This is a genomic window from Muricoccus nepalensis (assembly GCF_006438825.1).
In the GTDB taxonomy this organism is placed as follows: Bacteria; Pseudomonadota; Alphaproteobacteria; order Acetobacterales; family Acetobacteraceae; genus Roseomonas; species Roseomonas nepalensis.
Genome location: NZ_RCZP01000001.1, coordinates 112,897 through 170,567 on the forward strand (window position 1 = coordinate 112,897; position 57,671 = coordinate 170,567).

A 57,671-nucleotide genomic window follows, 5' to 3' on the forward strand; every position below is an offset into this window, starting at 1 on the left:
GTTGCCGCCTGGCGCCACCGCTGGAAGGCGCTGGCGCTCTCCTGGCTCATCTTCGCCATCGGCTGGGTGGGGGTCTCCGCGATTCCCGACCAGTACCGCTCCACGGCCCGCGTCTACGCGGACGCGGACGCGGTGCTGAGCACCCTCCTGCGCGGCATCGCGATCGACAGCACGGCCGGGCGCGAGGTGGAGCTTCTCCAGCGCACCCTGCTGAGCCGCCCGAACCTCGAACAGATCGTCGCCCGCACGGACCTCGACAAGCGCGTCACGAGCGCGGCCTCGCGCGAGGCGCTGCTGCTGAAGCTCGCCGAGGGAATCCGCCTCACCCCGGAGACGCGGAACCTCTTCACGCTCATCTACAGCGACCCTGACCCGCGCATGGCCAAGGACGTCGTCCAGGCCGCGCTGAACATCTTCATCGAGCTGGCCGCCGGGACCGATCGCCAGGGAATCGAGAACGCCCAGGGCTTCCTGCTGCAGCAAATCGCCGCCTACGAGGTGCGCCTGCGCGAGGCCGAGCGGCGCCGCGCCGAGTTCCAGTCGCGCAACGTGGACATCCTGCCCGACCCGGCCAGCGGCGTCTCCCGCCTCGAGGCCGCCCGCGGGCGCGTGCTCCAGGTGGAGGGCGACCTTCAGGACGCGCGCACCCGTCGCGAGCTGACGCGCCAGCAGCTGAACACCCAGCCGGCGACCGTGGCCGAGACCGCCGGCGGGAACGCCCGCGCGGCCGACATCGAGCGTGAGCTGCGCGAGATGCGGCTCCGCCTCACCGACGCGCATCCCGACGTGAAGGCGGCCCAGGCGGCCCTCGCCGCGGCGCGGGCGAGCGGCGGCGTGCGGGGCGCGACCCGCTCCAACCCGGTCTACGAGCAGCTTCAGATCCGCATGGTCGACGCCGACGCCCAGGTGGCCTCCCTCGAGCGCCAGATGCGCGACGCGAACGCCGATCTCGAGCGGCTGGACGCCAAGGCGCGCGAGCAGCCCGAGGTTCTCGCCCAGTTCACCAACCTCGACCGCGACTATAACGTGCTCCGCCGCAACTACGAGGAGCTCCTCGCCCGCCGCGAATCGATCTCGCTGGCCGAGGCCGCGCGCACGGGGTCCGACCGCGTGAAGCTGGAGGTCGTCGACCCGCCGGTGGTGCCGAACCTGCCGGCCTCGCCGAACCGCCCGCTCCTGCTCGCCGGCGTGCTGGTGGCGAGCCTGGGCGCCGGGGTGGTGCTTGCCCTGCTGCTCTCGCAGCTCGACAGTGGCTTCTACACGGTCCACGACCTGCGGCGGCTCGACGTGCCGGTGCTCGGGCGCATCTCGGCCCAGCAGGCGCGCTTCGCGCCCCGGGCGCTCTCGACGGCGGCCTTCGGCGCGGCCTGCGCCGTGCTGTTCGTGGCCTTCGCCGCGGCGGTGGCCGGTCCCTCCATCCTGGCGCACGCGCCAGAGTTCATCGTGCGGGCCTTCGCGTGACCGCCCCCCGCCCCCAGCCCCCCCGCTCCCACCTGATCGACCGCGCGGTCGAGGCCATGGGCGGCCTCGACGCGCTGTCGACCCCCCGGGCGCCCCGCCCGCCCGGCGCCGAGACGCCGGCGCTCGAGGCGCCGCCCGCCGCCTCGCCGGGGCCCGAATCGAGGGCACCGGAGAGCCCTGCCGACGCGCGCGACGCGGGTCCGGACCGCTTTAGCTTCGAGGCCGGCAAGGCTGCTCCGGGCACGCCCGCGTCGCCCCTGCCCGGCGCATCGGGTGCCTCTGGCGCCGCGATCCTCGAGCCGCCGGCCGCGCGGCTCCCGGAGCCGGCCCAGCCGGCGCCGGTGCCACTCGACGCCCTGCTCGGCGCCGGGCTCGTCGCGACGCCCGGAAAGGGGCGGAGCCGGGCCTCGGAGGAGATCAGCGTGGTGCAGCATCAGGTGCTGCGCACGGTCTACGCCGCCTCCCCATCCGACGCCCGCTCCCGTGTCATCTTGGTCACCAGCGCACGTCCTGGTGAGGGGAAGACCTTCCTGGCCCTGAACATCGCGGCTAGCCTCGCGGCCGGCGGGTCTCATCCCGTCGTCCTCGTGGATGCGGATGGTAAAGTGGACTCGCTCACTCACCTGCTCGGCCTGACCGAGCGCCCCGGCCTTCGCCTGCTCGCCGCCGAGGGGGGCCGGAACCCCCGAACGATGGCGGTTCCAACGGCGATTCCCCGCCTGTCGGTGCTGCCCTACGGCGTCTCCGCGTCGAAGGGCCCTGGCATCCCGCCGGGCACCGCCCTCTCGGCCGCGGTCCGGCAGGCTTCGGCGGCCTTCCCCGGGCACCTGATCATCCTCGACTCGCCGCCCGCGCTCTCGACGAGCGATGCCGGCACGCTGTCCGGCGTCGCCGGCCAGGTGCTGGTGGTGGTCGAGGCGGAGAGCACCCAGCGGAGCGAGGTGGAGGCGGCGCTGGACCTCGTCGAGGCCTGCCCCGTGCTCCAGCTCGTCCTGAACAAGGCGCGCTTCTCGGAGAGCGACAACTTCGGGACCTATGCCGGCGCCTATGGCGGTGAAGGCCAGTGAGCCGCGTGGCCCGTCCGTGCGCGGCGCCGCCCCTCCGGGCGGCGGTCCTCGTCCTGGCCTGCGCCGTCGTGGCGCCGGTGGCCGTCTCCGCGCAGGAAGCCTCCGGCGCGGACGCGGGTAGCGGAGGCGGCGCCTCCTCTCGTGCCGGCGCCCGCGGCGCGGAGGGAACCGACGCGCGCGGCGCGACCCGGACCGACCCGGCGACGAGCTTCGAGCCCTTCGCCCCCCGCGATTCGGCCGACACCTTCTTCCGCGCCTCGCCGGTCGGGCGGCTCGGCTCCGGCCTGCCGCCGGGGCAGGCAGGGCTCTTCTCGGGCTCCCCGGCGCAGCCGGGCGGGCTGGGCGCGCCGCTCGGCCCGCAGGGGAACTACGGCGTTCCGGAAGGCCGCAGCTACGTCGTGCAACCGAGCATCATCGTGCAGGAGCTGTTCACCGACAACCTGTTCCAGACGCCGTGGGACAAGCAGTCGGACTTCGTGACGACGATCACGCCGAGCATCTACGCCGCGGCGGACACGGCGCGGCTGCGCGGCAGCCTGGCCTACCTGCCGACCTTCTCGCACTACGCGAACACCTCGGGCCAGGACCGGCTGGACCATCGCTTCGTGGGCCAGGCGCTGGCCACCCTGCTGCCGGGTTCGCTCTACCTGTCGATGAGCGGGTCGGGCGACACGCGGACGGCGACAGGCGGCTTCACGCCCGAGGGCACGACGGTGGTGAGCCGCAACAACCGGGTGCAGACGCTCAACTTCCAGGCGACACCCTACTACGTGCAGCGCTTCGGCGGCTGGGCGACGGCGCTCGCGGGCTACACCTACGGCTACGGCTCGACCTCGGGCTCGGACGCCTTCCTGCCGGGTTCGGGCCAACGCTATTTCACGTCCCAGAACTACAACTCGAACGAGATCTTCGGCGTGCTCCGGAGCGGCGAGAACTTCGGCCGCGTGGCGCTGGAGGCGCGGGCGAGCGGGACGAGCTACGACGGCACGGGCGTTCTCAACGGGGCGCGCCGCAACGAGGCCTCGCTGCAGGCGCTCTATGCGTTCACTCGGAACATCGCCGGCTTCGTCGAGGGCGGCTACGAGGACCAGCGCTACGCCGGGGTGCCGGAGGTCCGGATCCAGGGACCGATCTGGTCGGTCGGCACGCGGCTCCGCCCGTCCCAGGACAGCATCATCACGGCGCGCTACGGCCGCCGGGACGGCTTCAACTCGGCCAGCCTCGAGGCAGCCGTGTCGGTCGGGCCCCGCACCCGCGTCTTCGCCACCTACTCGGACCGGCTGACGACGAGTGCGCGGCGCGGGAATGACCTGCTGAACACCGCGGGGCTCGACGAGACGGGCTATCCCGGCGATGCCGGCGCCGGCTTCTACCCGGGCAGCAACAGCGGGCAGTTCAACAGCAATCCCTTCCTCGCGGTGCAGGGCGGGCTGATCCGGCTGAAGCGGGCGGCGGCCTCCGTCACCCGGACCTTCACGCGGGACACGGTCACCCTTTCGGTCTTCCGGGAGGAACAGGAACCTATTTCGGCCACTGTCGGCACCACCGTTTTCGCGCAGCGCGGTACCTCGGGAAGCCTTGCCTGGGCTCGTGAGTTGACCCCGGAGATGACCGCCATCGCCTATGTCCAGTACGGCACCTACAGCTCGCCGACCTTCCGCACGACGAACACGGGGAGTTCCGGCACGACCGGGACGGCCAGCGCCTCCCTTGTGCGTCGCTTCACCCCCCGCCTGTCGGGAAGCCTGCAATACGCGATCAGCCGCCGCGATCCCGGCGGCGACCAGGGCGCCAGCATTCAGAACCTCGTCCTCGTCTCGCTGCGTCAGGACTTCTAAGGACGCCACGGATGTACAACGAATACTATGGGTTCCGCGAAGCGCCCTTTCAGATGACGCCCAACGCCCGGCTCTTCTTTCCGAGCTCGGGGCATAGTCGCGCGGAACGCCACCTTCTCTTCGGCCTCTCGCAGGGCGAAGGGTTCGTCGTTGTCACGGGGGAGGTGGGCGCGGGCAAGACGACGCTCGTCGAGCGGCTCTGCGCCCGCCTGGATCCGAGCGGCTTCGCGGTCGCTCGGATCGCGACCACGCAGGTGGCCGCGGACGACCTGCTCGCGCTTGCCGCCGACGCCTTCGGCGCGCCGATGGAGGGCAGCAAGGCGACCGTGCTGCGCGCCGTCGGCAACGCGCTGCAGACCGGGCCGCAGCGCCACGTCCTCATCGTGGACGAGGCACAGGCCCTCCCCTTCGCGGCGCTGGAGGAGCTGCGGATGCTCTCCAACCTGACGGGGGACCAGGGGCAGCCGCTCCTGCAGATCATCCTGCTCGGGCAGCCGCAGCTTCGCCGCACGCTGTCGAGCCCGGACCTCGACCAGCTCCGCCAGCGGATCCTGGCCTCCTACCACCTCACCGGCCTGAGCGCGGAGGAGACGCACGCCTATGTCGAGCACCGCCTGCGGGCGGTGGGCTGGGACGGCCGACCGAACTGGGAGCCGGAGGCGCTGGACAGCGTCCACCGGCACAGCGCGGGCATTCCGCGCCGCATCAACCGCCTCTGCTCGCGGGTCCTGCTCGCCGGCGCGCTGGAGGAGACCTGGACCTTCACGAGCGGCCTCGTGGAATCGACCGCGCAGGAGCTGGAGGACGACCTCGGCGCTGGGCCGCGCGGCGCCATGGCGGGCCAGAACTTCGGCGACGGCGACCCGGCCGAGCTCGCCCGCCGCCTCGGCTCCGTGGAGGGCATGATCGCGCGGCACGACCGCGTGCTCGGGCGCCTGGCCGACCTGTTCAACATGCAGCGGAGCAAGGCGTGAGCGGCCTCGACGGCCGGCTGCCCGCGCGAGCGACGGGACGAGGCGCCCCGATCCGCAACGCGATGAGCGTGGACGTCGAGGACTGGTTCCAGGTCCAGGCCTTCGCCGGCACCATCCCGCGCGCGGACTGGGACGGCTTCGCGCCGCGGGTCGAGGCGAACACCGACCGGATCCTCGCGGCCTTCGACCGGGCGGGGGCGCGCGCCACCTTCTTCACCCTCGGCTGGGTGGCGGAGCGGCAGCCGGCGCTCGTGCGGCGCATCGTCGCGGCCGGGCACGAGCTGGCGAGCCACGGTCATGGCCACGAGCTCGTCAGCGAGATCGGCGAGACGCGCTTCCGCGAGGACATCCGCCGCGCCAAGCGCGTGCTGGAGGACGTGGCGGGCGTGCCCGTGCGCGGCTACCGCGCGCCCACCTTCTCGATCGGACCGGCGCTGACGCCCTGGGCGCACCGCGTCCTCGCGGAGGAGGGCTATTCCTACTCCTCCTCCGTCTTCCCCATCCGGCACGACCTCTACGGCGCGCCCGACTCCCCGCGCGTGACCCACCGGCCGGACCCGGCGGGGGTGACCGAGGTGCCGATGACGACGGTCCGGGCCCTCGGCCGGAACCTTCCCTTCTCCGGCGGCGGCTGGTTCCGCCTGATGCCCTACCCGCTGTTCCGCGCCGGTCTGCGCCGCGTGAACCGCGCCGAGGGGCAGCCGGGCGTCTTCTACTTCCACCCCTGGGAAGTCGATCCCGGCCAGCCCGAGGTGCCCGGCGCCGCGCGCCGCTCCCGCTTCCGCCACCGCGTCGGGCTGGAGGCGATGGAGGGGCGGCTCGAGCGGCTGCTGCGGGACTTCGCCTGGGGCCGCATGGACGAGGTGTTCGACCTCGCGCCCCTGCCCGAACGCGTGGAGGCCTGAGCGCATGGCCGTCCGCGTACGGCCCCTGGACCCCGCGAGCGAGGGTGCCTGGGACGCCTTCGTCCGTGCCCGTCCCGAGGCCGGCTTCTTCCATCTTTCGGCCTGGGCCCGCGTCATCGAGGGGGCCTTCCGTCACAAGACCCACTTCGCCCTGGCCGAGCAGGACGGCGCCATCGTGGGCGTGCTGCCGCTCGCCCGGATGAAGACCGCCCTCTTCGGCGACCTGCTCGCCTCCACCCCCTTCTGCGTCTATGGCGGGCCGGTGGCGGCGACGCCCGAGGCGGCCGAGGCGCTGGAGGCGCACGCGATCGAGCTTCACCGCTCGACCGGCGCCGCCTGCCTCGAGTTCCGCCACCTCCGCCTGCCCGTGCCGGACCCGGCCGAGCGCGGCTGGGGCATGCGGCCGCCGCTCTACTGGACCTTCCGCAAGCCGATCACGGGCGATACGGAGGCCGACATGAAGGCCATCCCGCGCAAGCAGCGGGCCATGGTGCGGAAGGGCATCTCGAACGGGCTGACCTCGGTCTCGAACGGCGACATCGACGCGCTGCACCGGGTCTACGCGGAGAGCGTCCGTAACCTCGGCAGCCCCGTCTTCCCGCGCCGCTACTTCAAGGCGCTGGCCGCCGCCTTCCCGGAGGAGCACGACGTGACCACCGTGCTGCACGAGGGGCGGCCGGTCGCCTCCGTGCTGAACTTCCACTTCCGCGAGGAGGTGCTGCCCTATTACGGCGGCGGCACCGGGGAGGCCCGGAGCCTCGCCGCCAATGACTTCATGTACTGGGAGGTGATCCGCCGCGCGGGCGCCGAGCGCGGCGCGCGGCTCTTCGACTTCGGGCGCAGCAAGTCCGAGACGGGCGCCTTCTCCTTCAAGAAGAACTGGGGCTTCGAGCCGACGCCGCTGCACTACGCCTACCGGCTGCGGCCGGGCGCGACCTTGCCCGAGAACAACCCGAAGAACCCGCGCTACGCGGCGATGATCAAGGTTTGGAAGCGTCTGCCCCTGCCGGTCGCGAACCTCCTGGGCCCGCCGCTCACGCGCGGGCTGGGCTGAGGCCATGACGGGCCGCCTTCTCTTCCTCGGCCACCGCATCCCCTACCCGCCGGAGAAGGGGGAGAAGATCCGCGCCTGGCACATCCTCGACCACCTCGCCGAGAGCTGGGACGTGGAGCTGGGCTGCCTCGTGGACGACCCGGCCGACCTCGACCACCTCGGCGCGCTGAAGGCGCGCTGCTCGGCGGTGGAGTGGCGGGCGGTGAACCGGCGAACGCAGGGGAGGCGCGCGGTGACCGCGCTCCGGCCCGGCCTGCCGCTCACCCTCGGCTGGTTCCACGAGCCCGGGCTGAGCGCCTGGGCCCGCGGCGGGCTGGAGGCGGGGCGCTACGGGGCGGTCTTCGTCTACTCCTCGGCCATGGCGCCCTACGCGATGGGGCCTGCCCCGCGCGGGCCCGCGCCGAGGCGCGTGCTCGACATGGTGGACGTCGATTCCGAGAAGTGGCGCGCCTACGCCAAGGGCGCCGGGCTGCCGATGGGCCCGGTCTGGGCGCGGGAGGCGCGGACCCTCCTCTCCTTCGAGCGCCGGGCCGCGGCCGCCTTCGACCTCACGCTCTTCGTCTCGCAGGCCGAGCGGGACCGCTTCGTCGAGCTCGCGCCCGAGGCCGCGCCGCGCGCCGACTGGCTCGAGAACGGCGTGGACCTCGGCCGCTTCGACCCCTCGATCCCCCAGGCGCGCCCCTTCGGCCCGGCGCCGGCGATCGTCTTCACGGGCACGATGGACTACCGGCCGAACGTGGAGGCCGTGGCCTGGTTCGCGCAGGAGGTCATGCCGATCCTGCGGCGGCGGGACCCGGCGCCCGAGTTCCACATCGTCGGCGCCAACCCGGCGCCCGCGGTGGCGGCCCTGGCCGCGCTGCCGGGCGTGAACGTCACCGGCCGCGTGCCGGACGTGCGGCCCTACCTTGCCCATGCCGACGTGGCCGTGGCCCCGCTGCGGATCGCGCGCGGCATCCAGAACAAGGTGTTGGAGGCCATGTCCATGGCGCGTCCGGTCGTCGCCTCGCCCCAGGCGCATGAGGGGGTCCGGGCGCGGGCCGGCCAGGACCTGCTCGTGGCCGACGGCGCCGAGGAGACGGCAGCGCGCGTGGCGGAGGTGCTCGACGGCGCCCATCCCGGCCTCGGCGCGGCGGCTCGGGCGGCGGTGCTCGGCACCTATCCCTGGTCGGTGACGCTGTCCCGGCTCGACGCCATGATGGGGAGCGGCCTGCGGGCCGCGGCCGAATGAACGCGGTCCCGCGCGGGCTCGCCGTTCCCGTCGCCCAGCGCGCGGGCTGGTCGGCCACGCTGGTCGCGCTCGGCCTGCTGCTCGGCCTCTTCGGCTTCCTCTTCCGGGAGGAGATCCTGGCGGCCGTCCGCACCTGGGAGAGCTCCACCGCCTACAACCACTGCTGGCTGGTGCTGCCGGTGGCCGCCTGGCTTGCCTGGGTGCGCCGCGACCGCCTGGCGGTGCTGCGCCCCGCCCCCTCCCCCCTGCTCGCGCTGCTTATCCTCCCGCCCACCGCGCTCTGGCTTGTCTCGGAGCGGATGGGGATCATGGAGGGGCGGCAGTTCGCGGCCATCGGCATCCTGTGGGGCATGGCGCTCGGCCTGCTGGGCTGGCGGCTCTGCCGGGCCATGGCGGCGCCGCTGCTCTACCTCGTCTTCCTGGTTCCCTTCGGCGCCTTCGCCACGCCGCTGCTGCAATCCGTAACCGCCCATTTCATCGAGCTCGGTCTGCGGCTGCTCGGCATTCCCCACTACATCGACAGCTTCATCATCGAGACGCCCGCCGGCACCTTCCTCGTGGCCGAGGCCTGCGCGGGGCTTCGCTTCCTCGTGGCGGCCCTCGCCTTCGGGGCGCTCTACGCCGTGACGCTGTTCCGCAGCCCGGGGCGCCGGCTCGCGGTCTTCGCGGCCGCCGTGATCGTGCCGATTCTGGCCAACGGCCTCCGCGCGCTGGGCATCGTCGTGATCGCGCAGCATCTCGGCTCCGCCGAGGCCGCCGCTGCCGACCACGTGGTCTACGGCTGGGGCTTCTTCTCGGTCGTCATCCTCCTGCTGACCCTGGCGGGCCTGCCCTTCCGCGAGGACGCGAACCCGGCCCCCGCGCCGGCGCTCCCCTCCCGGCGCGCGCCGGCCGGGGCCGCGGCGCTGGCGGTTGTGGCCGCGCTCGTGGCCCTCCTCGCCTCCGCCGGGCCCGGCCTGGCCGCGGTGCTGGACCGAGAGGGGGGCACGCCGCCGCTGTCGGGCACGCCGCGTCTCGCCCCCGTCCCGGGCTGCACCGAGGCCGCCGAGGGCGGGCTCGACTGCGGCACCGCCACTGTCAGCGCCCGGCTGCTCGTCTTCCCCGCGCGCAGCACCTGGGCCGGCGTCGCCGCCACGCGCCGGCGGCTGCTCGGCCACGACGACGAGGCCCTGACCTTCCGCATCCCGGCGGGCGCGGTGACCTGGGACGCGCGCGTGGCGGCGAAGACGACCGAGGCCGTCGCCGCCGCCGCCTGGCTGGACGGGCAGCCGGCCGGCGACGGGCTGCGCTCGCGCGCGGTCCAGGCGCTGAACAGCCTTCGCGGCAACGGCGGCCTGCCCGTGCTCCTCGCGATCACCCTGCAGCCGCGGGGCGAGGACGGGGCGGGACAGGCGGAGCGCCGCGCGCTGCTGACCAGCATCGCCGAGGCGCAGGTCGAGCTTGCCGCGAAGGCCGACGCGCTGTCGCACCGTCCGGGGAACTGACCCCCGTGCCGGCGATGCCCGCAGGCCACGTCCGCCAGCGCCCCCTCTTCCCGCGCGCCCAAGTCGCGGGGCTCCGCGATGCCGTGAAGCCCGGTCCGCGGTCGCGCGTTGCCCTCGCTGTCGGCTCACCCCGCCCTCCGGGACGGGAGGATCGACCGCGCGCCCGGGCATCCCTCCCGCCGTGCCCCTCCCCGGGACCGGCGGTGACGTTCATCCTGGACGGGCGGCCCCGTCCCCTTCCTCGCGACGAAAGGACCGGCGCATGGCGACCTACCTCCTGACCGGCGGCTGCGGCTTCATCGGGTCGCATCTCGCCGAGGCCCTTCTCGCCCGCGGCCACGCCGTGCGCGTGCTGGACGACCTGTCGACGGGCAAGATGGAGAACCTCCGGCCCGGCGCCACCCTCGTGCGCGGTGACGTCTCCGACGCCGCCGCGGTGCGGGCGGCGATGGAGGGCGTGGACGGGTGCTTCCACCTTGCTGCCATCGCTTCCGTGGAGCGGGGGGTGCGCGAGCTTCTCGCGACGCACCGCGTGAACCTCTCCGGCACCCTGGCCGTCTTCGACGCGGCCGCGCCGCGGCGGCTGCCGGTGGTCTACGCCTCCTCCGCCGCCGCCTACGGCGACGCGGGCCCGCTGCCGCTCGAGGAGACGACCTACCCGCGGCCGCTCTCGGCCTATGGCGCGGACAAGCTCGGCTGCGAGCAGCACGCGCGGGCCGCGGGGCAGGTCCACGGCCTGCCGAGCTGCGGCCTGCGCTTCTTCAACGTGTTCGGCCCCCGCCAGGACCCGAAGTCGCCCTATTCGGGCGTCATCTCGATCTTCTGCGACCGCCTGTCGCGCGGCGAGGGCGTCGACGTCTACGGCGACGGGGAGCAGACGCGCGACTTCATCTTCGTCGCGGACGTTGTGGCGGCGCTGCTGGCCGCCATGGACAAGGCCTCGCCCGAGGCGCCCGTGATGAACGTCTGCACGGGGGAGCCGACCTCGGTGCGCACCCTGGCCGAGACGATCGCCTCCCTCTGCGGGGTCGCGCTCGACCTCCGGAGCAAGCCGGCGCGGCTGGGCGAGATCCGCCACTCGCTCGGCAGCCGGGCGAGGGCGAAGGCCGCGCTCGGCCTCGGGACGCCCGTCCCCCTCCGCGACGGCCTGGCCGCTACCCTGGACTGGATGAAGACGGCGGGGGCGGCGCCGGGCTATTCAAGCAGCCACCCGACGAACCAGGCGATGCCCGCCCAGAGCAGCACGGAGACGCCGACGATGACGAGCGTGGCGAGCGGCCACCCGAACCGCGCCGAGGGCAGCGCCGCCCCGGACGGGCGGAGCGACGCGGCGGGCACGCCGGCCTCCTCGCCGGAGACCGCCTTGGGCTTGGTCAGATAGTGAGCCTTCACCGGAGCTTTTCTCCCTGCGCGCCGGGCGGACGCCCCTCCGGCGGCGACTCGGGCCGCCAATCGCCGCTTCGTGTGCATCAAGTCGCCGCCTCGGACGTTACGTCAACATTCCGGTTCCGAATAGTTAAGGCAAAGGGCGGAGAAGTGGCGGTCCTGCCGTCCGGCCGCACCGCGCCGATTCCTGGAGGGCTTCTCTGATGTGCGGCATCGTCGGCCTGTTCAGCCCCGGCTTCCGCGCCCTGCCCGAGGGCGCGGACCTGCGGCGCATGGCCGATGCGCTGCGCCACCGCGGCCCGGACGGCGCCGGCTACCACGAGGAGCCCGGGCTCGGGCTCGGCCACCGGCGGCTGGCGATCGTCGACCTCGGCGGCGGCGCCCAGCCGATGGCGACCCCCGACGGCGGGGTGGTCATCTCCTTTAACGGCGAGATCTACAACCACCTGGCCCTCCGGCGGGAGCTGGAGGCGGCCGGCCACCGCTTCCGCACGCATTCCGACACGGAGGCCATCCTCCACGCCTGGACGCAGTGGGGCACGGGCTGCCTGGAGCGGCTGAACGGCATGTTCGCCTTCGCCCTCTGGGACCGGGCGCAGGGCAAGCTGCTGCTCGCGCGCGACCGGCTGGGCGAGAAGCCGCTTCTCTACCTGCGGCGGCCCGCGGGCGGGATCGCCTTCTCCTCGGAGCTCGGCGCGCTGCTCGCCCTGCCCGACGTGCGGCGGCGGCTCGACCCGGCGGCGGTGGAGGACTTCCTCGCCCTCGGCTACGTGCCCGACCCCCACTGCATCTACCAGGACATCCTGAAGCTGCCGGCCGCGCATTTCCTGCTGCTGAGCCAGGACGCCCCGCCCTCCGCCCCGCCGCCCCCACCCCAGGCCTACTGGCGCCCGCCGACCGCCGCCTCGGCGGCGCCGGCCGACGCGGTGGGTGACCTCGCGGGCCGGCTGCGGGCGAGCGTGCGGGACCGGCTGATGTCGGACGTGCCGCTCGGGGCCTTCCTCTCCGGCGGCGTCGATTCCGGCACCGTGGTCGCCATGGCGGCGGAGGCCTCGACCACGCCGCTGGCCACCTTCACGATGGGCTTCCCGGGTAGCGCGGACGAGCGGCCGCGGGCGGCGCAGATCGCCGAGGCGCACGGCACCCGCCACCACGCGGAGGTCGGCAGCGCCGACTATCTCGCCGCCGCGCGCCGCCAGGCCGCGATCTTCGGCGAGCCCTTCGGCGACCACTCCGCCGTGCCGACCCTCGCGGTCTGCGCCATGGCCCGCAAGCACGTGACCGTCGCGCTGTCGGGCGACGGCGGCGACGAGGTCTTCGCGGGCTACCGGCGCTACCGCTTCCACACCCTGGCCGAGGCCGCGCGGCGGCTCCTGCCGGCCTCGCTCCGCCGGAGCGCCGTCGCGGGGCTCGCCCGCGCCTACCCGACCTTGGCACGCGCCCCGCGCTGGCTGCGCGCCAAGAGCACGCTGACGGAGCTGAGCCTCGACAGCGCGGCGGGCTACTACCGCACGGTCTGCAAGCTGCAGGACGAGCGGCGCCGCGCCCTGTTCTCCCCGGGCCTGCGGTCGGCGCTGGCCGGGCACGACCCCTCGGACCGCTTCGTGTCGCTCATGGCCGAGTGCGACCCGGACGAGCCGCTGCTGCAGGCGCAGTACGCAGACCTCCACACCTACCTGCCCGGCGACATCCTGACGAAGGTGGACCGCACGAGCATGGCCGTCTCGCTCGAGGTGCGGCCGCCGCTGCTCGACCCGGACCTCGTCGGCTTCGGCCTCGCCCTGCCCGCCTCGCTCAAGCTGCGCGGCGGGGTCGGCAAGCAGCTCCTGCGGGAGGTGGCCGCGCCGCTGCTGCCGCCGGCGGTGCTCTCCGCCCCGAAGCAGGGCTTCGCGGACCGCATCGGCGACCAGTTCCGCAGCCGGGCCGCCGAGCTGCGCGCCCGCTTCGCCGGCGAGGCGATGATGGATTCCGGCCTCTTCGACGGCGCCCGGCTCACGGCGCTCGTGGACGAGCACGAGACGGGGGGGGCCGATCACTCCCAGGCGCTGTGGCAGCTCCTCGTCTTCGAGGGGTTCCTGGCCGGCGAGGCGCCCGATCTCGGCGGCCTAGCGCGGGAGCGGGACGTGGTCCAGGCATGAGCGAGGCGGCGCCGATCCATCGCGCGCGATGCTGCCGCCGCGCCGTCGTCCCGGCCGGTGGCGGGCGGGCGGGGCAGCCCCGGCCGTGGGCGGCGTGATGGATTCCGTTCCGCAGAGGCCGCTCGCCGATTTCGGCAGACGGCAGGCCAGCACGCAGGACAGCGCGCCCTGGAGCGTCGCGATCTTCGCGCGCGACGAGGCGGACTCGCTCGGCCGCTGCTTCGAGGCGCTGTCGGTGGCCCTGGCAGGCGCGCGGGCGGAGGTGACCCTCGTGCTGAACGGCTCGAGCGACGGCTCGGAGGGGGTCGCGCCGGGGCTGATGCGCTCGGCCGGCCTCCAGGGGCGGGTCTGGTCCATCCGGCACGCCGACAAGTCCAACGCGATCAACCAGTATCTCCACCGGCTGCGGCCACCGGCGGAGATGCACGTCTTCCTCGACGCCTACGCCGCCGTGAAGCCCGACGCGCTGCGCCGCCTCGCGGCCCGGCTGGCGGCGGAGCCCCTGGCGCGCGCCGTCGCAGCGGTGCCGAGCTCGGGCCGCAGCGCCGCCGCCCTTCGCGCGGAGATGCTGCAATTCCCGGGGCTTCACGGCTCCCTCTTCGCGCTGCGTGGCAGCTTCGTGGAGCGCATCGTGGCGGCCGGGCTGCGGCTGCCGGTGGGGCTCTACCGCGGCGACGGGCTGATCGGCTCCTTCGCCATGCACGACCTCGACCCCGTGAGCAGCCCCTGGCGCCCGCCGCATATCGCGGTGGAGGGGGAGGCGTCCTGGATTCTCCGCCCGCTGCGCCCCTGGCACCCCGCGGATCTGCGCCGGCACTGGCGGCGCCTCATCCAGCAGGGGCGCGGGCGCCTGGAATCAGCGGCGATCCGGGCGACGATCTACCCGGGCAAGCTCGGGCGGGGCGGCTTCGACTCCATCCCGGGAAGCGCGGACCAGCTCATCCTGAACTTCCTGGCCGTCACGCCCGAGGCCGTGCCCGACCCGTTGCGTGACCCCTTTGGGGCGATCGTCCTCCGGCGCATCCGCCGGGCGGTCCCGCCGGCCGCCGAGGCGCTGGAGCCCCACCTCGTCGCGACGGTGCGGCCTTGAGCGCGGGGCTGTTCCTAGGCGGGCCGGACAGCGCTGGCCGCCCGGCGGGCGCGGGCGGCCAGGCCGAGCAGGGAGCGCGGCCGCGCCGCCTCGGCCCAGGCGAGGGTTTCCACGCCGGTCGCGAGGCTCCGCTTGTAGCGGTCGTCGCCCGCCAGGAAGTCGTAGGTGCGGTCCCCGGCCGCGCGGGCCCGCTCGATGGCGAGGTGGTGGCTGGTCAGCCCCGGCTTCGCGTAGGGGTCGGGCACCGCGTAGTCGAAGCCGCTCTGGTAGGCGCAGACATGGCCGCCGCGGCGGAAGTTGTAGAGGTAGCCGATGACGCGGCCGCCGGCGGTGGCGCGCAGCAGGTCCACCTCGTCGCGCGGCACGCCGCGGGCGACGAGCGCCTGGTGGAAGCGGACCATGAAGGGGCTGGCGAAGGCGCCCGGCCGGCCCCGCGCGCGCCAAGCGGCGCCGTGCAGGACGATCAGCGCGTCGAGCCATTCCAGCGCCTCGGGCACGCTCCGCGCGCGCTCGATGGCGAGCGCGCCCCCGGCGGCGTAGCGGCGGTTGGAACGGCGGAGCTGCTGCCGGGTGTTGGCGCTCAGCGCCTCGAGGTAGGCGCCCTCGCCGGCCGGCAGGTCGTCGAGCCGCACCCGGGGCGCCGGGCGCTCGTGCAGGCCCGCCAGGACGGACCCGGCCTCCCGCGCGGCCTGGAGGAGGGAGGGTTCCACCCCGCTCAGCCGCAGGCCGGCGATGCCGGGCAGGGCGAGCGCGGCGCGGAGGATCGCCAGCTCCGCCGCCCGCCCCTCGCCGACCGCAAGGAGCGGGCCGTTGTGCTCCACGAAGGGCGAATCGAGCTCCGGGTCGCCGCTCTCGCCGAGGGAGAGGCGGCGGGCCCAGCGGCCCCCGTGCCGGTTGAACAGCGCGAGCCCGACAAGGCGGCCGTCTCGCAAGGCGCGCGCCAGGACGGGATCGGCGAATCGCTCGGCGGCGAGGCAGCCTACCCAGGTCCAGCTCCGGAAGAAGGGCGCGTCGGAGCGGGCCTCGAGCTCCCGCCAGGCGGCCTCCACCCCCGACAGATCGCCCACCGGCGACAGAGTCACCCTGAGTGCAGACCTCGTGCCCGTCCCGTCCATCGCGCCCAACGGAACACGGCGCCGCCGCCGCGGAAAGCGGTGGAGCGGAGAAATCGTCCATGAGCCGTGTTCTCCACGTTCTGAACGACTACCGCCCCGCCCTGACGCCCGAGGGCGAGTTCCTCGAGCGCTGCTCCGCGGCGATGCAGGAGATCGACCCAGAGGTCGTGCATGACCTGCTGGTGATCCGCACGCCCCGGCCCGCGCAGCCCTGGGAGGCGGCGGGCTGCTCCACCCTCGCGCGCGTGGCCTACCTCGCCCGGCGCCCGCGCGGCGCGGCGCTGCAGGGCGCGGCGCTGTCCTGGTGGCTCCTCCGGAACCTTCGGCGCTACGACGCCGTGCACTTCCGGGAGGGCGCGCGCCCGGGCCGCCTGGACCATCTCGTCGCCCGGCTCCTCGGCCGCCGCCTCCTGCTCCCCGCGCCAGGGCCGGCCGGTGCGGCCCTCCCGGCGCTCCCCGCGCCCTGGGGCAACGCCCCGGAGCGTCCCGGCGCCGCCGCCCGGCTGCGGGAGAGGCTGGGCCTCGCGGCGGACGCTCTGGTGCTCCTCCTGCCCGCCGTGCCGGCGCGCCCGGAGGAGGCCCTGTTCCTGGTCGACCAGCTGCCCGCGGTGACGGCGGAGGCCCCGCGCGCGCGCCTGCTCCTGGGGACGCCCGTTGGGGCCGAGGCCTTCCGGGCACGGGCGCGGGAGCTCGGCGTCGAGGGCCATCTGGCCGTCGCGGGCGAGGCGGGCGGGCCGCTTCCGGCGCCGGCGGCCGACATCCTCGTCCTCGCCGAGCGCGTGGAGGAGCCGGGCGGCGCACTGGCCGAGGGCATGGCGCGCGGCCTGCCGGTGGTGGCGCCCCGGGGAACCGTGCTCGTCGCCGACGGCGAGACCGGCAGCCTCTACGACACGCCCGCGGGCTACGCGGCGGCGGTGGTGCGGCTCGCGGCCGACGCCGCGCTGCGCGATCGCCTCGGCAAGGCCGGGCGGGAGCGCGCGCGGCACCTGTCCGGCCTCGGTGGCCTGGCCCGTCGCCAGCTCGAGATGTACCGGGCCGGCGCGCCGGCGCGGCCGGGCGCCGGCCTTCCCGCCCCCGCCCTGCGGCGTCCGGAGGACGGCGAGACCGGGCTCGGGGCGACCGCCTCCGTGCTCGACGAGCGCTTCCACCGGCCCGTCCCCGTCGCCGCCGACGCGCCGCCGCGCGTGCTGACGATGGTGGACGCGGAGGAGGCCTTCGACTGGTCGGAGCCCTTCTCGAGCAGCGCCTCCGACGTCCGCTCCATGGGGCAGCAGCACCTCGCGCAGCGCGTCTTCGCGCGCCACGGCGTGGTGCCGCTCTACCTCGTGGACTACCCGGTCGCGAACCAGGAGGCCGGGCGCGGGCCGCTGCGCGAGTTCCTCCGCGACGGCGCCTGCGAGATCGGGGCGCAGATGCACCCCTGGGTGACCCCGCCCTTCGAGGAGCTGGTCTGCGACCACAACTCCTACGCGGGCAACCTGCCGCCCCGGCTCGAGCTGGAGAAGGCGCGCCGCCTGACCGATCTGCTCGGCGAGGCTTTCGGCGAGCGCCCCCTGATCTACCGCACCGGGCGCTTCGGCGTCGGCCCGCGCACCGCCGACGTGCTGCGCCACCTCGGCTACCTCGCCGACACGAGCGTCATGCCGGGCTGGCAGCCCGACCGGAAGGGCCACTGGGGACACTGGGGGCTGACCCCCCGCCCCTACTGGTGCGACCGCGAGCGGACGCTGATGGAGATCCCCGTCACCGGCGCGCTCGTCGGCCGGCTCGCGCGGCGGCACGGCGCGCGGGTCGCCGGGCTCGCTTTCCACCCCACGGCCCGGCGGATGGGACTGACCGGGACGCTTTCCCATCTCGGCCTGCTGGAGCGCATCCGGCTGAGCCCGGAGGGCATGACGCTCGACGAGGGCAAGCGCCTCGTGCGGACCCTCCTCGCGGACGGGCACCGCACCTTCGTGCTGACCTACCACTCGCCCTCGCTGGCGCCGGGGAACACGCCCTACGTCAGCAGCGAACCGGAGCGGGACCGCTTCCTCGACTGGCTCGACGGCTTCTACAGTTTCTTCCGCGAGGAGGTGGGCGGGCGCCCCGCGTCCTGGCGGGAGGTCCGCGGCCTCTCGCCCGCACCGCCCCGCGCCGGCGAGGCCGCGCGCGCGGCGCTTCGCCACCCGGCCGAGCCGGCGCTGGAACCGCCGTCCCCCGCATGACGCGGCCCGCGACGACGCGCCTTCGACACGCCCCGGCGGCGTGCCCCGCCTGATGGGCCGGGCATGACGCTCCAGGCCGTTCTGACCGCGCTCCTCCTGCCGCCCCTGCTGCTCGTCCTGCTGCAGATGGCCGGGGCGGGGCTCGCCTGGCGGGGCTCGCGGGGCGGGCTGGCCGTCGCCGTCCTGGCGGGCGGCGCGCAGCTCCTGCTCGCCACCCCCTTCGCGGCGGGGATGCTGCTCGCCTCCCTGCCCGTGCCGCCGCCGGTGGCCGGCGCGTCGCCGGGCGCGATCGTGGTCCTGGGCGGCGATGGCGTCCGCACCGGACCGGGCCCGGGGGGCGGCACGGATGTCGGCGCGCTCACGCTCGAGCGGCTGCGCGCGGGGGCCGTCCTGCACCGGGCGACGGGGCTGCCGCTCCTCGTGACCGGCGGGCCGAACTCGCCCGGCGCCGAGCCCCTCGGCACCGTCATGGCGCGGAGCCTCGGGACGGATTTCGGCACCCCCGCGCGCTGGGTCGAGCCGGCCGCGCGGGACACGCGCGACAACGCCGTTCTCAGCGCCGCCCTGCTGCGGCCGGAGGGGATCGGCACCGTCCTCCTGGTCACCCATGCCTGGCACATGGCCCGGGCGGTGGAGGCCTTCCGCCGCGCCGGGCTCGTGCCGCTTCCCGCCCCCGTGCGGCTGGAGCGCGTCCCGGACGGGCAGGCCGGCGACTGGGTGCCGCGCCCGGACCACCTTGCGGCGAGCTGGTTCGCGCTGCGCGAATGGGCCGGGCGGCTCGTCTATGCGATCCGCGACTGACGGGCGGGCGATTCCGTGAACCCTTCCTCTCTCCCGGCGCCGGGCGCCGGTCCCGGCGCGGCCGTGCTGGAGGCGCTGCCGCCCGGCGCCCCGCTCCCGCCCTGGTGCGACCGTCACCTGCCGCCCGCGCGGCGCGACGCGCTCGGCGGCCGCGCCTGGTACGACACGACCCTTACCGCGGGCCTGCCGCCGGGCGCGGCGCCGGTGCTGGCCCTGGGGGCCGGGGGCGCGGTGCTGATGCCGCTGATGCGCCAGGGCGGCGCGCTCCGGAGCCTCACCACGCCCTACTCGCTGGGCTGGCGACCCCTCGCGGCGGGGGAGCACGACCCCGCCGCGATGCACGCCGCCGGGGAGGAGCTCGGGCGGGCGCTGCGCGGCGGGCCGCCCGCGGTGCTGGACTGCCTGCCGGCCGAGGAGGGCTGGCTCGCGGCGCTCACCGCGGGGCTTCGCGCCGCGGGGCTCGTGCCGCTCGCGTTCGATCACTTCGGCAACTGGCACGAGCCGGTGACGCCCGAGGACGGCTGGGACGGCTACCTGTCGGACCGGGCCTCCGCCCTGCAGTCGACCATCCGCCGCAAGACACCGCGCTGCCTCCGGCGCGCCCGCTTCGAGTGGATCGACCGGCCGGGCGCGCGGCTGGAGGCCGGCATCGCCGCCTACGAGTCCGTGCGGGCGCGGAGCTGGAAGCCGCACGAGCCCTCGCCCGGCTTCGACGGCGCGCTCATGCGGGCGCTCGCGGCCGAGGGCGCGCTCCGGCTCGGCGTGCTGCGGCCGCGGGACGGCGAGGCGGCGATGGCCGCCCAGTACTGGGTGGTCTCCGGCGGCCGCGCCGTGGTGCTGAAGCTGGCGCATGACGAGGCCCAGCGCGATCTCTCGCCGGGCACGGTGCTGACCGCGCTGATGATGGCCGGTATCCTCGACGGCGACGACGCGGTGCACGAGGTCGATTTCGGCCGCGGGGACGACCCCTACAAGCGGCTCTGGGCCGGGCGCCGGCGGCAGCGGCTGGGCCTGGTGATCGCCGATCCCCGCCACCCCGCGGGGCTGCTGGCGATCGGCCGGCAGGCGGCGGGGCGGGCTCGGCGGCTCGGCAGGCAATGGTGGGAGGCGCGGCCCTGGGGCCGTCGAGGCGCATGATGAGAATTCTGTACAGCCACCGGATCGGGTCGCGCGACGGCCAGGGCGTCCACCTCGAGGAGATGGTCGCGGCCATGCGCGCGGAGGGCCACGAGGTGCGCCTCGTCGGCCCCTCCTTCTACGGCCAGGGCGGCTGGGGCGGGGAGAGCCGCGCCGTGGGGCTCGCCCGCCGCCTGCTGCCGGGCTGGGCGGCGGAGGGGGCGGAGCTCGCCTACAACATCCCCGCCTACCGCCAGCTCGCCCGGGCCGCGGCCGAGTTCCGGCCGGACGTCATCTACGAGCGCGCGAACCTCTACTTCCTGGCGGGCGCCATGCTCGCGCGGCGCCTCCGCCTGCCCTACCTGCTCGAGGTGAACGCGCCGCTGGCCGACGAGCGCGCGCGGCACGGCAACCTCCGCCTCGCCCGCCTCGCCGCCGCCGCCGAGCGCCACACCTGGCGCGCCGCCGACCGCGTGCTGCCGGTGACGGAGGTGCTGGCCGACCGCATCGCCCGGGAGGGCGTGCCGCGGGAGCGGATCACCGTCATCCCCAACGGCATCCAGCTCGCCCACTACCCCGAGCCCGCGCCGCGGCCGGAGGGCGGGCCGCTCACCCTCGGCTTCGTCGGCTTCATCCGGGAGTGGCACGGGATGGACAAGGTGGTCGCCGCGCTCGCGACCTGGAGGGGCGAGCAGGCGCTGCGTCTCCGCGTCGTCGGCGACGGCCCGGCGCGGCCGGGGCTCGAGGCGCAGGCGGCGTCGCTCGGCATTGCCGACCGCGTCGTCTTCGACGGCGTGGTGGACCACGAGGCGATCCCCGGCCTCGTGGCCGGCTTCGACATCGCGCTCCAGCCCGCGGCGGTGCCGTATGCCTCCCCGCTGAAGGTCTTCGAGTACATGGCGGCCGGCCGCGCGATCGTGGCGCCCGACCAGCCCAACCTCCGCGAGGTGCTGGAGGACGGGCGGACCGCCCTTCTCTTCGACCCCGCGCGGGAGGGCAGCCTGTGGGAGGCCATCGCGCGCTTGGCCGCCGATCCCGCGCTGCGCGCGCGCCTCGGCGCCGCGGCGCGGGCGGAGGTGCTGCGGCGCGACCTCACCTGGACCGGCAACGCGCGGCGCGTGGCGGCGCTGGCGGAGGAATTGCGCGCGAAGGGCACGGGCGCGGCCGGCCGCTTCGCCCCGGCCTCCGCGGCGTGAGCGGGACCGCCGCGCCGCCGGACGCGCCGCTGCTGCTGCACGTCTTCCCGACCTTCGCGGTCGGCGGCGCCCAGGTGCGCTTCTGCGCGGTCGCGAACCGCTTCGGCCCGCGCTGGCGCCACGCGGTCGTCTCGCTGGACGGCCACGCGGACTGCGCGGCCCGCCTCGCGCCCGAGGTGCCGCTGGAGCTGGTTCCCTCGCCGGCCGCCAAGGGATCGGGGCTGAAGGGGATCGCGCAGATCGCGGCGCTGCTCCGCCGGCTGCGGCCCGCGACCCTGGTGACGAGCAACTGGGGCAGCATGGACTGGGTGATGGCCGGCCTGCTGGTGCCGGGCCTTCGCCACGTCCACACCGAGGACGGCTTCGGCCCCGAGGAGAGCACCGGGCAGAAGCCGCGCCGCGTCATCGCGCGGCGCGTCCTGCTGCGGCGGAGCACCGTGGTGCTGCCCTCCGAGACCCTGCTGCGCTCGGCCACCGACCTCTGGCGCCTGCCGCCCGCGCGCCTGCACCACATCCCCAACGGGCTCGACATCGGGCGCTTCCGGCCGGACGGCCCCGCCGCGCTGCCGCCGGCGCCGGGCGAGGGGCCGCTCGTCGGCACGGTCGCGGCGCTGCGGGCGGAGAAGAACATCGCGCTGCTGATCCGCGCCGCCGCCGTGCTCCTCCGCGAGGGCACGCTGCTCCGCCTCGCGGTCATCGGCGACGGCGAGGAGCGCGCCTCGCTCGAGGCGCTCGCGCGGGAGCTCGGCATCGAAGGCTCGGTCCTCTTCGCGGGCGCGATCCCGGACCCGGCCTCGGCCTACCGGGCGCTCGACGTCTTCGCCCTCTCCTCCACGACGGAGCAGATGCCCTTCTCGATCCTCGAGGCGATGGCCACGGGCCTGCCGGTCGCCTCGACCGACGTGGGCGATGTCGGCGTGATGCTCGCGCCCGAGAACCGGCCGCACCTCGTCGCCGCCACGGGGACGCCGGAGGGCATGGCCGCGGCGCTCCGGCCGCTGCTGCTCGACGCCGCGCTGCGCGACCGCCTGGGCCGCGCCAACCGGGCGCGGGCCGAGGCGCGCTACGACCAGGAGACGATGTTCCAGGCCTACGCGGCCCTCTTCGACCCCCGCTGACCCCGCGCCCGCCCGAAGCCCCTGGCGGCGCGGGCGCGATGGATTAAACAGGGGGGCTTCGAGCCATCCCGGCCGGCGCCCGCGCCGCCGGGCGGCCCCGCAGCACAGGCGCGCCGTGACCAGCTTCCGCTTCCTCCACGCCGCCGACCTTCACCTCGACAGCCCGCTCCGCGGCCTCGCCGGCGACGCGCCCGCGGACCGCATCCGGCGCGCGACGCGGGACGCGCTCGACAACCTCGTCGACCTCGCCATCGCCGAGGCCGTGGATTTCGTCGTCGTCGCCGGCGACCTCTACGACGGCGACTGGCCGGACTTCCGGACGGGCCAGGTGCTCGTCGCGGGTTTCGCGCGGCTGACGCGCGCGGGGATCCGGGTCGTCGCCATCCGCGGCAACCACGACGCGGAGAGCGTCCTCACCCGCAGCCTCCGCCTGCCGGACGGCGCGACCCTCCTGCGCGCGGACCGGCCGGACACGGTGGAGTGGCCGGAGCTCGCGGTCGTCCTCCACGGCCAGAGCTTCGAGACGCGGGACGTGCAGAGCAACCTCGCCCAGGCCTATCCCGCGCCGCTCGCCAACCGCTTCAACATCGGCCTTCTCCACACCGCCGCGACCGGCCGCCCCGGCCACGCCGCCTACGCGCCCTGCACGGTCGAGCAGCTGGCCGCGCACGGCTACGACTACTGGGCGCTCGGCCACATCCACACGCGGGAGGAGGTGCTGCGGGACCCCTGGATCGTCTTCCCGGGCAACCTCCAGGGCCGCCACGTCAACGAGCCCGGCGCGAAGGGCGCGAGCCTCGTCACCGTGCGCCACGGCCGGGTCGCGGGGGTGGAGCACCGGGCGCTTGACGTCGTGCGCTGGCACGCGCTGGCGGTGGACTGCGCGGGCGCCGCGGACGAGGAGGCGGTGCTCGAGCGCTGCCGCCGGGCGATCGGCACGGCCGTGGACGGGGCGGAGGGGCGGTTCCTCGCGCTCCGCCTCCGCCTCGACGGCCCCTGCCCCGCCCATGCCGCCCTCGCGCGCGACCCGGCCGCGCTCCGCCAGAAGCTGATCGCCGCCGGGCTGGAGGTCGCGGAGGCCGGGGCCTTCTGGATCGAGGAGGTGCGGGTCGCCACGCGCGCCATGCTCGACCTCGGCGTGCTGCGGGCGCGCGACGACGTGGTGGGCCGGCTGGTAGGCGCGATCGAGGCCCTGGCGGAGAGCCCGGACGCCGCCCCCGCCGCCGCGGCCCAGGCCTACGCGAGCGCGATGCTCGACCGCGGCGCGGGCCGGCTCCGCCAGGCGCTGGGACCCGACCACCCCGCCGTCCTCGCCGCCGAGGGGCGGCTGCCGCCCGAGCTGCTCCAGCGGGCACGCGACCTGCTGCTGGCCCGGCTGGCGGGGGGCTGAGGGACCTGCCTTGCGCCTGACCGGCCTCACCCTGAGGCGCTACGGCAGCTTCGCCGAGACGCGCCTCGCCTTCGACCCCGCGCCCGGGCGGATCAACCTCGTCCTCGCGCCGAACGGGGCCGGGAAGTCCGTGCTGCGCCAGGCCCTCGGGGAGCTGCTCTTCGGGATCGGCGGGCAGACGCCGATGGGGTTCCGCCACGGCTACGCGGGGATGCAGCTCTCGGCCGAGGGCCTGGCGGCGGACGGGACGCCCTTCGCCTTCACCCGGCGCAAGGGGCTGAAGAACACCCTCGTCGGCCCGGACGAGGCGCCGCTCGACGCCGCCTGGATGGAGCAGCTGACGGGGCGGGCGGACGGGCGGCTGCTCGTCCAGCTCTTCGCCCTCGATACCGAGCGCCTGCGCCAGGGTGGGCGCGACCTGCTGAGCTCCGGTGGGGCGCTGGCCGACGCGCTGCTGGCCGCGGCGGGCGGGCTGCGGGAGGCGACGGCGCTCCGCCGCAGCCTCGAGGAGGAGCGCGACCGGCTCGCGCCCACGCGCAAGACCGCCCAGCGCCCCTTTTACCTCGCGCTCGAGCGCTGGTCGGAGAGCCGGCGGCAGCTCAACGCGAGCCTCGTCCGCCCGCAGCAATGGGACGAGCAGGAGCGCGCCCTGCGGGACGCCGTGGCCCGGCGCGAGGCCGCCAACGCCGCGGCGCGCGAGGCCGGGGAGCGGCTGCGGCGGCTGGAGCGGACCCGCCGGGTGCGCCCCCTCCTCGCCCGGCACGCGGCGGCCGCGCGGTGGCTCGCGGAGAACCCGGGCGCGCCGCGGCTTCCCGCGGGCCTGACCGGGCGCCTGCCGGAGGCGCGCGGCGCCGTCGCGCGGGCGGCCCACGCGCGGGAGACGGCGCGCGGCTTCCTGGATCGCCTCGACGCCGACATCGCGGCCATCGCGACCGACGACGCGCTCCTCGCCCGGGGGGAGGAGCTGGCGGCGCTAGTCGCGGACACCGCGGCCGCGGCCAGGGCGCGGGACGGGCTTCCCGAAGCCGGGCGCGCGCTCGCCGCGGCGCGGGTGCGGGTGGCCGAGGGGGTGGCGGCGCTCGGCGGCGGCGAGGCCGACCCGGCCGGGCTGGTGCCGCCGGCGGCGCTGGTCGCCGAGATCCGGCAGCTCGCGGCCGAGCAGGCGGCCCGGCTCTCCGCCTCGGCCAGCCTGCCGCGGCGGGAGGCGGAGGGGGCCGCGCGGCTGGCGGAGGCGGAGCGGGCCCTCGCCGCCCTCCCGCCCGCCGGCGACTCCGAGCGGATCGAGGCGCTTCTCCGCGACCTACGGCGAGACGGCGACCCGCTCGCCCGCCTGGCCGCGGCCCGGCGCGGGCTTGCCGAGGCCGAGGCGCGGCTCGCCGGCGCCCTCGCGCGCCTGGCGGCCGGGCCCGACCCCGCCGCCCCGCCGCTCCCCGCACTGGAGCGCCTCTCGGCCGCGCTCGAGGAGGCGCGGTCCGCGCTGGCCCGGCGGCGGGAGGCGCTCGGCCGCGCGGAGGCCGCGCTGGCGGCCCTGCGGGAGGAGCGGGCGGCGCTGGAGGCCGGCGGCGCGCCGCCCACGCGCGACGCCCTGGCCGCTGCCCGGGCGCGGCGGGAGGAGGGCTGGGCACTGGTCTTCCGTCGCCTCGGCGGCGAGGCCCTGCCCGTGCTGGAGCGCGCCTTTGCGGGCGACCGCCCGATCGCCCTCGCCTATGCCGGGGCCGTCGCCGAGGCCGACCGCCTCGCCGACGCGCGCCTGGCCGACGCCGAGCGCGCCGCGCGGGCCGAGGCGCTGCTGCGGGCGCTGGCGGAGGAGGAGGCGGCGCTAGCGGAGGCCCGCGCCGCCGCGGAGGGGGCAGAGGCCGGCTGGGAGGAGGCCCGCTCGGCCTGGCGCGACGCGGTGCGGCCGCTGGGCCTCGACGCCGGCGCGACGCTCGCGGAGGCGAGGCAGGCCGTCGCCGCGCGGGACGAGGCGCTGGCCGCGCGCGAGGCTCGGTCGCTCCTCGCCGCCGCCCTCGCCGAGCTGGAAGAGCGGGCCGCGGCCGACGCCGCCCGGCTGGCCGACGCGCTGGACCTGGACCCGGCGCTGGCCCTCGCCGCGCTGCTGGACCGCGCCGAGGAGGCGCTCCGCGGGCAGCGGGCGGTGGAGGGGGAGCGGCAGCGCGCCCGGGCGGCGGCCGGCGCCGCGCGCGAGGCCCTCCGCGAGATCGCGGGCGAGCGGGAGGCCGGCCTCGGGGAGCGGGCGCGCTGGGGCGAGGCCTGGGAGGCGGCGCTCGGGCGGCTGGGCGAGGCGCCCGGCCTCCCCCCGGAGGCGGTGGTCGAGCGGCTGGGCCTGCGCGAGGCGCTCGGGGAGGCGCTGCGCGAGGCGCGGCGGATGGAGGCGGCGGTGGAGGACGGCCAGGCCTTGCTGGCGCGCTTCGCGGCCGGTCACGCCGCGCTTGCGGAGGCGCTCGGCCTGCCCGCGGGGGACGACCCGGTCGCCGGGCTCCGGAAGCTGGACCGGCGTTACCGGGCGGATGCGGCGCTTGCCGAGGCCCGCGCCGCCCTGCTCCGCCAGCGCGCGGCGGAGGAGGAGGCGCTGCGCGGGCACGAGGCCGCGCTGGCGGCGGCGGAGGCCGGGCTGCGCGAGGTGGTGGCCGCGGCCGGGGCGGCGTCGGCGGAGGCGGCCGAGGAGCGCCTCGCGCTCGGCGCCGAGCGGGCGCGGCAGGAGGCGCTGCGGGTGGCGGCGGAGGCCGAGCTTTCCGAGGCGGGGGACGGCCTGCCGCTCGCGGCCTTGCGCGACGAGGTCGAGGCCCTGCCGCCCGAGGCGCTCGAGCCCGCCCTCGCCGAGGCGGGGGAGGCGCAGCGCCGCCACGCGGCCGAGGCGCAGGAGGCGGTGGCGGCGGCCACGTCGCTCGAGCTCGACATGCGCCGGATGGCCGGGGACGACCTCGCCGTGCGGGCCGCGGCGGAGGAGGCGTCGGCCGCGGGGATGATCGGGCAGACGCTCGACGACGCCCTGCTCATGCAGGTGGCCGCCGGTCTGCTCGGGGCCGCGCTGGAGGCCGTGCAGGAGGGGACGGACGACGCCCTGCTCCGGCGGATCGGCGCCGCCTTCGCGGGGCTGACGAACGGCGCCTACACGGGGCTCTCCTCGCAGCCGGACGAGCGCGGCACGGCGCGGCTGGTCCTCCGCTCCCGCGACTTCCCGGAGGAGGAGACGACCGTGGAGGGGCTTTCGGAGGGGACGCGGGACGCGCTCTTCCTCGCGCTCCGCCTTGTCGCGATCGAGGACCACGCGGCGGGCGGCACGGTGCTGCCCTTCCTCGGCGACGACATCCTCCAGAGCTTCGACGACGCGCGCGCGGGCGCCGCCTTCCGCGCGCTGCTGGGGCTGAGCGGCACGGCACAGGTGATCCTGCTGAGCCACCACGAGCACCTGCTGGAGGTGCTGCGGGCCAGCCTGCCGGCCGGGGCCCTGCACCTGCAGCGGCTGGAGGCCGCGCCGGCCTGAGGGCCGGCTAGCCGCCCCCCGCCCGGCCGGAGGCGCCGATCCGCCCGGCGCCCACGCGGCGGATGGAGACCTCGAGCCGCGCCTCGGCCTCGCGGATCTCGCGCAGGGCGGCGTGGGTGAAGCCGATATGCCCCGCCGCCGCCGCCTCCGCCGCCGCGGGATCGCGCGCAGCGATGGCGTCGTGGATCGCGCGGTGCTGCCCACGGAGCAGCTCGCGCACCTCCGGGCGGGCGTAGAGCTTCGTGCGGTTGTAGAAGACGCCGGCGCGCAGCATGCCCGACAGCGCCCGCATGACGTGGAGCAGGACGACGTTGTGGGTGGCCTCGTAGATGGCGACGTGCAGGTCGGCGTCGGCCTCGGCCTCCTCCGTCGGGTCCTGCAGCCCGTGGGCGCGGTCGATGCGCGCCATGCAGCGCCCGAGCTCCGCCAAGTCCACCGGGGTGGCGCGCCGCGCGGCCAGGGCGGCGGCCGGCCCCTCGGAGAGGGCGCGGAACTCGAGGTAGTCGTCGGTGGTCTCGAGGCGGGAGGCGAGGAGGGGCAGCAGCGGGTCGGTGATGCTGGTGCCGATGGGCGCGACATGGGTCGCCCCGCCGGCCTCGCCCCGCAGCAGGCCCCTCTCCTCGAGCGCGCGCACCCCGTCCCGCAGGGTCGGCCGGGAGACGCCGAGGCGCTCGGCCATCTCGCGCTCGGGCAGGAGCCGCTCGCCCGGGCGGAGCGAGCCCTCGAGGATGAGCCCCTCGATGTGCCGGGCCACGGCGTCGGCGGCGCGGCCCGGTCGGGTTGTGTCGTTCGGCATGAGCTCCTCGGCTTGGGCGCGGACTCGGGTGCGTAGCCCTGCCGTCGCGGCATGGTTCCTCGTTGCGGCATTGCTGAGAAACCTAATTTTCCAACTTGACCCCCTTGGTCAATTCAAATTACCAGTCTCGCAAGGTTTGAAGAAACCGTGACCGCCCCTTGAAGGCGGCCTGCCCCGGGCGGGGCGACCTTCTGGGGGACCGGACCGGCGCCCAAGCTCCGCCGCCCCGGCTCCCGCCTTCCTCGCCGCGTGCGCGCGGCGAGCCGCGTTCCCGTGCCGTCCCGCCGAACCTCACGAGAGGAGGAAACGTCCCATGGTCTGGTCGCAGATCTACGACCCCATGAACAACATGTGGCTCTCCACCTTGCTGGGGGCGATCCCGATCGTCGTCCTGCTGGGCGGGATCGGGCTGCTGCACATGAGCGCGCATGTCGCGGCCGGGCTCGGCCTGCTGACGGCCGTCGTCGTCGCCATCCTCGGCTTCGGCATGCCGGCCGGCATGGCCGGCGCGACCGCGGTCTACGGCGCGGCCTACGGGCTGATGCCGATCGGCTGGATCATCCTCAACGTCATCTTCCTCTACCGCCTCACCGACGCGACGGGGCAGTTCGACATCCTGCGGGACAGCATCGCGGGGCTGACGAGCGACCGGCGGCTGCAGCTCCTCTTCATCGCCTTCTCCTTCGGCGCCTTCTTCGAGGGCGCGGCCGGCTTCGGCACGCCCGTCGCGGTCACCGGGGCGATGCTGATCGGCCTCGGCTTCGCGCCGCTGGCGGCCTCCGGCCTCTCGCTCATCGCCAACACCGCGCCGGTGGCCTACGGCGCGCTCGGCACGCCGGTCATCGCGCTCGCGGCCGTCACCGGGCTCGACCTGCTGCAGCTCTCCGGCATGATCGGGCGCCAGCTTCCGGTCTTCTCGCTGATCGTGCCCTTCTGGCTCATCGCCGCCTTCGCGGGCTGGCGCGGCATGGTGCAGGTCTGGCCGGCGCTGCTCGTCTCGGGCTTCGCCTTCGCGCTGCCGCAGTACCTCGTCTCCAACTTCCACGGGCCCTGGCTGGTGGACGTGGTCGCGGCCATCTGCTCGATGGCCTGCCTCGCCGGCTTCCTCAAGATCTGGCACCCGAAGGAGCTCTGGCTCTCGGTCAGCCGCGACCGGAGCGACGTCCCGCCCTCCTCGGCGGTGTCGGTCGGCGCCGCCGTGGCGCGCCCCTCCTACACCAGCGGCCAGGTTCTGCGGGCCTGGCTGCCCTGGATCATCCTCTCGGTCTGCGTCTTCGCCTGGGGCGTGCCGCAGGTGAAGGCCTGGCTCGACGGGCTGTGGATCTACCGCCTGCCGGTGCCGGGGCTGCACAACCTCGTGCTGAAGGCGCCGCCGGTCGTGCCCGCGCCGCATCCCGAGCCCGCGGTCTTCGCCTTCAACATCATGTCCATGACCGGCACGAGCATCCTGCTGGCGTCCATCGTCTCGGGCTTCCTGATGGGCTTCTCGCCGCTCGGGCTGATCAAGGAGTACGGGCGCACCTTCTACGCGATCCGCTACTCGCTGATGACCATCGCGGCCATGCTCGCGCTGGGCTTCGTCACGCGCTACTCCGGCACGGACGCGACGCTCGGCATCGCCTTCGCGCAGACCGGCTGGATCTACCCGCTCTTCGGCACGATGCTCGGCTGGCTCGGCGTCGCGCTCACCGGGTCGGACACGGCGTCAAACGTGCTCTTCGGTGGGCTGCAGAAGGTGACGGCGCAGCAGCTCGGCCTCTCGCCGCTGCTGATGGCCGCCTCCAACTCCTCGGGCGGCGTCATGGGCAAGATGATCGACGCGCAGTCCATCGTCGTCGCCTCCACCGCCACCAAGTGGTACGGGCACGAGGGCGACATCCTGCGCTACGTCTTCGTCCACTCGGTCGTGCTGGCGGTCCTGGTGGGGCTGCTCGTGATGCTCCAGGCCTATGTCTGGCCCTTCACCCTCATGGTGTTCTGAGGGCAGCCGGCGCCGCGCGGGCCATCACCCGCGCGGCGCCCTCCGCCATTTGAGAAGGAGAGGTCCATGGCCGGCGACCCTACCGCAAGCCCGCGCGTCGCCCTCTTCGTCACCTGCCTGGCGGACACGATCCGCCCGCGCCTCGGCTTCGCCGCCCTCGACCTGCTGGAGGCCGCCGGGTGCCGCGTCGAGGTGCCGGAGGCGCAGACCTGCTGCGGCCAACCCTCCTTCAACAGCGGCGACCGCGCCGGCGCCGCGGCCCTCGCGCGCCGGATGATCGCGGCCTTCGAGGGTTACGACTATGTCGTCGCCCCCTCCGGCTCCTGCGCCGCCATGGTGTGCGCCCATTACCCCGAGGCGCTGGAGGGCGACGCCGAGTGGGCACCGCGGGCGGCCGAGCTCGCCGGGCGCACGCACGAGCTGCTGAGCTTTCTCGCGGATGTTCGGGGCTGGCGGCCCTCCGGCGTCGCCCTCCCGGCCACCGCCACCTACCACGACAGCTGCTCGGGCCTGCGTGAGCTCGGCGTGCAGGCGCAGCCCCGCGCCCTGCTCGGCGCGGTGGAGGGGCTGGAGATGCGGCCGCTCGCGGGCAACGACGTCTGCTGCGGCTTCGGCGGCACCTTCTGCGTGAAGTACCCCTCCATCTCCAACGCCATCGTCGGCGAGAAGGCCGCCGCCATCGAGGCGACGGGCGCCGGGCTGCTGCTGGGCGGCGACCTCGGCTGCCTCATGAACATGGCGGGCGCCATGCACCGCCGTGGCACGACGGTGCGCGCCTTCCACGCGGCCGAGATCCTGGCGGGGATGGGCGACGGCCCCGCCATCGGGGAGGAGGACGGGGCATGAAGGTCGACCTCTCCTTCAAGGGCGTGACCGGCCGCGCCATCGCGGACCGCCGGCTCAAGACCGCGATCGACCGCACGACGATGACGGCCGAGACCAAGCGCCGCCTGGCGCTGATGGACTACCCGCAGTTCGAGGCGGCGCGCGCGCGCGGCACGGCCATCAAGGACCACGTCGTCGCGAATCTCGACCACTACCTCGAGGAGTTCGAGCGCAACGCGGTGGCCAGCGGCGCGGTGGTCCACTGGGCCGCCACCGCCGAGGAGGCCTGCGGCATCGTCGTCGGCCTCTGCCGCCAGGCGGGCGCGCGCCACGTGACCCGGGCGAAGTCCATGCTCGGCGAGGAGATCGGCCTGCCGCACGCGCTCGAGGCCGCGGATATCGAGCGCGTCGAGACGGACCTCGCCGAGCACATCATCCAGCTCGCGAAGGAGGCGCCGTCCCACATCGTCTGGCCCGCGCTGCACAAGACGCGGGAGGAGGTGGCCGAGCTGTTCCGCGTCGCCCATGGCCGCCCGCAGGACAGCGAGGACGTGCCGGCCATGGTCGAGAGCGCGCGCCGGCAGCTCCGGAGCCTCTTCCTCGGCGCCGATGTCGGCATCTCCGGCGCGAACTTCCTCCTCGCGGACACGGGCGGCGTCTGCACCGTGACGAACGAGGGCAACGCGGAGCTGACGACCACGCCGCCCCGGATGCACATCGTGACGGCGGGCATCGAGAAGCTAGTGCCCTCGCTCCCCCACGCCTACGCGCTGCTGCGCCTGCTCGTGCGCTCCGCGACGGGCGCGGACATCACGCAGTACACCACCTTCCACACCGGCCCGAAGCGCGCGGGCGACCGCGACGGACCGGAGGAGTTCCACATCGTCCTCGTGGACAACGGGCGCAGCCGCATGCTGGCCACGGGGCTGCGGGACATGCTCCGCTGCATCCGCTGCGGCGCCTGCATGAACCATTGCGTCGTCTACCGGCAGATCGGCGGCCACGCCTACGGCGCGACCTACCCGGGGCCGATGGGCGCCGTCCTCACCCCCGCGTTGGAGGGGGTCGAGAAGACGCGCGACCTTCCGCACGCCTGCACGCTGAACGGCCGCTGCCAGGAGGTCTGCCCCGTCGGCATCCCCCTGCCCACCCTCCTGCGGGGCTGGCGGGACACGAGCTGGAAGGAGGGGCTGGTGCCCGGCTCCGTCCGCGCGGGGCTGTGGGCCTGGCGCTTCGTGGCGGAGCGGCCCCGGCTCTACCGGCTGGCGACGGCGGCCGCCGTGCGCGCCATGCGCCTCTTCGGCCGCCGCGGATGGATCGCCGGGATGCCCGGCGCGGGCGGCTGGACGGATTACCGCGACCTCCCGGCCCCCGCCGGCCGCACCTTCATGGAGCAGCTGCGGGACAGGAAGACGGGCCGGTGAGCGCGCGCGACACCATCCTCGGCATGCTCCGGGCGGCGCTCGGGCCGCACCGGCCGGACCGCGCGGCGATCGCGGCGGAGGCGGCGGCGCTGCTCGCCGATCCCGCGCTGATCCGCCCCGCCCTGGCCGCGGAGGACCCGGTGGAGGCCTTCGCCGCCCGCGTCGTCTCGCCGAAGGTGAACGCGACGCTCGACCGCATCGGCGCGCTGGCCGGGCTTCCCGCGGCGGTCGGGCGCTACCTCGCGGCGCAGGGGCTCGCCCCCGAGATCACGGTCCAGCCCGACCCGGTGCTCCGCGCGCTCGACTGGACGGGCTTCGCGGTCCGCGAGACGGCGCTGCCGGACGAGGCGGTGGCGCTGGGCCGCGCGCGCTGGGGCATCGCGGAGACGGGCTCGCTCGTCTTCGAGTCCGGGCCGGAGACGGCGGTGCTGAACCACTTCCTGCCCCTGCACCACCTCGTGGCCGTCGCGGCGGGGGACATCCTGCCCTATCTCGAGGACCACGCGGCGGTGATGGGCGCCGCCCCGCGCAACCTCAACCTGATCACGGGCGCCAGCGGCACGACGGACATCGAGGGAAGCTACGTCCGCGGCGCCCACGGGCCGCGCTTCCTCCACATCCTGCTCATCGGGCCCTGACCGGGCGGAGCGGCAGGCCGCGCAGCCAGCGGAGGAGCGCCGCCTGCTCCGGCACGGGGGCGTCGAGCGCGGCCAGGGCGTCGCGCACGGCGGCCAGCTCGGCCGCCGTGTCGGCGTCGAAGAGGCGCGGCAGCCGCGCGACGGGCGCGCCGAGCGCGGCCAGGAACCGCTCCGCCGTGTCGTCCCGCGAGTAGGCGACGTCGGTCCAGACCGCCTCCGGCACCGCCGCGCGCCCGCCGAAGAGCCAGAAGCCGCCGTCCTCCGAGGGGCCGATCGCATAGGGCTCGCCCCCGGCCGAGACCGCCGCCGCGGCCTCCGCGAGAAGGGCGGGCGTCATCTGCGGCGAATCCGCGCCGACGAGGATCGCCGAGCCGTGCCGGGCGAGCAGCGCGGCGTAGACCCGCGCCATCCTCTCCCCGAGCCCGCCCTCGCCCTGCAGGAGGCAGGGCAGCCCGGCCCAGGCCGGGTGGCCGATCGCCTCGGGCTCCGCCACCGCCCAGGCCGGCGCCAGCGCGGCCCCCGCTGCCCGGGCGACGCCGGCCACGGCCTCCGCCGCCATCCGGTGGAAGGTCACGGCGGCCTCCGTCCCGATCTCGGCGCCGAGGCGGGTCTTCACCGGCGAGAGGCCGGGCGTCTTCACGAAGATGGCGAGGCCCGTCGTCATCCCCGGCGCCACTCCCCCCAGGCCTGGGCGAGGGTGAGCCGCCAGTGCAGCCAGGTCGTCGCCCCCCAGCCGTGCTGCGCGTATTTCCGAGCGGAGGTCGAGAGGCCCGCGCCCACGCGCCGCAGCGGCAGCCGCCCCCGGCGCGCGGCCCAGACGAGGAGGTGGTCCTCCCCGTAGGCGGCGCCCTCGTCGTAGCCGCCGAGCCGCGCGAAGTCGGCGGCCGGCAGAACGAGGCCCTGGTCGCCGAAGGGGAGGCCGAGCAGGGCGGAGCGGCGGTTGGCCCCCCAGGCGTTGAGCCGCGCGAGCCGCGGCCCGTCCCGGAAGGCGAGGTCGAACCAGCCCATCGCCGCCTCCCCGCGGCCGAGGAAGCGGAGGAGCGCGGGCAGGCTGTCCGGCGCGAGGCGGCTGTCGGCGTGCAGGAACCAGAGCCAGCGGCCCCGCGCGGCACGGGCGGCGGCGTTCATCTGCCGTGCCCTCCCGCGGGGCGCCTCCACCTGGCGGAAGGCGGTGGCGGCGGGCCACCCGGCCGGCGCCGCGCGGGGCCGGGCGTCGGCGCAGGCAAGGATGACCTCGCTGCCGGGCGGCAGGGCGTGCAGGGCCGCGAGGAGGGGCCCCTCCTCCGTCTCTCCGGGCGCCAGCGGCACGATGACGGAGAGAAGCGGCTCGGTCGTTTCCAGTCCTGCGCTCCTTGGCCGGCTTCGGGCATCCGCCCGCATGGCTTATAGGGCCGGGCTTATAGCGCCGGACGGACCGGCTTGAGGATTCCTCCATGGGCGGGCGCATCCTGCTGCTCGGCGCCGGGCACGCGCATCTGCTTCTCCTGCGGCGCGCGGCGGCGATCCGGCGGCGGGGCCACGCGCTGGCGATCGTGGCGCCCGGCCCGTTCTGGTACTCCGGCCTGGCGACGGGCGTGCTGAACGGCGAGCGCGCGCCGGAGGAGGACCAGGTGGACGTCGCCGCCCTGGCCGCCCGCGCCGGCGCCGCCTTCCACCGGGGGCGGGTGGCCGGGCTGGACCGCGCCGCGCGCCTCGTCCGCCTGGAGGACGGCACCGCCCTGCCCTACGACGCGCTTTCGCTGGCCCTCGGCAGCGAGACGGCGCCGCTGCCGGGGGCGGAGGCGCTGCCGGATCGTGTCTTCCCGGTCAAGCCGATCGCCAACCTCTGGGCGCTCCGCCAGGCGTTGGAGGCGCGCTTCGCAGCGGGCCGGGCGGCGAAGGTGGTCGTGGCGGGGGTCGGGATCACGGGGGTGGAGCTGGCGGCCAGCGTCGCGGGGCTCGCCGCGCGGCGCGGCGGGCGGGCGCGCGTCACGATCCTCGCCGGCGAGGGGCCGCCGCTGAGGGGCGTGCCGGACTCCGCGGCGGGGCCGCTGCTGCGGAGCCTCCGGGCCCGCGGCGTCGCGCTCGCGTCGGGTCGCGCCACCGCCGTCCGGGCCGACCACGTGGAGACCACGGCCGGTCCCCTCCCCTTCGACCTGCTGGCGGTCGCGACCGGGCTCCGCCCGCCGCCGGTCCTCGCGGAACTCGGGCTGCCGCTGGCGGCAGACGGCGCGCTGGCCGTCGACGCCCGTCTCCGCTCCCCCGCCGATCCGCGCGTTCACGGCGCGGGGGACTGCGTGGCGTTCGAGGGGCACGCGCTGCCGCGGGCGGGGGTCTTCGCCGTGCGGCAGGCGCCCGTGCTGCGGCACAACCTCCTGGCGGCGGTGGAGGGCGGCGCCCCCCGCCGCTTCCGGCCGCGGGCGCGCTACCTCTGGATCATGAACCTCGGCGACGGCACCGGATTCGCCAGCTACGGCCCGCTCCACGCCCGGGGGCGCCTCGCGCTCCGCTGGAAGGACTGGCTCGACCGGCGCTTCCTCGCGGGCCTGGGGCCGTAGCCCCGGCCGGGGCTGCGCTCGGCGCCGGGCGTCCTATTTCAGGGGCAGGCCGGCGATCCCGCGGGCCGGAGGAGGGGCCATGGCGCCGCAACCCGCCGGGGAGGCCGCGGCGCCCAGGGGCGCGCTCGCCCGCGCCTGGCCGCTGCTGCTGGTGATCGGCGCCCTCGGCCTCGCCTACGCGCTGGGGCTGCACCGCTATCTTTCTTTCGAGGCGCTGGGGCGGCAGCAGGCGGCGCTGCAGGAGCTCGTCCGGGCCCATCCCCTGCTCGCGCCGCTCGCTTATGTCGCGGCCTACGCGGCGGCGGCGGCTCTCTCGCTGCCGGGGGCGGTGGTGATCACGCTGGCGGGCGGGCTGCTCTTCGGCACGCTGCTCGGCGGCGCCGCGGCGGTGGTGGGCGCGACCCTTGGCGCGACCCTGCTCTTCCTCGCCGCGCGCCATGCCCTCGGCGGCTGGCTCGCGGGCCGCGCGGGGCCGCTGATGGAGCGGATCCGGCCGGGGCTGGAGCGGGACGGCTTCTCCTACCTTCTCGCGCTCCGCCTGCTGCCGCTGTTTCCCTTCTGGCTGGTCAACCTCGCGCCCGCCCTCGTCCGCATGCCGCTGCGGACCTTCCTCGGGGCAACGCTTCTCGGCATCCTGCCCGGCACCTTCGTCTTCGCCTCGGTCGGCGCCGGGCTGGGCACGGTGCTGGCGGAGGGTCGGCAGCCGGATCTTTCGATCATCCTCCGCCCGGCGGTGCTGCTGCCGCTGGTCGGGCTCGCCCTGCTCTCCCTGCTGCCGGTCGCTTGGCGGCGCTGGAAGGAACGCCATGCCTGACGCGCCCGAGCTGGACCTCGCGGTAATCGGCGCCGGCTCGGCCGGGCTGTCCATCACCTATGTCGCGGCGCGCCTCGGGCTGCGGGTCGCGATCATCGAGCGCGAGCGGATGGGGGGCGACTGCCTCAACACCGGCTGCGTCCCGAGCAAGGCCCTGCTGGCCGCCGCCCACGCCGCCTCCGCCGCCCGCCGCGCCGGACGCCTCGGGGTGCGGCTGCCGGAGCCGGAGATCGACTGGGCGGCCGTGCGCGCCCATGTCCACGGCGCCATCGCCGCCATCGCGCCGCAGGATTCGGAGGAGCGCTACCGCTCCCTCGGCGCCGAGGTCATCCGGGCGGAGGCGCGCTTCACCGGGCCGGGCACGCTCGAGGCCGGGGGCCGGCGGCTGACCGCCCGACGGATCGTCGTCGCGGCCGGCAGCCGGGCCAGCGTGCCGGACATCCCCGGCCTCCGCGACGTGCCCTTCCACACCCACGCGACGATCTTCGGGATGGAGGAGAAGCCGGAGCACCTCCTCATCCTCGGCGGCGGCGCGATTGGGGTGGAGATGGCCCAGGCCCATGCCGCGCTCGGCTGCCGCGTCACGGTCGTCGAGCACGGCCGCGTCGCGGGGCGGGAGGACGCGGAGCTTGCCTCCGTCGTCCGGGACGCGCTGCTCACGGAGGGCGTCGTCCTGCGGGAGGGCGTGACGGTCGCGGCCGTCGAGCCCGGCCCCGTGCTGGTGCTGGGGGACGGCACCCGTCTCCGCGGCAGCCACCTGCTCGTCGCCGCCGGCCGCACGCCGAACCTCGGGGGACTGGGACTGGAGGCGGCGGGCGTCCGCGCCACGGCCCGGGGCATCGCGACCGACACGGGGCTGCGCAGCCTGACCGCCCGCCACGTCTACGCCGCCGGCGACATCGCGGACCCCGAGGGGATCGGCCCGCGCTACCTCACCCATGTCGGCGCCTACCACGCGGGCATCCTCGCCCGCCGCATCCTCTTCCGGCTGCCCGCGCGCGTCGACTACCGCGCCCTGCCGCGCGTGACCTACACGGACCCGGAGCTCGCGCAGGTCGGGATGACCGAGGAGGAGGCACGGGCGGCCGGGCGCGAGGTCCGCGTCCTCCGCTGGCCCTTCGCCGAGAACGACCGCGCGATCGCCGAGGGGCGGACGGAGGGGCTCGCCAAGCTCGTGGTCTCGACGGGCGGGCGGCTGCTCGGCGCCGGCATCGCCGGGGCCCATGCGGGGGAGATGATCGGCCTCTGGACCGCGGCCATCGGCCGGCGCCTCTCCGCGGACGCGGTGGCGGGGATGGTCCTGCCCTACCCGACGCGGGCGGAGGTCGGGAAGCGCGCGGCCTCCACCTTCTCGCTCGACCGGCTCTTCGCCCCGCGCACCCGCTGGCTCGTGCGCGCCCTCGGGCGGCTTCCCGGCTGAAGCACGGGGCCGCGAGGCTGCCGACGATCGCCACTTCCCGGCGTTCTGTCTGACAGAACTCTTGGGGAACACACGGTGGCACTGGTGGCGGAACCGGAGGGCCTGCTGGCGGCCCGGCTCGTTGAACTCGGCGCGGCGGGCGGCGCGGTCCATGTCGCCCGGAGCGAGGCGCGCGCCGCCCGTCTGGCGCGCGCGGCCCGGGCGCTGGAACCCGGGCTTCCCGTGACCATGCTGCCGGCCTGGGACTGCCTCCCCTACGACCGCAGCTCGCCCTCCCGCGGGGTGATGGGCGCGCGCATGGCGGCGCTTCGCGCCCTCTCGTCCCGCCCGGGCGGGCCCGGCCTCGTCCTGGCGAGCCTCGACGCCGCCACCCAGCGCCTGCCGCCGCCCGAGGCGCTGGCGGAGATCGCCTTCCGCCGGGGCGACGCCTTCGACCCCGCGCGCGTCGGGCAACGGCTGGAGAGGCTCGGCTTCCTTCTCGACGAGCGCGTGGACGAGCCCGGCGAGGCCGCGCTGCACGGGGCCGTGCTCGACGTCTTCCCGGCCGAGGAGGGCGCCCTGCCCTGCCGCGTCGAGCACGCGGAGGGCCGGATCGCCTCCATCCGCCACTACGACCCGCTGACCCAGCGGAGCCTCGACGAGACCGAGGCGGTGATGCTCGGCCCGGCCTCCGAGGTCGTGCTGGCCGCGGATGCCGGCGACGCCCACGCGCCCGGCATCGAGCACGGCCTCGCCGGCTTCTACCCGCGCCTCGTCACGCTGTTCGACCTCGTGCCCGGCGCGGCGGTCGTGCTCGACCCCGAGGTGGAGGCGATGCGCCCGCCGCGCGCGGTGGAGGTGGCGGAGGCCTTCCGCAGCCGCCTGGCCCTTCTGCCGCCCGGCGAGGAAGCGCGCCCCGCCTCCCCGCCCGACGCGCTCTTCCTCGACGAGGCGGCCTGGGCGCGGGCGCTGGAAGGCCGGCGGGTGGTCGCCCTTCCGGAGCCGCCCGAGCCGCCACAGGGCACCCTGCCTCGCCTCCTGGAAGCGTCCGACCCGGAGGAGGCCTGCCTCGATCTCCTGGAGGCGGCGCGCGAGGGGGGGGCGCGCGTGGCCGTCGCCGGCGGCGGCACCCGCCGCGCCCGGGCGCTCCTCCGGCTCGCGGAGGGGCGGCCGGGTCTGCGCCCGCAGCGCTTCCCGGGCTGGCTCGCCTTCCGGGCGGCGCCGCCCGGCGGCCTCGGCGTGCTCGACGGGCCGCTCGAGGCCGGCTTCCGGGAGGAGGGGGCCGTCGTCGTCGCGCCCGGCGACCTCCGCCCCTCCCGCCCGGTCCCGGAGGGCACCGGGCCGCGCGGGCTTCCCGGCCTGGCGGAGCCCGGGCTTCGCCCCGGCGACGCCGTGATCCACCTCGACCACGGCCTGGGGGCGCTGCGCGGGGTGGAGGCGGTCACGGTGGGGGAGACGACGCTCGACTGCCTTCGCCTGGACTACGCGGGCGGCGCGACGCAGCTCGTGCCGCTCGACGAGACGGACCGGCTCTGGCGCTACGGCGCCGAGGCCGGCGCGGTGACGCTCGACCGCCTCGGCGGGGAGTCCTGGCCGAAGCGCCGGGCCGGGGTGGAGGCGGCGATCGACGAGACCGCCCGCAGCCTCGTCCGCCTGGCGCGCGAGGCCGCGGCGCGGACCGCGCCCGCGCTGCGGCGGCGGAGCGGCGCCTATGACCGCTTCGCCGTGCGCTTCCCCTACGTGCTGACGACCGACCAGGCGGAGGCGATCGACGCGGTGCTGGCCGACCTCGCCTCCGGCCACCCGATGGACCGGCTCGTCTGCGGCGATGTCGGCTTCGGCAAGACCGAGGTCGCGCTGCGGGCGGCCGCCGTGGCGGCGCTGGCCGGGAAGCAGGTGGCGGTGCTGGCGCCGACGACCGTCCTCGTGCGCCAGCACCTGAACACCTTCCGCCGCCGCTTCGCCGGCCTGCAGGCGGGCGGGCGGCCGATCCGCGTCGAGCAGCTCTCCCGCCTCTCCTCCGCCGCCGAGGCGAAGGCCGTGAAGGCGGGGCTGGCGGAGGGCGAGGTCCGCATCGTCGTCGGCACCCAGGCCCTGGCGGCCAAGGGGGTGCGCTTCCGGGACCTCAGCCTCGTCGTCATCGACGAGGAGCAGCGCTTCGGCACGCGGCAGAAGGCCGCGCTGCGGCGGCTGGCCGAGGGGGCGCATGTCATGGCCATGACGGCGACGCCCATCCCGCGCACGCTGCAATCCGCGCTCGTCGGGCTGCAGGCGCTGAGCGTGATCGCGACGCCGCCGGCGCGGCGCCAGCCCATCCGGACCGTGCACGTCCCGCTCGACGACGCCGTCCTCGTGGGCGCGCTGACCCGCGAGCGGCGGCGCGGCGGGCAGAGCTTCGTGGTCTGCTCGCGCATCGAGGACCTGCCGGCGCTGCGCGCGCGGATCGCCGCCCTGCTGCCGGATTTCTCCCTCATCGAGGCCCATGGCGAGCTGCCGGCGGCGGAGGTGGACAGCGCGCTGGTCCGCTTTGCGGAGGGAGAGGGCGACGTGCTGCTCTCCACCAACATCGTCGAGACCGGGCTCGACGTGCCCCGCGCCAACACGATGCTCGTCCACCGCGCCGACCGCTTCGGCCTCGGCCAGCTCCACCAGCTCCGCGGCCGCGTCGGGCGCGGGCGGGTGCGGGGCTCGATCTTCCTGGTGACCGACCCGGCGGAGCCCCCCTCGCCGCTCACGGAGAAGCGCCTGAAGACGCTCGAGGCCTTCGACCGCGTGGGCGCCGGCTTCGCCATCAGCGCGCAGGACATGGACCTCCGCGGCGCCGGCGACCTGCTGGGGGAGAGCCAGGCGGGGCACCTGAAGCTCATCGGGCTCGACCTCTACCAGCACCTCCTCGACCGCGCGCTCCGCGCGGCGCGGGGCGAGGCCGTGGCGGAGGACTGGACGCCCGCGCTCTCGATCGGCGTCTCCGCCTGGATCCCGGCCGACTACGTCGAGGACGAGGCCGCGCGGGTGGAGCTGCACGCGCGCCTCGCCGCCATCCTCCGACGCGGCGACGGCGACGCGCTGGAGGACCTCGCCGACGAGATCGCCGACCGCTTCGGGCCGCTGCCCGAGCCCGTGGAGAACCTCCTCACCCTCGCGCGGCTCCGCGCCCGCTGCCGGCGCCTCGGCATCGCGCGGCTGGAGGTCGGCCCGAGCGCCGCGGCGGCAAGCTTCCGCGACGAGCCGCCCGCGGTGCGGCCCCCGCTTGAGCGGCGCGGGGAGCGGGTGGTGCTGCCGCGCCGCGCCGACGGGGAGGAGGGGCTGCTGGCCACGGCAGAGGCGCTGCTCGCCGCGCTCCGCCCACGCCGGGCGGGCGCGGCCCGGGCGGCGTGAGGCGCCTCCTCAGAGAAGGGTCTCGACGAGCTTCGCCCCCAGTTCCTGCAGCCGCGGGCCGAGGCCGCGCGCGCGCCAGGCCTCGAGGTCGATGCGGTGGGAGGCCGCCACGTCGCGCTGGAAGAGCGCCTCCATGCGGCCGCCGAACTCCTCGCCGAGGATGATGGCGTCGATCTCGTTGTTCCAGACTGTGCTGCGCCAGTCGAGGTTGGAGGAGCCGACGGCGGACCAGGCGCCGTCCACCACCGCGGTCTTGGCGTGCAGGACGCGCCCCTGTCGCTCGTGGATGCGGACACCGGCCTCGAGGAGCTCGTCGTAGCCGGCGCGCCCGGCGGCGACGGCCGCGTTGCTGTCGCTCTGGCCGGGCACCACGATCTGCACGTCCACGCCGCGGCGCGCGGCGGCGATCAGCGCGCGGGAGAGGTCCGGCGTCGGCACGAAGAAGCCGGTGGTGAGGTGGATGGACTTCTGCGCGAGCGCGATGGCCGCGAGCAGCGTGCGGTAGATGAGCGGCTGGTCGCTGTCGGGCGCGCCGTCGATCGCCTGCACCGTGACGTTGCCGACGGGCCCGCGGGGGGCGGGCGGCGGCTCGGCGATCGGCGAGCCGTTCTGCTGCCGCCAGGTCTCCATGAAGTAGCGCGAGAACTGCGCGACGACCGGCCCCTCGATGCGGACGTCCGTGTCGCGCCAGGCCTGGTCCTCGGCGTCGGCGCCCGCCGGCTGCGGGGCGTTGTGGTAGACGCGGCTGATGTTCACCCCGCCGGTGATCGCGATCCGCCCGTCCACGAGGAGAAGCTTGCGGTGGTCGCGCTTGTTCAGCGCCACCGGCACGCGCTCGTTCGGGCGGAGCGGGTTGAACTCGAGCACGCGGACGCCGCCCGCGCGCAGCCGGTCGAAGAAGGCCTTGGAGGTCTCCACCGCGCCCCAGGCGTCGTAGACGAGGTTCACCTCCACCCCGCGCGCCCGGGCGGCGAGGAGGAGGTCGGCGAAGCGCCCGCCCGCCGCCTCGTCGAACTCGTAGCTCTCCATGTCGATGCGCGTGCGCGCGCCGCGGATGGCCTCGGACAGGGCGGCGAAGGTGGCCGGGCCGTCCACGAGGAGGTCGACGCGGTTGCCGTCCACGAAGGGCACGCCGGCGAAACGCTCCCCCTGGCGGCGGATGAGGTCGATGCTGTCGCCCGGCCGGGCCGCGGCGGAGGCCGCTAGCAGGTCGCGGCTGACGCCCGGCGTGGGCGCGGAGACGCAGCCCCCGAGGGCGGCGGCGCCGAGAAGCGCGAGGAGCGGGATCGCGGCGGGAGGGGGGCGGTTCATGACCCGTCTGTGCTGTTCGTCTGGGGCTAAATTAGGACTTCCCCGGGGCAGAACAGACGGATCACGGAATGATGTTTCCCCGTTGCGAGCGCCGCTGGGCGGGCGGCGGCCTCAGCGGTCGGCCGGCGAGCCGCCGCGGGACGCCGCGCGGTCGCCGAGAAGGCTCTCGAGCGTGCTGCGCAGGTGGCGGAAGCCGTCGGGCTTCTCCAGCAACGCCTGGGGCTGCACGCCGAGGCTGAGGAGCGTGCGGTTCTGCTCCTCGGTCATGTAGCCGCTGAGGACCACGATGGGCATGCCGGGCCAGGTCGAGACGATCTTCCGGACGAGGCCGACCCCGTCGAGGTTGGGCATGCGCACGTCCGTCACCACGGCGTCGAAGGGCTCCGCGTCGAGCGCCGCCGCCGCCACGGCGCCGTCGGGCGCGCAGGTCACGTGGTAGCCGCTCTCGCTGAGGTCGAGGTCGATGAGCAACGCCACCGCCTCCTCGTCTTCCGCAACCAGGACGCGCGCTGACCCGTCTCGGGCCGGTTCATCGGGCATGTCGTCTCACCTGATACTTATGCCGGTTCAACGCGGAATACCGATTGGACGCAAGGCCGCTGCAACCCCTGGTGGCACATGGTGAGACGAATCGGGAGAACCGGTGCGCAATCCACCAACGAAACGCGGATCGGGGGTGGCGCGGAGGTTCTAGCCGCGTTTCGATCCGAGATGAAGCCGTGACGGATGCGCTTCGAGGCCCGTTTTCCGGCCCTTTCCGCTTGCCGCGATTCGTCCGGGTTGAACGGCGGCCCGGTGTTGCACGCCTGCCCTCCGGCTTGTTGCGGCCCGCGCAACGGCAATATCATCCATGACGAACGGAGGGACCGTGCCGGCATGCCCCCGCGGCATGGCGGCCGGTTCCCCCGGCACCCGGGGCTCGTGGGAGCGGGCCAGGAAGGATCGGCGAGGCATTGGACGGCATCGACGCCCCCACGCGACTAATAGGAGAGGCCCGGGCCGTCGCCGAACCGGCGGGCCGGGGAAGGGAGCGTTGGCTCATCGCCGCGCTGGTCCTTCTGCCCTTGCTGGTCATGGCGGCCGGCGTCTGGTCGGCCTGGCGGGAAACCTGGCGCGCCGCGGCGGGCGAACTCGAGCGGAGCGCGGCCGCGGGGGCGGAGTTCGGCCTGCGCGTCCTCACCTCCTACGCCGTTGCCGCCGGGCGGGTGGACGCGGTGCTGCGGGGCCTGTCCGACGAGGAGATCCGGGCGCGCGAGAGCGATCTCCACGTCGAGCTCAACGCGCTGGTGGTCGAGGTGCCCCAGGCCGAGGCGAGCTACGTCGTCGACCGCGGCGGCTACCCGCTGGTCAGCGCCAACCTGTACCCCCTGCCCCGGGGGCGGCCGGTCGCGGCCGACCGCGACTTCTTCGCGGCCCTGCGCGACCCGAAGGCGCCGGCCCTGCATGTCAGCCGCGTCCAGGAGGGGCGCTTCGACGGCCTCCCCTTCTTCGCCGTCAGCCGCCGGCGCACCCGCACCGGCAACCGCGGCCTGCCGCCCGGCGCCTTCGACGGGCTGGTGAACCTGTCCGTCTACCCGGACCGGCTGCGCGGGGCCCTCTCCCGCGTGGCAGGCCATCCCCGGGACGTCGTGGCCCTCCTCCGGGACGACGGCGAGGTCCTCGTGCGCGGCGGCCCGGAGGGCGCGGCCGGCCTTCCGCGGGACGGGCGGGCGCTCGCCGAGGCGGAGGCGGCGCCGGAGAGGGCGCTCTACCGGGAGGGCGGCGCGGAGGGGGCGGAGCCGTCGCTCGTGGCGGTCCGCCGGATCGAGGGATGGCCCGTCCTCGCCGTTGCCGGCCGGACCCGCGGCGCCATCCTGGCGGACTGGCGGGCGGAGGTCGCGGCGCAGCTCGCGGTCGGGCTGCCCGCCTCGCTCGCCCTGCTCGGCCTCGCGCTCCTCCTCTACCGGAGCCAGGGCCGGCTGGCCCAGGCGAACGCCGGGCTGGAGGCGCGGGTCGCGCAGCGGACCGCCGAACTCGCGGGCAGCAAGGCCCGCTCCCGCGCCACCTTCGAGCAGGCGGCGATCGGCATCGCCCATGTCGGGCTCGACGGGGCCTGGCTGCGGGTGAACCGCCGCCTCTGCGGGATGCTGGGCTTCGCGGAGGAGGAGCTGCTGGCCCGCTCCTTCCAGGAGATCACGCATCCCGACGACCTCCCGGCGGACATGGAGGCCGTGCGCCGCCTGATCGCCGGCGAGATCAGCACCTGCACCCTCGAGAAGCGCTACCTCCGCCGCGACGGGTCGCTGATCTGGGTGGACCTCACCGTCTCCCTCATGCGGGACGAGGGCGACCGGCCCTTCGCCTTCCTGGCGGCGATCGGCGACAACTCGGCGCGCAAGGCGGCGGAGGCCGCGCTGGCGGCGCGCGAGGCCGAGTTCCGCGCGATCTTCGAGAGCACCCTCATCGGCATCGTCCAGGCTGAATCGCGGACGGGCCGCCTCCTCCGGGTGAACCCGCGCTTCTGCGAGATCGTCGGCTACGGCGAGGGGGAGCTCCTCGGCGGGATGTCCCTGCCCGCCCTCACCCACCCCGACGACCTCTGCGCGAGCCCCACGAGCGTCCGGCAGGCGCTGCAGGCGAGCGGCCGCTACGAGGGCGAGCGGCGGCTGCTCTGCAAGGACGGGCGGGTGATCCAGGTCGTCATGCACGTCTCGCTGGTCGACCAGGACGCCGGCGGGGGCTGCCCGGACCTCGCCGCCTCGGCCCGCAGCGTCGCGGCCATCCAGGATGTTACCGAGCGGCGCCGGGCCGAGGAGCGCCAGGCGCTCCTCGCGCGCGAGGTGGACCACCGGGCGAAGAACGTCCTCACGGTCGTGCAGGCCGCGCTGCGGCTCACGCCGAAGGGCGATGCCGCGGCCTATGCCCGCGCGGTCGAGGGCCGCGTCCTCGCCCTCGCCCGCGCGCACACCCTTCTCTCGGAGGCGCGCTGGCACGGCGCCGCGCTGCGCGGGGTGGTGGAGGCGGAGCTGTCCGCCTTCCTTCCGAGCCCGGCCGCGCCTCTCGGCGCGACGCCAGGCGGGCCGCCCTGCGCGCTCCTCGAGGGGCCGGACCTCGTGCTCGCGCCGGTCGCGGTGCAGCCGCTGGCGATGGTGCTGCACGAGCTGGCGACGAACGCGACGAAGCACGGCGCCCTCTCCGTGCCCGGCGGGGCCCTTCGTCTGGCCTGGCGGGTGGACGAGGCCGCGGGGCTGCTCCGGCTGCGCTGGGAGGAGCGGGGCGGGCCGGCGCCGGGACCGCCGCCGGCGCGGCCGGGCTTCGGGTCCCGCGTGGTGGAGGCGACGGTGCGCGAGCAGCTCGGGGGGGCGCTGCGCCGCCACTGGGAGGCGGCGGGACTCTCCTACGACATCGAGGTCCCGCTCGCCCGCGCCCTCGCCGGGCGGGCCGCGGCTTGAGGGCCGGGCCGGCCCCGCGTCAGGCCGGCACGTCCAGCACGTGGATGCTGAACAGCGCGGCGGGGTCGGTCCAGACCTCGGCCGGGCAGTAGCCGGCCGCGCGCGCGAGGCCGGCGAAGGCGTCGCGCCCGTACTTGTAGGAGTTCTCCGTGTGGATCGTCTCGCCCTCCGCGAAGGCGAAGCGGTGCGGGCCGAGCGGGACCTCCTGCGCGCGAAGGCTGACGAGGTGCATCTCCATCCGGCTCTCGGCGGGGTTCCAGCGGGCCTCGTGGCGGAAGGCGGCGAGGTCGAAGCCGGCGCCGAGCTCGCGGTTGATGCGGCGGAGGAGGTTGAGGTTGAAGGCGGCCGTCACCCCGGCGGCGTCGTCGTAGGCGGGCACGAGGATAGATGGGTCCTTCGGCAGGTCGGCGCCGACGATCATGAGCGAGCCGGGCCCGAGCAGCCGCGCGGCGCCGCGCAGGAAGGCCGTCGCCTCCCCCGGCGTGAAGTTGCCGATGGTCGACCCCGGGAAGAAGCCGACGCGCCGACGCGGCCCGACGCCGGGCACGGGCGGAAGCGAGAAGGGCGCCGTGTAGTCGGCGCAGACGGGGGCGATCGGCAGGTCCGGGAAGTCTTCCGCCAGGCTGTCGGCCGCGGCCGAGAGATGGTCGCGCGAGATGTCCACAGGAACGTAGAGCGCAGGCTCCCGCAGAGCTTCGAGAAGGAGGCGGATCTTCACGCCGGCGCCCGAGCCGAACTCGACGAGCACCGCGCCCGGCCCGGCCAGGGCCGCGATGTCGCCGGCGCGCGACCGCAGCAGCGCCACCTCGGTCCGCGTCGGGTAGTATTCGGGAAGATCGCAGATCCGGTCGAAGAGGCGCGAGCCCTCGGCGTCGTAGAGGAACTTGCAGGGCAGCGTCTTCGGCGAGGCCGAGAGGCCGCCGACGACGCTCTCCCGGAACTCGTCGAGCCCGGGCGAGAGGTCCTGGAGCTCACGGAGGGACCGGGCGACGTTCATGCATCCTCCGCGAGGCGAAAGCCCGAGAACTGCCAGCGCGCGTGCGGCGGGAAGAAGTTCCGGTAGCTGGGACGGTCATGGCCCTCCGCCGTGGCGCAGGGCCGGCCGCGGAGCACCATCTGGTTGATCATGAACTTGCCGTTGTACTCGCCGAGCGCCCCGGGTTGGGGTCGGTAGCCGGGGTAGGGCGAGTAGGGGCTCGCGGTCCATTCCCAGACATCCTGGCGGATGCCGGGGCGGAGGGGGCGCGGGTGCGGGCGGGCGCCGCCGGGGGGCTGGCCGGTGCCGGCGTGGCGCCGCGCCGCGACCTCCCACTCGAACTCCGTCGGCAGGCGCTTGCCCGCCCATTCCGCGTAGGCCGCCGCCTCGTAGAAGCTGACGTGGCAGACGGGCTCGTCGTCCCGGACGGGGAGAAGGCCGTGGAGCGTCTGGACGTGCCATTCCCCGTCCCGGCGCTGCCAGTAGCCGGGCGCCTCCCAGCCCGCGGACTGCGCGAGCGCCCAGCCCTCGGAGAGCCAGAGCTCGGGCCGGCGGTAGCCGCCCCCCTCCATGAAGGCGCGGAACTCGCCGTTGCTCACGGGGCGGTCGGCGATCGCGTGGTCGCGCAGCAGCACCTCGTGCCGCGGCCCCTCGTTGTCGAAGGCGAAGTCGAGGGGATCGCCGCCGGGCTCGTAGCCGGCCTCGTGGATGCCGCCGGGCCCGTGCCACCACCCCGCCGGGGCGAGCGCCGCCGGGGCCGCGGGCGTCGGCGGCGGGAGGTAGGCGGGGTGGAGCGGCGAGAGGGAGAGCGCGTGCTTGATGTCGGTCAGCAGCAGCTCCTGGTGCTGCTGCTCGTGGTGCAGGCCCATGACGACCAGGGCGGCGACCGCCTCGTCGCCGCGCGCGAGGAGGCGCTCCATCGCCGCGTCGACATGCGCCCGGTAGGCCGCGACCTCGGCGATCCCGGGGCGGCTGAGCATGCCGCGGGAGGGCCGGGGATGCCGTGGCCCGACGGCCTCGTAGTAGGAGTTGAAGACGTAGCCGAAGGCGGGGTCGAAGGCCGCGTAGCCCGGCAGGTTCGGCGCGAGGACGAAGGTCTCGAAGAACCAAGTCGTATGCGCGCGGTGCCACTTCGCCGGGCTGGCGTCGGGCATGGACTGGACCGTCTGGTCCTCCGCCGAGAGCGGCGCGGCCAGCGCCTCCGTCTCCGCCCGGACGCGCCGGTAGAAGGCCGCCGTCCGGGACGCGGGAGTGCCGGCCGCGCTCTCGTCGGCGGCCGGCCTAGGGGGCCGATGCGGCAGGGGATGGTCGGGCATTGGGCTTCCCATGGCTGGACAGGTGCAACGCGCCAGGGCGCCGGCAAGGTCTCAGGCTATGTTCGTGAACACCGCCTCCGTGAAAAGTACGGAATGATGGACGATCACGATCGGGTCATCCCGCGGTGACCCGCGTGGCGCCGGGGGCCTCCAGCGGCTCGGGGCGGACGATGAAGGGCTCGCCGGGCACGGTCGGCACGCCCGCCGCCTGGGCGTCCAGCCGCTCCCGGTCGCGGCGGCGGACCTCGCGCTCCACCGCCTCCGCATCGTCCTCGGGCACGCCGAGGCTCACGAGGGCCTCGCGCCCGAGGGCGAGGGCGGATTCGATGGTTTCGCGGACCTCCACCACCCCCATCGCGCGCAGGCGCAGCGCGTGGCGGCGATCGAAGGAGCGCGCGACGAGGGGCGTGTCCGGGAAGGTCTCGCGCACGAGCTCCACCACGCGATCCGTGACCTCCGGCTCGTCCGTGCAGACCGCGATGAGCTGGACGCGGCCCGCGCCGGCTGCCCGCAGCACGTCGAGGCGCGTGCCGTCGCCGTAGTGGATCCGCGCGCCGAAGCGGGCGGCGGCCTCGATCTGCTCGACGTCGGCGTCGATGATCGTGAGCGCGACGCCCCGCCGGATGAGGACCTGCGCGACGAGCTGCCCGACGCGGCCGAAGCCGATGACGAGCACGCTGCCGCGCGCGTCCGAGTAGTCCTCCTCCGGCGCCGCGCCCGCCTGGCCGCGGATGAACAGGGGCGCGAGGCGCACGACGAGCGGCGTGAGGGCCATGGAGAGGGTGACGAGGGCCACGAGAAGCGTCGCGTGGTCCGCCGTCATGACCTGCGCCGCCGCCGCGGTGGCGTAGAGGACGAAGCCGAACTCGCCGCCCTGGGCGAGCAGCAGGGCCGCGCGGACGGCGGCGGGGTGCGAGTGCCCGAAGGCGCGCGAGACGCCGTACATGGCCAGCGCCTTCGTCAGCGTCAGGAAGGTGGCCGCGGCGAGCAGCGCGCCGATGTTCGCGCGCACCACCGCAAGGTCCACGCTCATGCCGACCGAGAGGAAGAACAGGCCCAGCAGGAGGCCGCGGAAGGGCTCGATATCCGCCTCCAGCTCGTGCCGGTAGGTCGATTCCGCGAGCAGGAGGCCCGCGAGGAAGGCACCGGTGGCCATGGAGAGCCCGACCGCCGCCATCAGCCCCGCCGCGCCGAGCACCACGAGCAGCGCCGCCGCCGTCATGATCTCGCGCGCGCCGCCGCGGGCCAGCAGGCCAAAGAGCGGGCTGAGGAGGAAGCGGCCCGTGAGCACGACGGCCGCGACGGCGCCGAGCATCTCGGCGACCGCGATCCAGACCGGGCCGTCATCGGCGCGCGGGAGCGGCGAGAGGAAGCCGACGAGGGCGAGCAGGGGCACGATCGCCAGGTCCTGCATGAGCAGCACGGCGAAGGCCGTCCGCCCGTGCGGCGCCTCCACCTCCCGCCGCTCCTCGAGGAGCTGCATGACGAGGGCGGTGGAGGAGAGGGCGAGGCCGAGGCCCGCGACGATGGAGGCCGGTAGGCTCCGCCCGACGACGAAGTAGGGGTAGAGGGCGATGAGCGCGCCCGAGACGGCGATCTGCGCCGTGCCGAGGCCGAAGATGTCCCGCCGCATGGACCAGAGGCGCGAGAGGTTCAGCTCCAGCCCGATGACGAAGAGCAGGAGCACGATGCCGAGCTCCGCGACCCCCGTCACCCGCCCCGGCTCCGCGAAAAGGCCGAGGACGGAGGGGCCGACGGCGATGCCGGCCGCGATGTAGCCGAGTACCGAGCCGAGCCCGATCCGCTTGGCGATCGGCACCGCGACGACGGCGGCGGCGAGCAGGACGATGGGCTCGAGAAGAACCGTTGCGTGGGCGGCTTCGGCCATGGGGTCTCCCGGGATGGGCTGCGTCCTCGGGGGTCATAGGTGGCGGAGGCCCGGCGGCTTGGCAATGACGGGGGAAACCGTTCCAGGCACGGGGTTTGCTTGGCGACGGGTCCCCGCGCCCCATTCCCGGAGGACGACCCATGCGTCGCCGCACCCTGATCGCCTCGGCCTCCGCCGCGCTGGCCGCCCCCGCCCTGCGCCCGGCCGCGGCCCAGCCCGCGCCCACCCGGGCCGAGACGCTCCTGCTGGTGCAGGAATACGGGCCGAACAGCCTCGACATGCAGGGGATCGGCTCCTCCCAGCCGGTGAACGGGGTCGCGCTGAACTGCTACGACCGGCTGGTGCGCTACAAGCGGGTCGCGCTGCCCGGCGAGGGCAACGGCAGCACCTTCGACATCACCTCCCTCGAGCCCGAGCTGGCGGAGAGCTGGCAGGAGGCGAGCGACGGGATGAGCTGCACCTTCCGCCTGCGGGAGGCCCGGTTCCACTCCGGGCGCCCGGTCGCGGCCAAGGACGTGAAGTGGTCGCTCGACCGTGCCGTCTCGATCGGCGGCTTCGCGACGACGCAGATGAACGCGGGCAGCCTCGAGAAGCCCGAGCAGTTCGTGGCGCTGGACGACCGCACCTTCCGCGTCGACTACGTCCGCAAGGACAAGCTGACGCTGCCCAACCTCGGCGTCACCATCCCCTTCGTCTTCGACAGCGAGCTCGCGATCCGCAACGGCGGCGGGGACCCCTGGGCGAAGGAGTGGCTGAAGAACAACGTCGCGGGCTCCGGCGCCTTCCGGGTGGAGGCCTTCCGGCCGGGCACCGAGACCATCTACGTGCGCAACGACGACTGGAAGTCGGGGCCCCTGCCCTCGCTCCGCCGCGTCATCGCGCGCGACATCCCCTCCCCCTCGACCCGCCGCGCGCTGATCGAGCGCGGCGACACCGACATCTCCTACGGCCTGCCGCCAAAGGACTTCAAGGACCTCGCCGAGGCGCGCCGCGTGAAGGTGGTGGGCGTGCCCGTGCCGAACGCGATCTGGTACGTGGCGCTGAACGCGACGACCGGGCCCTTCACGGATGTCCGGCTCCGGCAGGCCGTGGCCTGGGCCCTGCCCTACGAGGCCATCATGCAGGCCTCGCTGTTCGGCCGCGGCGTGCCGATGTGGGGCGCCCTGGGCGGTCCCACCACCGCTTGGCCGCAGCCCTTCCCCTACAGCACAAACCTCGCCCGCGCGCGGGAGCTCGTGCAGCAGGCGGCGCCGGGCGGGGTGACGACCAGCCTGCTGTTCGACGCGGGCTCGGGCACCATCGCCGAGCCCATGGCGGTGCTCGTGAAGGAGGCGCTGGCGCCGATCGGCATCAACGTCGAGCTGAGCAAGATCCCCGGCGCCAATTTCCGGGGCGAGCTGAACAAGAAGACGGCGCCCATGGTCATCAACCGCTTCGGCGGCTGGCTCGACTGGCCCGACTACTTCTTCTTCTGGAACTATCACGGCAACAACTCGATCTTCAACATCGCCTCCTACCAGAACCCGGCGATGGACCGGCTGATCGACGCCGCCCGCTTCGCCGCCGACGCCGACACCTACGCGGGCGCGGTGAAGGGCTTCATCGGCCTGGCCGAGCAGGAGGTGCCGATGATCCCCATCGCCCAGCCGCTGCACGACGTGGCGATGCAGCGCTCGATCGGCGGCTACCAGTTCTGGCCCTGCCGCGAGCCCGACTTCCGCTTCCTGACGAAGGGCTAGGCGCGTGCTGCGCGTCGCCCTCTCGCGCCTGGGCACCGCGGTGCCGAGCCTGATCGGCGTCGTGGTCGTCACCTTCCTGCTGACGCGCGTGCTGCCCGGCGACACCGCCACCTACTTCGCGGGGCCGGTCGCCTCGGCCGAGGCCATCGCGCAGATCCGCGCCCAGCTCGGCCTCGACCAGACGCTGCCCGTGCAGTTCGGGCGCTACGTCGCGGACCTCGCGCGGGGCGACCTCGGGACGTCGCTCGGCACGGGGCAGCCGGTGCTGCACGAGATCGCGACGCGGCTGCCGGCCTCGGCCGAGCTGACCCTGAGCGGGCTGCTGCTCGCCGCCCTGGCCGCGGTGCCGCTCGGCATCCTGGCCGCGCTCCGCCAGGGGTCCTGGGTGGACCATCTCTGCCGCGTGGTGACCACCGCGGGGGTCTCGCTGCCGGTCTTCTTCACAGGGCTGCTCGCGGTCTACGTCTTCTACTTCCTGCTCGGCTGGGCGCCCTCCCCGGTCGGGCGGCTGGACGCCTTCGCGACGGCGCCGCCCGCCGTCACCAACTTCCTCCTGATCGACAGCCTTCTCGCGGGCGACACCGAGACCTTCCTCGCCGCGCTGTCGCAGATCGCGCTGCCCGCCCTCACCCTCGCCCTCTTCGCGCTCGCGCCCCTCGCGCGGATCACCCGCGCCTCCATGCTCGCCGCCCTCGATTCCGAGTTCATCCGCACGGCGCGCGCGAGCGGCCTCAACCGGCGCACAATCGTCCTCACCTACGCCTTCCGCAACGCCATGCTGCCGGTGGTGACGACGCTCGGCATGGTCTTCTCCTTCCTGCTCGGCGCCAACGTCCTCGTGGAGAAGGTCTTCGCCTGGCCGGGCATCGGCTCCTACGCGGTGGAGGCGCTGATCGCCTCGGACTTCGCGCCGGTGCAGGGCTTCGTGCTCACCATGGCGGTGCTCTACATCGCGCTGAACCTCGCGATCGACCTTCTCTACGGCCTGATCGACCCGCGGGCGAAGGAGGGATGATGCCGGAGAACCCTGCCCTCGCGCTGCCGCGGCCCTCCGCCGCGGGCAACCTCCTCCGCCACGCGCGCTACGTGCTCGCCGGCAATCCCGTGACCGCCTTCTCCTTCCTCCTGCTGCTCTTCCTCCTCGGCTGCGCGCTGCTCGGGCCCTCGCTGGTGCCGCACGACCCGCAGGCGAGCAACGCGCTGCGCGCGCTGCAGGCTCCCTCGGCCCAGCACCTCTTCGGGACGGACCAGCTCGGGCGCGACATCCTCAGCCGCGTGGTCGTCGCGACGCGGCTCGACCTCGGGATCGCCTTCTTCTCGGTCGCGCTCGTCTTCGCGGTCGGCGGGCTGGCCGGGGTCGCGGCCGGTTTCTTCGGCGGCTGGACGGACCGGATCGTGGGCCGGCTGGCCGACACCATCATGGCCTTTCCCCTCTTCGTGCTCGCGATGGGGGTGGTGGCGGCGCTCGGCAACACCGTCACGAACATCGTCATCGCGACGGCGGTCGTGAACTTCCCCCTCTACGCCCGCATCGCGCGCGGCGAGGCGCTGGTGCGGCGGAACGCGGGGTACGTCCAGGCCGCGCGCCTCACGGGCAACGGCGAGCTCCGCATCCTGCTCACGACGATCCTGCCGAACATCCTGCCGATCATGGCCGTGCAGATGTCGCTGACCATGGGCTACGCCATCCTCAACGCGGCCGGGCTCTCCTTCATCGGCCTCGGCGTCCGCCCGCCCACGCCCGAATGGGGGATCATGGTCGCGGAGGGGGCGAGCTTCATCGTCTCGGGCGAGTGGTGGGTCGCCCTCTTTCCCGGCCTCGCGCTCATGCTCGCGGTCTTCTGCTTCAACCTTCTCGGCGACGGGCTGCGCGACATCGTCGACCCGCAGCGCCGCACATGAGCGCCGTCCCCCTCCTTGACGTCCGGGACCTGACGGTCGAGTTCGCGACCCGCCGCGGCACCGTGCGCGCGGTGGAGCGGGTCGACCTCTCCATCGGCAAGGGCGAAACCCTCGCGGTGGTCGGGGAGTCCGGCTCGGGCAAGTCCGTCACCTCCTACGCCGTCATGCGCATCCTCGACCGCGCCGGGCGGATCGCGGCCGGCACCGTCACCTTCTCCGGCATGGCGCTGCGCGACCTTCCGGAGGGCGAGATGCGCGACCTGCGCGGGTGGGAGATCTCGATGATCTTCCAGAACCCGCGCGCGGCGCTGAACCCGATCCGCCCGGTCGGCCGCCAGATCGAGGACGTCCTCCTCCAGCACGGCCAGGCCGGCCGGGGGAACGCGAGGGCGCGCGCCGTGGAGGTGCTGGAGAGCGTGCGCATCGCGCGCCCGGCCGAGCGCTACCACGCCTATCCCTTCGAGCTCTCGGGCGGCATGTGCCAGCGGGTCGTCATCGCCCTCGCGCTGGCCTGCCGGCCGCAACTCCTCATCGCGGACGAGCCGACCACGGGGCTCGACGTCACCACCCAGAAGTCCGTCATGGAGCTGGTGACGGAGCTGACGCGCGCGCGGGGCATGTCGACCCTGCTGATCACCCACGACCTCGGCCTCGCCGCCGCCTATTGCGACCGGGTGGTGGTGATGGAGAAGGGCCGCGTGGTGGAGACGGCGTCCGCATCCGCGATCTTCCGCGCGCCCTCCCACGCCTACACGCGCCGCCTGATGCGGGCGACGCCCCGGCCCGGCGCCGGGCTGCGGGACCTGCTGCCGGAGGGCGCGGCGCCCTTCCCGCCCGCGCCGATCCCCGGCGCCCCGCTGCTGGTGGTGGAGGGGCTGGTGAAGGAGTACCCGCGCGCGGGCGGCAGCCTTCTCGGGCGCCTGGCGGGACGCGCCCCGGCGGAGGCCCCCTTCCGCGCGGTGGACGGCATCGGCTTCGAGATCCGGCGCGGCGAGAGCGTCGGGCTTGTCGGCGAGTCCGGCTGCGGCAAGTCGACGACCTCGATGATGATCATGCGCCTGCTCGACCCCACGGCCGGCCGCATCGCCTTCGACGGGGAGGACATCGGCGCCATCCCCGCCCGCCGCTTCGCTTCCTCGGCGGCGCGGCGGCGCATCCAGATGGTTTTCCAGGACCCGACCGACAGCCTCAACCCGCGCCACAGCGCGGCGCGCGCGATCGCCGACCCGATCCGGCGCCTGGGCACGCTCCGCGGCGCGGCGCTGGCCGCCCGGGTGGAGGAGCTCGCCTCCCTCGTCGGCCTGCCCGCCGCGCTGCTCGACCGCTTTCCCCACCAGCTCTCGGGCGGGCAGAAGGCGCGGGTCGGCATCGCCCGCGCGATCGCGCTGAACCCGGAGCTGGTCGTGCTGGACGAGCCGACGGCGGCGCTGGACGTCTCGGTGCAGGCCGTGGTGCTGAACCTGCTGCACGAGCTCAAGCTGCGGCTGGGCATGAGCTACCTCTTCGTCAGCCACGACCTGAACGTCGTGCGCCTCCTCTGCGACCGCGTGCTCGTCATGCGCGCCGGCGCAATCGTGGAGGAGGGGCCGGTCGAGCGGGTGCTGGGCAACCCCGCGGCCGCCTACACCCGCGAGTTGCTCGCCGCCATTCCCCACCCTCCCGCCTGAGAGACGCCCTTGCCCGCTGACCTCCCCCCGCTGCCCGACGACGCCACCCTGCTCGCCCTTCTCGACGCCGCCGCGCTGGCGAACGGCATCCCCGTCGATCCCGCCTGGCGCCCGGAGGTGCTGGCCAACTTCCGCGCCGTCGCGAACGCCGCGCGCGCCTTCCTGCCCTTCCCGCTCGAGGACGAGTCCGAGCCCGCGCCGGTGTTTAGAGCATGAGCGTTCCGGGCATGAGCGATCCGACGGGCCCGGACGCGACCGCGGCCGGCATCGCCGCCGCCGTCGCCGCGGGCGAGGTCACGGCGCAGGCGGTGACCGAGGCCGCCCTCGCGCGCGTCGCGGCGCGGAACGGGCTGCTCAACGCCTTCACCGACGTCCTCGCCGCGCGCGCCCTCGCGACCGCCGGGCGGGTGGACGCGCGGCGGGCGGCGGGGGAGCGGCCCGGCCCCCTCGCCGGCGTGCCCTTCGCCGTGAAGAACCTCTTCGACATCGAGGGGCTGCCGACCCGCGCGGGCTCCCTCATCAACCGCGAACGGGCGCCGGCCGCGCGCGACGCGGCGCTGGTGCGGCGGCTGGAGGCGGCGGGGGCCGTGCTGCTCGGCGGCCTCAACATGGGCGAGTACGCCTATGACTTCACCGGCGAGAACGCCCATGACGGTCCCTCGCGCAACCCGCACGACCCCTCCCGCATGACCGGCGGCTCCTCGGGCGGCTCGGGGGGCGCGGTCGCGGCGGGCATGGTGCCGCTGGCGCTCGGCTCCGACACCAACGGCTCCATCCGCGTGCCCGCCGCCTTCTGCGGCCTCTTCGGGCTGAAGCCGACCTACGGGCGCCTGAGCCGGGCCGGCAGCTTTCCCTTCGTCTCCTCCTTCGACCACCTCGGCCCGCTCGGCCGCTCCGTCGACGACCTCGCCCTCGCCTACGACGCCCTGCAGGGCGAGGACCCCGACGACCCCGCCCAGGCGCCGCGGGGCGCGGAGCCCTTGCGGGGCCTCGTCGAGGCCGGGGCGGAGGGGCTGCGCATCGCCGTCGCGGGCGGGCATTTCGCGCGCAACGGCGATCCCGAGTGCTTCGCGGCCGTCGCCCGCGCGGTCGGCGCGCTGGGCGCCGCCGCCACGGTCGAGATCCCGGAGGCGCCGCGCGCCCGCGCCGCCGCCTTCGTCATCACCGCCGCCGAGGGGGCGGCGCTGCACCTGGACCGCCTGCGCGAGCGGCCGGCCGACTTCGACCCCGCGACCCGCGACCGGCTGATCGCGGGGACGGCGATCCCCGCCGTCTGGGTGATGCGGGCGCAGCGCTTCCGCCGGTGGTACCGCGAGCGGGTCCTCGCCCTCTTCGAGGAAGTCGACGTCATCCTGGCCCCCGCCACCCCCTGCCGCGCGCCGGCGCTCGGCCAGGCGACGATCGTCATGGACGGCGCCACCCTGCCGCTGCGGCCGAACATCGGCGTCTTCACCCAGCCGATCTCCTTCATCGGCCTGCCCGTCTGCGCCGTGCCTGTCTGGGTCGACGAGGGGCTGCCGCTGGGCGTGCAGGTGATCGCGCCGCCCTGGCGGGAGGACCTGGCCCTGCGCGTGGCGCGGGCGCTCGAGCGCGCCGGCGCGGCGGGCTGCCGCGCGGCGCCCTGAGGCCCCGCCCCGCTCACGCAACCGGGACGCGGAACGCGCGTGACCTTTCGCGCGCGCCGGCCCTAGGCTGGCCGCGAAGAAGGGGAGACGGCCGTGGACGACCATGTCGAGGACTACCCGACGGCGGAGGGCGACTACCTGCCGCACGTCATCAACCGCTGCGTCGAGAAGGCCAACCGGCACGGCCGCCCGCACCGCTTCCGGCTGAACGGCGCCGAGGTGGTGGTGCGGCCGGGCCAGACCGCCGAGGCGGTGAACGACGAGGTGCAGCGCCAATGGCAGGCCGGCCGCTCCCTGGCGGCGGGCTGAACGGCCGCGCGAGGAAGGTTTCACCGGCTTTCGCCGCAAAACGGGCGGACGCGCGCGCCTGACGAAGAAGTGACCTCCTCTCAGGGACCGGAATGCTTCTCCCGGGGCGGCAACCCGTCTCTTGTGCCGGGGCAGTCGAGCGTCACGCTGAGACGGCGGGGGGCCGTGATCCGGCGCCGGTCCGGGGGCCGGCCGGGACGGCATGTTTGGGGGTTGGTCCGATGGTGAATGTTCCGCTCTGGCCGCGACCGGCCGTCCTGGCCATGGTCCCGGCGCTGCTCGCGCCGCTGGCGGGATGCGGCGGCGCGCTGCAGTCGGACTCGCGCCTCGCCACGATGGAGAGCTCGCTCCAGGCCTCGCAGGCGCGCGGCGGCTTGCTGCAGCAGCGGGTCGCGGAGCTCGAATCCACCCTTGCCGCGGAGCGCCGCGCCGCCGGGGAGCTGGTGGTGCTGGAGCAGCGCCTGGCGCTCGCCCGGACGGCGCTCGGCACCTCGCAGCGTGCGCGGGCCGCCGCCGAGGGGCAGGCCCGCGCGCTGCGCGAGCGCCTGGCGGCCGAGGAAGGCCGCGTGGCCGGGTTGCAGAGCGAGGCCGGGGAGCTCCAGCAGGTGAGCGAGGCGCGCCGCGGCACGATCTCGGAGGCCGAGCGCAACCTCGCCGGCC

The 57,671-nt window shown here is 75.5% G+C and carries 44 protein-coding genes (2 of these 44 only partly in view); 35 read left to right on the forward strand and 9 right to left on the reverse strand.

Annotated features, from left to right (window positions below):
• The 11 genes from EAH89_RS00490 to EAH89_RS00540 form a co-directional block, all read left to right on the forward strand.
• Positions 1–1,461, forward strand: partial view of an XrtA system polysaccharide chain length determinant gene (locus EAH89_RS00490; RefSeq protein WP_140880809.1) — the 3' portion only. 33 nt of this gene lie to the left of the window's left edge; 1,461 of the gene's 1,494 nt are visible here — the last part of the coding sequence; its start codon lies off the left edge, out of view; its stop codon occupies positions 1,459–1,461.
• Complete coding sequence (locus EAH89_RS00495) at positions 1,458–2,528, forward strand: P-loop NTPase family protein (protein WP_140880810.1); 1,071 nt, start codon at positions 1,458–1,460, stop codon at positions 2,526–2,528. Before EAH89_RS00490 ends, EAH89_RS00495 begins: the two co-directional genes overlap by 4 nt.
• Before the next feature lie 5 nt (positions 2,529–2,533).
• Positions 2,534–4,366 (forward strand): TIGR03016 family PEP-CTERM system-associated outer membrane protein, encoded by a 1,833-nt coding sequence (locus EAH89_RS00500; RefSeq protein ID WP_140880811.1) that lies wholly within the window; start codon positions 2,534–2,536, stop codon positions 4,364–4,366.
• Between the two features lie 53 nt (positions 4,367–4,419).
• On the forward strand, positions 4,420–5,340 hold the full coding sequence (locus tag EAH89_RS00505; RefSeq protein WP_241666778.1) for an AAA family ATPase: 921 nt from the start codon (positions 4,420–4,422) through the stop codon (positions 5,338–5,340).
• The gene (locus tag EAH89_RS00510) at positions 5,337–6,245 is read left to right on the forward strand and encodes an XrtA system polysaccharide deacetylase (RefSeq protein ID WP_241666779.1); all 909 of its coding nucleotides are present in this window, start codon (positions 5,337–5,339) and stop codon (positions 6,243–6,245) included. Before EAH89_RS00505 ends, EAH89_RS00510 begins: the two co-directional genes overlap by 4 nt.
• 4 nt (positions 6,246–6,249) lie before the next feature.
• On the forward strand, positions 6,250–7,299 hold the full coding sequence (locus tag EAH89_RS00515) for a FemAB family XrtA/PEP-CTERM system-associated protein (RefSeq protein ID WP_140880813.1): 1,050 nt from the start codon (positions 6,250–6,252) through the stop codon (positions 7,297–7,299).
• Between the two features lie 4 nt (positions 7,300–7,303).
• A complete protein-coding gene (locus tag EAH89_RS00520) occupies positions 7,304–8,527 on the forward strand; it encodes a TIGR03087 family PEP-CTERM/XrtA system glycosyltransferase (protein WP_140880814.1) in 1,224 nt (407 codons plus the stop codon).
• Complete coding sequence (gene xrtA / locus EAH89_RS00525) at positions 8,524–10,011, forward strand: exosortase A (RefSeq protein WP_140880815.1); 1,488 nt, start codon at positions 8,524–8,526, stop codon at positions 10,009–10,011. The genes EAH89_RS00520 and xrtA overlap by 4 nt, the downstream gene beginning before the upstream one ends.
• A 262-nt stretch (positions 10,012–10,273) precedes the next feature.
• A complete protein-coding gene (locus EAH89_RS00530) occupies positions 10,274–11,392 on the forward strand; it encodes an NAD-dependent epimerase/dehydratase family protein (protein WP_140880816.1) in 1,119 nt (372 codons plus the stop codon).
• A 208-nt stretch (positions 11,393–11,600) separates the two neighbouring features.
• Positions 11,601–13,535 carry an asparagine synthase (glutamine-hydrolyzing) gene (gene asnB, locus EAH89_RS00535; protein WP_140880817.1) on the forward strand — a complete coding sequence of 645 codons (1,935 nt, stop codon included), beginning with the start codon at positions 11,601–11,603 and terminating at the stop codon, positions 13,533–13,535.
• 97 nt (positions 13,536–13,632) lie between these two features.
• Complete coding sequence (locus tag EAH89_RS00540; RefSeq protein ID WP_161993441.1) at positions 13,633–14,625, forward strand: glycosyltransferase family A protein; 993 nt, start codon at positions 13,633–13,635, stop codon at positions 14,623–14,625.
• 14 nt (positions 14,626–14,639) lie between these two features.
• Here the strand turns inward: EAH89_RS00540 and EAH89_RS00545 are convergent, their stop codons facing one another.
• Positions 14,640–15,692, reverse strand: a complete 1,053-nt coding sequence (locus EAH89_RS00545) for a GNAT family N-acetyltransferase (RefSeq protein ID WP_161993442.1) — start codon at positions 15,690–15,692, stop codon at positions 14,640–14,642.
• A 107-nt stretch (positions 15,693–15,799) separates the two neighbouring features.
• Here EAH89_RS00545 and EAH89_RS00550 point away from each other — a divergent pair, with 107 nt between their 5' ends.
• The 7 genes from EAH89_RS00550 to EAH89_RS00580 all read left to right on the forward strand — a co-directional run bounded on the left by EAH89_RS00550 (position 15,800) and on the right by EAH89_RS00580 (position 27,055).
• Positions 15,800–17,947, forward strand: coding sequence for a glycosyltransferase (locus EAH89_RS00550; RefSeq protein WP_140880820.1), 2,148 nt, complete (start codon positions 15,800–15,802; stop codon positions 17,945–17,947).
• 63 nt (positions 17,948–18,010) lie between these two features.
• On the forward strand, positions 18,011–18,748 hold the full coding sequence (locus EAH89_RS00555) for a YdcF family protein (RefSeq protein WP_140880821.1): 738 nt from the start codon (positions 18,011–18,013) through the stop codon (positions 18,746–18,748).
• A gap of 15 nt (positions 18,749–18,763) precedes the next feature.
• Entirely contained in the window at positions 18,764–19,885 is a 1,122-nt protein-coding gene (locus EAH89_RS00560; protein WP_140880822.1) for a GNAT family N-acetyltransferase, read from the forward strand.
• Positions 19,882–21,060: a glycosyltransferase family 4 protein gene (locus tag EAH89_RS00565; RefSeq protein ID WP_241666780.1), complete on the forward strand. Its 1,179-nt coding sequence runs from the start codon at positions 19,882–19,884 to the stop codon at positions 21,058–21,060. The genes EAH89_RS00560 and EAH89_RS00565 overlap by 4 nt, the downstream gene beginning before the upstream one ends.
• Entirely contained in the window at positions 21,057–22,178 is a 1,122-nt protein-coding gene (locus EAH89_RS00570) for a glycosyltransferase family 4 protein (RefSeq protein ID WP_161993443.1), read from the forward strand. Before EAH89_RS00565 ends, EAH89_RS00570 begins: the two co-directional genes overlap by 4 nt.
• Before the next feature lie 115 nt (positions 22,179–22,293).
• Positions 22,294–23,568, forward strand: a complete 1,275-nt coding sequence (locus tag EAH89_RS00575) for a metallophosphoesterase family protein (RefSeq protein ID WP_140880824.1) — start codon at positions 22,294–22,296, stop codon at positions 23,566–23,568.
• A 10-nt stretch (positions 23,569–23,578) separates the two neighbouring features.
• On the forward strand, positions 23,579–27,055 hold the full coding sequence (locus EAH89_RS00580) for an AAA family ATPase (RefSeq protein WP_140880825.1): 3,477 nt from the start codon (positions 23,579–23,581) through the stop codon (positions 27,053–27,055).
• Between the two features lie 7 nt (positions 27,056–27,062).
• On the opposite strand, the gene EAH89_RS00585 is transcribed toward EAH89_RS00580, so the two are convergent.
• On the reverse strand, positions 27,063–27,851 hold the full coding sequence (locus EAH89_RS00585; protein ID WP_140880826.1) for an FCD domain-containing protein: 789 nt from the start codon (positions 27,849–27,851) through the stop codon (positions 27,063–27,065).
• Positions 27,852–28,164: 313 nt separating this feature from the next.
• Here EAH89_RS00585 and EAH89_RS00590 point away from each other — a divergent pair, with 313 nt between their 5' ends.
• From EAH89_RS00590 to EAH89_RS00605, 4 genes are all read left to right on the forward strand, one after another.
• The gene (locus EAH89_RS00590) at positions 28,165–29,832 is read left to right on the forward strand and encodes an L-lactate permease (RefSeq protein ID WP_140880827.1); all 1,668 of its coding nucleotides are present in this window, start codon (positions 28,165–28,167) and stop codon (positions 29,830–29,832) included.
• A gap of 66 nt (positions 29,833–29,898) precedes the next feature.
• On the forward strand, positions 29,899–30,678 hold the full coding sequence (locus EAH89_RS00595; RefSeq protein ID WP_140880828.1) for a (Fe-S)-binding protein: 780 nt from the start codon (positions 29,899–29,901) through the stop codon (positions 30,676–30,678).
• On the forward strand, positions 30,675–32,081 hold the full coding sequence (locus EAH89_RS00600; RefSeq protein WP_140880829.1) for a lactate utilization protein B: 1,407 nt from the start codon (positions 30,675–30,677) through the stop codon (positions 32,079–32,081). Before EAH89_RS00595 ends, EAH89_RS00600 begins: the two co-directional genes overlap by 4 nt.
• On the forward strand, positions 32,078–32,719 hold the full coding sequence (locus tag EAH89_RS00605; protein WP_194152286.1) for a LutC/YkgG family protein: 642 nt from the start codon (positions 32,078–32,080) through the stop codon (positions 32,717–32,719). The genes EAH89_RS00600 and EAH89_RS00605 overlap by 4 nt, the downstream gene beginning before the upstream one ends.
• Here the strand turns inward: EAH89_RS00605 and EAH89_RS00610 are convergent.
• Both EAH89_RS00610 and EAH89_RS00615 read right to left on the reverse strand, forming a co-directional pair.
• Positions 32,706–33,383, reverse strand: coding sequence for a TIGR04282 family arsenosugar biosynthesis glycosyltransferase (locus EAH89_RS00610; protein ID WP_140880830.1), 678 nt, complete (start codon positions 33,381–33,383; stop codon positions 32,706–32,708). The two genes, EAH89_RS00605 and EAH89_RS00610, sit on opposite strands and share 14 nt — an antisense overlap.
• Positions 33,380–34,099, reverse strand: a complete 720-nt coding sequence (locus EAH89_RS00615; protein ID WP_140880831.1) for a glycosyltransferase — start codon at positions 34,097–34,099, stop codon at positions 33,380–33,382. Before EAH89_RS00615 ends, EAH89_RS00610 begins: the two co-directional genes overlap by 4 nt.
• Positions 34,100–34,152: 53 nt before the next feature.
• Here EAH89_RS00615 and EAH89_RS00620 point away from each other — a divergent pair, with 53 nt between their 5' ends.
• The 4 genes from EAH89_RS00620 to EAH89_RS32980 all read left to right on the forward strand — a co-directional run bounded on the left by EAH89_RS00620 (position 34,153) and on the right by EAH89_RS32980 (position 40,847).
• Positions 34,153–35,256, forward strand: a complete 1,104-nt coding sequence (locus EAH89_RS00620; protein WP_140880832.1) for an NAD(P)/FAD-dependent oxidoreductase — start codon at positions 34,153–34,155, stop codon at positions 35,254–35,256.
• A gap of 79 nt (positions 35,257–35,335) precedes the next feature.
• Entirely contained in the window at positions 35,336–36,070 is a 735-nt protein-coding gene (locus EAH89_RS00625; protein WP_140880833.1) for a TVP38/TMEM64 family protein, read from the forward strand.
• Complete coding sequence (locus EAH89_RS00630; RefSeq protein WP_140880834.1) at positions 36,063–37,490, forward strand: dihydrolipoyl dehydrogenase family protein; 1,428 nt, start codon at positions 36,063–36,065, stop codon at positions 37,488–37,490. Before EAH89_RS00625 ends, EAH89_RS00630 begins: the two co-directional genes overlap by 8 nt.
• A gap of 75 nt (positions 37,491–37,565) precedes the next feature.
• Positions 37,566–40,847, forward strand: coding sequence for a DEAD/DEAH box helicase (locus EAH89_RS32980; protein ID WP_140880835.1), 3,282 nt, complete (start codon positions 37,566–37,568; stop codon positions 40,845–40,847).
• Between the two features lie 9 nt (positions 40,848–40,856).
• Here the strand turns inward: EAH89_RS32980 and EAH89_RS00640 are convergent, their stop codons facing one another.
• Both EAH89_RS00640 and EAH89_RS00645 read right to left on the reverse strand, forming a co-directional pair.
• Entirely contained in the window at positions 40,857–42,158 is a 1,302-nt protein-coding gene (locus EAH89_RS00640) for a phospholipase D-like domain-containing protein (protein ID WP_140880836.1), read from the reverse strand.
• Between the two features lie 111 nt (positions 42,159–42,269).
• Positions 42,270–42,698, reverse strand: coding sequence for a response regulator (locus tag EAH89_RS00645; RefSeq protein WP_140880837.1), 429 nt, complete (start codon positions 42,696–42,698; stop codon positions 42,270–42,272).
• Between the two features lie 413 nt (positions 42,699–43,111).
• Here EAH89_RS00645 and EAH89_RS00650 point away from each other — a divergent pair, with 413 nt between their 5' ends.
• Positions 43,112–45,589, forward strand: a complete 2,478-nt coding sequence (locus EAH89_RS00650) for a PAS domain S-box protein (RefSeq protein ID WP_140880838.1) — start codon at positions 43,112–43,114, stop codon at positions 45,587–45,589.
• Between the two features lie 19 nt (positions 45,590–45,608).
• On the opposite strand, the gene egtD is transcribed toward EAH89_RS00650, so the two are convergent.
• From egtD to EAH89_RS00665, 3 genes are all read right to left on the reverse strand, one after another.
• On the reverse strand, positions 45,609–46,586 hold the full coding sequence (gene egtD / locus EAH89_RS00655; RefSeq protein ID WP_140880839.1) for an L-histidine N(alpha)-methyltransferase: 978 nt from the start codon (positions 46,584–46,586) through the stop codon (positions 45,609–45,611).
• Positions 46,583–47,881, reverse strand: coding sequence for an ergothioneine biosynthesis protein EgtB (egtB, locus tag EAH89_RS00660; protein WP_140880840.1), 1,299 nt, complete (start codon positions 47,879–47,881; stop codon positions 46,583–46,585). The genes egtD and egtB overlap by 4 nt, the downstream gene beginning before the upstream one ends.
• 115 nt (positions 47,882–47,996) lie before the next feature.
• Positions 47,997–49,769 carry a monovalent cation:proton antiporter-2 (CPA2) family protein gene (locus tag EAH89_RS00665; RefSeq protein WP_140880841.1) on the reverse strand — a complete coding sequence of 591 codons (1,773 nt, stop codon included), beginning with the start codon at positions 49,767–49,769 and terminating at the stop codon, positions 47,997–47,999.
• A gap of 140 nt (positions 49,770–49,909) precedes the next feature.
• On the opposite strand from EAH89_RS00665, the gene EAH89_RS00670 reads away from it, so the two are divergent.
• From EAH89_RS00670 to EAH89_RS00705, 8 genes are all read left to right on the forward strand, one after another.
• Positions 49,910–51,508 (forward strand): ABC transporter substrate-binding protein, encoded by a 1,599-nt coding sequence (locus EAH89_RS00670; protein ID WP_140880842.1) that lies wholly within the window; start codon positions 49,910–49,912, stop codon positions 51,506–51,508.
• Positions 51,509–51,512: 4 nt separating this feature from the next.
• On the forward strand, positions 51,513–52,523 hold the full coding sequence (locus EAH89_RS00675) for an ABC transporter permease (RefSeq protein ID WP_140880843.1): 1,011 nt from the start codon (positions 51,513–51,515) through the stop codon (positions 52,521–52,523).
• Positions 52,523–53,410 carry an ABC transporter permease gene (locus tag EAH89_RS00680; protein WP_241666781.1) on the forward strand — a complete coding sequence of 296 codons (888 nt, stop codon included), beginning with the start codon at positions 52,523–52,525 and terminating at the stop codon, positions 53,408–53,410. Before EAH89_RS00675 ends, EAH89_RS00680 begins: the two co-directional genes overlap by 1 nt.
• A complete protein-coding gene (locus EAH89_RS00685) occupies positions 53,407–55,077 on the forward strand; it encodes a dipeptide ABC transporter ATP-binding protein (RefSeq protein WP_140880845.1) in 1,671 nt (556 codons plus the stop codon). The genes EAH89_RS00680 and EAH89_RS00685 overlap by 4 nt, the downstream gene beginning before the upstream one ends.
• Positions 55,078–55,086: 9 nt before the next feature.
• Positions 55,087–55,293, forward strand: coding sequence for a DUF4089 domain-containing protein (locus EAH89_RS00690; RefSeq protein WP_206667414.1), 207 nt, complete (start codon positions 55,087–55,089; stop codon positions 55,291–55,293).
• Between the two features lie 11 nt (positions 55,294–55,304).
• Positions 55,305–56,702: an AtzE family amidohydrolase gene (locus EAH89_RS00695; RefSeq protein ID WP_140880846.1), complete on the forward strand. Its 1,398-nt coding sequence runs from the start codon at positions 55,305–55,307 to the stop codon at positions 56,700–56,702.
• Between the two features lie 93 nt (positions 56,703–56,795).
• Positions 56,796–57,011 carry a hypothetical protein gene (locus tag EAH89_RS00700; RefSeq protein WP_140880847.1) on the forward strand — a complete coding sequence of 72 codons (216 nt, stop codon included), beginning with the start codon at positions 56,796–56,798 and terminating at the stop codon, positions 57,009–57,011.
• A gap of 221 nt (positions 57,012–57,232) precedes the next feature.
• Positions 57,233–57,671, forward strand: the start of a protein-coding gene (locus EAH89_RS00705; RefSeq protein WP_140880848.1) for a coiled-coil domain-containing protein. Its footprint extends 1,136 nt past the window's final position; only the first 439 of its 1,575 coding nucleotides appear in the window; the start codon lies at positions 57,233–57,235; the stop codon falls past the right edge of the window.

Excerpts from the sequence above, each read along its gene's own strand:
- EAH89_RS00505 (WP_241666778.1), top strand. The coding sequence starts at position 4,420 with ATGACGCCCAACGCCCGGCTCTTCTTTCCGAGCTCGGGGCATAGTCGC.
- EAH89_RS00515 (WP_140880813.1), top strand. The coding sequence starts at position 6,250 with ATGGCCGTCCGCGTACGGCCCCTGGACCCCGCGAGCGAGGGTGCCTGG.
- EAH89_RS00520 (WP_140880814.1), top strand. The coding sequence starts at position 7,304 with ATGACGGGCCGCCTTCTCTTCCTCGGCCACCGCATCCCCTACCCGCCG.
- xrtA (WP_140880815.1), top strand. The coding sequence starts at position 8,524 with ATGAACGCGGTCCCGCGCGGGCTCGCCGTTCCCGTCGCCCAGCGCGCG.
- EAH89_RS00530 (WP_140880816.1), top strand. The coding sequence starts at position 10,274 with ATGGCGACCTACCTCCTGACCGGCGGCTGCGGCTTCATCGGGTCGCAT.
- asnB (WP_140880817.1), top strand. The coding sequence starts at position 11,601 with ATGTGCGGCATCGTCGGCCTGTTCAGCCCCGGCTTCCGCGCCCTGCCC.
- EAH89_RS00540 (WP_161993441.1), top strand. The coding sequence starts at position 13,633 with ATGGATTCCGTTCCGCAGAGGCCGCTCGCCGATTTCGGCAGACGGCAG.
- EAH89_RS00550 (WP_140880820.1), top strand. The coding sequence starts at position 15,800 with ATGAGCCGTGTTCTCCACGTTCTGAACGACTACCGCCCCGCCCTGACG.
- EAH89_RS00555 (WP_140880821.1), top strand. The coding sequence starts at position 18,011 with ATGACGCTCCAGGCCGTTCTGACCGCGCTCCTCCTGCCGCCCCTGCTG.
- EAH89_RS00565 (WP_241666780.1), top strand. The coding sequence starts at position 19,882 with ATGATGAGAATTCTGTACAGCCACCGGATCGGGTCGCGCGACGGCCAG.
- EAH89_RS00585 (WP_140880826.1), bottom strand. The coding sequence starts at position 27,851 with ATGCCGAACGACACAACCCGACCGGGCCGCGCCGCCGACGCCGTGGCC.
- EAH89_RS00590 (WP_140880827.1), top strand. The coding sequence starts at position 28,165 with ATGGTCTGGTCGCAGATCTACGACCCCATGAACAACATGTGGCTCTCC.
- EAH89_RS00595 (WP_140880828.1), top strand. The coding sequence starts at position 29,899 with ATGGCCGGCGACCCTACCGCAAGCCCGCGCGTCGCCCTCTTCGTCACC.
- EAH89_RS00600 (WP_140880829.1), top strand. The coding sequence starts at position 30,675 with ATGAAGGTCGACCTCTCCTTCAAGGGCGTGACCGGCCGCGCCATCGCG.
- EAH89_RS00610 (WP_140880830.1), bottom strand. The coding sequence starts at position 33,383 with ATGACGACGGGCCTCGCCATCTTCGTGAAGACGCCCGGCCTCTCGCCG.
- EAH89_RS00615 (WP_140880831.1), bottom strand. The coding sequence starts at position 34,099 with ATGCGGGCGGATGCCCGAAGCCGGCCAAGGAGCGCAGGACTGGAAACG.
- EAH89_RS00620 (WP_140880832.1), top strand. The coding sequence starts at position 34,153 with ATGGGCGGGCGCATCCTGCTGCTCGGCGCCGGGCACGCGCATCTGCTT.
- EAH89_RS00625 (WP_140880833.1), top strand. The coding sequence starts at position 35,336 with ATGGCGCCGCAACCCGCCGGGGAGGCCGCGGCGCCCAGGGGCGCGCTC.
- EAH89_RS00630 (WP_140880834.1), top strand. The coding sequence starts at position 36,063 with ATGCCTGACGCGCCCGAGCTGGACCTCGCGGTAATCGGCGCCGGCTCG.
- EAH89_RS00640 (WP_140880836.1), bottom strand. The coding sequence starts at position 42,158 with ATGAACCGCCCCCCTCCCGCCGCGATCCCGCTCCTCGCGCTTCTCGGC.
- EAH89_RS00645 (WP_140880837.1), bottom strand. The coding sequence starts at position 42,698 with ATGCCCGATGAACCGGCCCGAGACGGGTCAGCGCGCGTCCTGGTTGCG.
- egtD (WP_140880839.1), bottom strand. The coding sequence starts at position 46,586 with ATGAACGTCGCCCGGTCCCTCCGTGAGCTCCAGGACCTCTCGCCCGGG.
- egtB (WP_140880840.1), bottom strand. The coding sequence starts at position 47,881 with ATGCCCGACCATCCCCTGCCGCATCGGCCCCCTAGGCCGGCCGCCGAC.
- EAH89_RS00665 (WP_140880841.1), bottom strand. The coding sequence starts at position 49,769 with ATGGCCGAAGCCGCCCACGCAACGGTTCTTCTCGAGCCCATCGTCCTG.
- EAH89_RS00670 (WP_140880842.1), top strand. The coding sequence starts at position 49,910 with ATGCGTCGCCGCACCCTGATCGCCTCGGCCTCCGCCGCGCTGGCCGCC.
- EAH89_RS00680 (WP_241666781.1), top strand. The coding sequence starts at position 52,523 with ATGCCGGAGAACCCTGCCCTCGCGCTGCCGCGGCCCTCCGCCGCGGGC.
- EAH89_RS00685 (WP_140880845.1), top strand. The coding sequence starts at position 53,407 with ATGAGCGCCGTCCCCCTCCTTGACGTCCGGGACCTGACGGTCGAGTTC.
- EAH89_RS00695 (WP_140880846.1), top strand. The coding sequence starts at position 55,305 with ATGAGCGATCCGACGGGCCCGGACGCGACCGCGGCCGGCATCGCCGCC.